Genomic DNA, 56,416 nt, shown 5'->3' on the forward strand with positions numbered 1-56,416 from the left:
TGATGGCACCGAAACCCTTGTCCGCCAGCCATTCGAAGCTTGACGGCGTCTTCATCACGGTGCCCCACGCCGGCACGGGCTGCTGCACCGGCCGGGGGTAGATCGTCACGTCCTCGATCTGGAAGTACTTGCCCTCATAGCTCACGTTCTCACGTGTGAGGAGCAGGTTCACAATCTCCACACACTCCTGGTACCGGCCGGTCGCCTCGTCCATCGGGATACCGAAACCCTTGAACTCATGCGCCTGGTAGCCGCGCCCGAATCCGGCGTCGAATCGGCCCCCCGAGAGCACGTCGACCATGGCGATGCGTTCAGCGAGCTGAATCGGGTGATGAAAGGGACTGACCATGCACGCCGTTCCGATGCGGATCCGTTCGGTCTGGGCCGCGATCGCCCCGGCCACCAGCGGCAGGTCAGCGAGCATGCCGTACGGCGAGAAGTGATGCTCGGCCAACCACACCTCGTCGTAACCGAGCTCCTCGGCCCAGCGCGCTTCCTCGAGCACGTTGGCGAAGACCTCTTGGTCGCTGAGGTGGTTGGGTTTGTCGCCAAGGATGAAGACGCCGAACTTCATGTCGTTCACTCCTAGAAACTAGTTGCAGTTACTGCGACTATATTGCACGATCGAACAAACAACGTCAATCCGTTCAGTGCCGATATCAACAATCTGGAGGCTCCGTGACACTGACCGACGCGATCGGTTTCGCCCTCGAACCAACGACATTCGCCTGGACGGAGACGGATGCGATCATTTATGCGCTCGGTATCGGGGCTCGGCCTCCCGCTGAACTGGATCTGCTCGACGAGCGCCGTGGTCCGTCGGTCGTACCGACCTTCGCCCTGCTGGCGAACTGGTGGGCCGTCAAGGATCTGCGGGCGGTGCTCGGGCTCGGAACTGCCCCCATCGTGCACGCCGGACAGTCCCTGAGCCTGCACCGCCCGCTTCCCAGTAGCGGGAAACTGCTGGTGACCGGCACCGTCACCGCGGTGTGGGACAAGGGCAAGCATGCCGCGATCGAGGTGACGACTCAGGGGGCCGACGCCGACGGACAGGTTTTCACCGCCGTCGGTCAGACGATGGTGCTCGGCGGTGGCGGATTCGGCGGCGAACGCGGCCCCGGCCCGGCCGACGAGCCGGACGGCGATCCCGACGTGATGGTCACCGACGAGATCCATCCCGAACAAGCTGCGATCTACCGCCTCAGCGGGGACCGCAACCCGCTGCACATCGACCCGGCCGTGGCGCGCAAGGCGGGATTCGACGACGTATTCCTGCACGGCCTGTGCACGCTCGGCTTCGCCGCGCGGGCGGTGATCAACAGTGTCGGCGCGGGCGACCCGAGCGTCCTTCGCGAGATCAGCTGCCGGTTCTCGAAGCCGGTCGCACTCGGGGCGCCGCTGAACACCGAAATCTGGCAAGACGGAGACGCGGTGTCGTTCCGGACCACCCAGAACTCGAACGTTTCCCTGTCCGCTGGCCGCGCCATGCTGCGAGCATGGTAGCCATGGATCAGCGCCGCGCTCGCGGTCAACGAAATCGTCAGGCGCTCATCACAGCCGCGATCGAACTCTTCGACGCCAACGGATACGACACCACCACGGTCGAACAGATTTCCACGCTGGCCGGGGTCTCACCCCGCACGTTTTTCCACCACTTCGCCACCAAGGACGACATCCTCTTCGACGGCTATGCCGAGCGGCTCGACGAAGCGACCCGCCGCTTTCGCGCGTCCCGATCGTCATCTCTGTGGGGCGCGCTGTCCGAGGCCTCGGCGGCAGTCGCCGAGGCGATCAGCGCGCAACCCGACATGTTTCTCGTCCGGGCGCGGATGTATGGCCGCCACCCCGGGCTGCGGGCCGCCCGGCTGCGGATCAACGACGACTGGATCGATCAGATGACCGACGAGGTGGCCCGCTGGCTGGATATCGACGCGACCACCGATCTGCGGCCACGGCTCGCCGCCACTGTCGTCAACGGCGCCAATCGGGCGGCCATCGACACCTGGGTGGCCGACGGCGGCCGTAGCGACCTGGTGTCCTTGATGGCCGAGGCGGTGCTCCTTTTGCGCCCATCCATCACCCGGATTGAACGTGTCGTACGAGAGGACAGGACCCGCCGTGTCGGATGACCGCCAACTCGCCGTGGTCACCGGCGGCGCTCGTGGGATCGGCGAAGCGATCGTCGCCGAACTCGTCGACGCGGGGTACCGGGTCGCCGTCGTCGATGTCAACGCCAAGGCCATCGCCAAAACCGCGGACGGTCCGGCAGCACGAGCCGGTGTGGTGCTCCCCGTCGAGATGTCGATCACCGAGCGCTCCACCGTCGAACGCGAACTCGCCTTGCTCGCAGCCAATCACGGGCCGATCCGGGCACTGGTGAACAACGCGGGCATGACGCTGCCCGCGTCGTTTCTGGACCAGACGGACGAGGACTGGGATCACATCCTGGCGGTGAATCTGACCGGCACTTTTCTCATGGCGCAGGTGTCGAGCCGCCAGATGGTCGAAAACGGCGGCGGAGCGATCGTCAACATCAGTTCGGTATCCGCGCACGGGGTGCGGACCGGGCCGCCGGCGTACGCGGCAGCCAAGGCGGGAGTGGAGGGTTTGAGCCGCCTGATGGCGGTGCAACTCGGCCCGCACGGTGTGCGCGTCAACACCGTTGTGGTGGGTACGACCGCGACGCCGTGGTTGCTCTCCCGCAAGTCGGATGCCGAGCTCGACGCGATGCGCGGATCGACACTGACCGGGTCGATCGGCGAGCCGGCCGACGTCGCCAAGACCGTTGCATTTCTGTGTTCCGACGCGGCCAAACACATCACCGGCCAGATGGTCTCGGTCTCTGGCGGGCAGTGGATGCCGTGATGACCACCGGCGATACGATGGAACACTTGTTGCTACTGTGTTCAGTTCACGGCACGCAGTGAAAGGGCTCGGAGTGGAACTTCAGCGGATCCTTTTCGACGTCCGCGACCACGTCGCGACGATCACGATCAACCGCCCGGAACGGCTCAACGCCACCGACGACCTCGCTCGAACCGAACTCGGCTGGGCCTGGGGTCAAGTCCGCGACGATCCGGAGATCCGGGTTGCGATCATCACCGGCGCAGGCGATCGCGCATTTTGCGCGGGGCAGGACGTCAGGGCGACCGCCGCGTCCGGGATCCGCAACAAGGTGCCGGGTTCCCGCCTGCATCACAACGTGTGGAAACCGGTCATCTGCGCCCTCAACGGCATGGTCGTCGGCGGAGGGCTGCATCAGGTCGCCGACTCGGACCTGATCATCGCCGCCGAGCACGCCGAGCTGATCGACACCCACCTCAAGGTCGGCAACGTGTTCGCGCTGGAGCCCGCCGTGCTGTTACGGCGCATGCCGATCTCCATGGTCATGCAGTTGGCGCTGATGACCAAGGATGGACGGATCACCGCCCGGCGCGGGTACGAGATAGGACTCATCAACGAGGTGGTGCCGGCCGATCAACTGCAGAACCGCGCTCGCGAGATCGCGCTGGCCATCGCACAACTGTCACCCGCCACCACTCAGGCGTCCATCAAGGCGATGTGGACCAGTCTCGACGTCGGACTGCACGCCGCGAATGACGTCGCCTATCGCTATGTGCTGCAGCATCAGATGACCCACCCCGACTACCGGGAGGGAATGCTCGCGTTCGCCGAGAAGCGCGAACCCAAGTGGGTCGTCGAGTGAGACATCCGTAAATGACCACCACCAGGACCTTCAGCTACGAGCCGCTGCCGTACACCCCGGTTTTGCCCAGCATGCTCGCTGAAGTTGTTGCGGCCCATGGTGTCAACGACTTCGTGGTGTCGTCGGACGGCGCTGGTACCCGTGAGCGCGTCACCTATGCCGAGGCCGCAGAACGCTCTGCGGTGATGGCGCGCCGACTGCTCGCGGCCGGCGTCACGAAGGGCGTCCGGGTGGGAATTCTGGCGCCCAATGGACCGGATTTCGTGGTCGCTTTCCTCGCGGTCACGCGAATCGGTGCGGTGGCGGTGCCGATCAACACGTTTTTTCAGCCTGCCGAACTGGCATGGCTGTTACGCGACGGGGACATTCACACGGTGCTCACCGTCGATAACTTGCTGGGCAAGGACATCCGAGTGCGAGTGGCCGACGCGATCGGATCACCGGTGCGCGGCGGCCCGCACCTCGTCCAGGAATTGCCACATCTGCGCAATGTGCTGTCGCTGTCCACGACGGCCGACTGGCCGGATCCCGTTGCCCCTGGACACCTCGCCGCCTGCGAAGCCACCGTGCGCGAGACCGATGACATGGTCGTCATCTACACCTCCGGCAGTACTTCGAATCCCAAGGGAATCATCCACACTCATGGCCCGGTGATCACCCACTCGCGTTTCATCGCCAGTCAGCACGAGTGGACGTCGGCAGATCGGGTCTATATCCCGATGGCGTTCTTCTGGGTCGGCGGTCTGGTTTTCGGCGTGCTCGGTCCCATGCAAATCGGCCTGACGATCCTGACCGAGCACCGGTTCGATCCCGCGGACGTCCTGCGCCTGCTCGAAGCCGAGCGCGCGACTTACACGACGGGCTTTCCGCATGTGGGACCGGCGTTGTCGAACCATCCGGATTTCGCCAGCACGGACCTGTCGGCATTGCGGGAGGGTTACCAGCACGTGCTCCTGCCACCGGAGCGCCGAGCGGCCGATCCGTCGCTGCGCGTTCGCCAACTCGGTATGACGGAGACCTGTAGTTCGCACACCTGGTGGCCGCCACATGAGCAGGTACCCGAGTCCAAGCGCGGATCGCTGGGCGTTTCGGCACCCGGCTATGAGCACAAGATCGTCGACGAGAGCGGAACCGAAGTAAGCGACGGGGTGGCCGGCGAGATCTGCGTTCGTGGCTGGGCCATGATGCGCGGCATCGTGGGCCGCAGCAATCAGGAGGTGTTCGATGCCGACGGCTGGTATCACACCAAGGATGCGGGATACCGAGACGCCGATGGCCACCTGTACTTCGCGGGCCGCACCGACGACATGATCAAGACATCTGGGGCCAATGTGGCTCCGGTCGAGGTCGAGTTGACGCTGAGCAGGGTCGATGGCGTTCGCATCGCCTACGTCGTCGGTCTCCCGGACGCCGAGAAAGGGGCACTGGTCAGTGCGGTCGTGGTCCTCAATGACGGCAGCGCGCTGTCGCCCGACGATCTGATCGCAGCCTGTCGCCGAGAACTCGCAGCCTACAAGGTCCCGAAGAAATGGGTTCTGCTTCCCGACGACGACCGGCTTCCGTATACGACGACGAACAAGATCGACAAGGTCGCTCTGACGGAACTGCTTGCTCAAGAATCACTTTCATGACGGACCTCGGTGACGCGATGGCTGCGCTGACGGCCCGAATCGAACGGCTCGAAGCGCTCGACGAGATTCGTCAACTCGCCGCGAAATACACCGTGGCCCTGGACATGCGCGACCTCGATGCACTCGTGAACCTTTTCGTCGACGACGTCCGAGTGCCAGGAAGGCGCAGCGGTCGTGATGCGCTGCGCGCCTGGTACGACGTCGAGTTGCGCCATGACCTCATGGGAAGCGCACACGGGGTGCTCGGGCACGTCATCGATACTCACGACGCCGACCACGCCAGCGGATTGGTCTACTCGCGCAACGACCTCGAGACCGAGTCGGTCTGGGTGATCGAGCTCCTGGCCTACCTCGACGCGTACGAGCGTCGCGACGGACGATGGTACTTCACCCGCCGCACCCCGCTGTTCTGGTACCAGAGCGATATCACCGATCCGCCGGTAGGACCTCGTAAAGTGCGCTGGCCCAATACAACTCCACACGAGGGACACTTCCACACATCCTTTCCCAGCTGGCAGGAGTTCTGGTCGGCCGATCCGGGCCGGCACGACCGACCGGTGCCCGCCCCAGCTGCGGCCGGTGATTGGCTTCGCACGCTGCGTCGTAACGCCGATACCCCGCGAGTGAACAGCACCGGCCGCGACAAGGACGACCCGAGGAACAACTAGCATGTCCGCAGATCTCACCGCATCAGCCTTCACCATCACCGAAGAGCAGCACGAATTCCGCTCTGCGATACGCGGTTTCCTCGCCCAGCATTCATCTGAAGCTGCGATCCGGCGCGCGATCGAGACCGACTTGGGCTATGACCAGGCCACCTGGCGCGCCATGTCCGACCAGCTCAAGCTCCCGGGGTTACTCATCCCGGAAGAGTACGGGGGCGAAGGGTTCGGGTTCGGTGAGCTGGCCCTGGTGCTGGAGGAAATGGGCGCCGCGTTGTTTACGGGGCCGTACTTCTCGTCGGCGGTGCTCGCGACCAGCGTGCTGCTCGATTGCGCGACCGAGACCGCCAAAAGCCGGTATCTGCCCAGGATTGCAAGCGGGCACACCATCGCGACACTCGCTCTGACCGAGCGATCCGGCCGGTGGGATGTTCCGAGCATCGAGACCCGCGCGGTCGGCAAGTCGGGGTCTTGGACGCTGCACGGCGCAAAGTTCTTCGTCCCCGACGGCGCGTCAGCTGATCTGGTGCTCGTTGTCGCGCAAACCGAAACGGGCATTGGCCTGTTCGCCGTCGACGACACCACCTCGCTCAGCAGACGTACCCAATCGGGCCTGGACCCCACCCGCCGCACTGCTGTCATCGAGTTCGATGGCACGCTGGCAGCCAGACTCGACGACGGCGAGACAGAGCAGAACCTTTCTCGCGGACTGGCATCGGCCGCGGCCGGCCTGGCCTGCGAACAGGTCGGCGGAGCGCAGCGCAGTCTCGACCTTGCTGTCGACTATGCCAAGGTGAGACATCAGTTCGGGCGGCCGATCGGGTCATTTCAGGCGATCCGCCACGAATGCGCGAATCTTATGCTGGAGATCGAATGTGCCAGGGGTGCAGCGCAATACGCCGCAAGCGCCGTGGACGTGTTTCCGGATCGGCTATTGACCGCCGCCGCCATCGCGAAGGCGTACTGTTCAGACACCTACCTACGCGCGGCCGCGGCCAACATTCAGCTGCACGGCGGCATCGGGTTCACCTGGGAACATCCCGCACACTTCTACTACAAGCGCGCCCAGTCCTCCGCCATGTTGCTCGGCGACGCCGATTATCACCGCAACTTGCTGGCTGACCGAATTGGCCTGTAAGGCTTAGAAATCGGTTCCACCGTCGATGTTGATGACCGCACCGGTCATATACGCAGCCCGATCGCTCAGCAAGAACGCGACAAGCTCACCTGCTTCGTGCGGTAGTCCACCCCGACCGAGCGCCACGCGCATGTTCCAGTCCGGGTTGCTCGACAGGTGGGTGTAGATCGCATCTTCGGCAGGCACCCCGTATTGCTCGGCGCGGCGCGCCCTGATGTGGTCATTGGTCTCGGTGTCGAACAACCCAGGGCACATGACGTTCACCCGAATCCCATCCGGGCCGTGCGTCTTGGCCAGGATCTTCGACATCGTCAACACCGCGGCCTTCAAAGCGTTGTAAGGCGGGATCAGAATCTTGGGCGCCCGCACCGAGTACGCCGCGGTAGTGACAATGCTGCCACCTCCGTTGCGCTGCAGGTGCGGAATGACCGCGCGACACGACCGCACCGTCGCCATCAGGATCAGTTGGTAGTACCAGTCCCAGGAATCATCACCGTGCTCGAGGAACGGCCCCTGCTGGTTCATCGGGCCTGCGGTGACAGCCAGTCCGCGCAACGGGCCGAGTTCATCGGCGGCCCGATCGACCGCCCTGGCCACCCCGTCCCCGGGGCATGCCGCGTCCACGCTGATTCCGACCGCCCGCACGCCGTACTCTTGCGCCAGCCGAGCGGCCCTTGTCGACGCACGCTCACCATCGCGAGCCAACAGCGCGACGTTGGCGCCATCGGCAGCCAGCTGTGTGGCCGCTGCGAAACCCATCCCGGTGGTTCCGCCGACCACAACGAAACTTCGACCTTCGATTCCGAGTTCCATGGTGCCGAGCCTCCCGCCACGTTCGTTGTGAAACAACAAGCTCGCATGTTGAACAACTAAACGCAATATGTCCGATTGCTTTACCAAATCCAGGGCTGGGAGCGACACTCGTTGACCCCGCCCAACACACCGGAACACTCCGTGTCGCGTAGCATTGACAAGTTGGTGAGCTGCCGCAAGGGGCCTCCATCAGGTCCTTCGAACAGGCAAGGAGCGATATGGCAACCCCTCGGGCCAGCGCCGCGATTCAGGATCAGGACGAGTTCGACCGCCGCGATCAGATTCTCGAGGCAGCCAACCAGTGTTTCGCCCAACTCGGCATCCAGCGCACCAGCGTCCAGGATGTGGCGCGGATGGCCAACGTGTCCCGCGGCACCGTGTACCGCTATTTCGAAGACCGCACCGTCTTGATCGACGCCGCCATCGAGTTTGGTGCACAACGGTTCTACCAGCAGGTGGCCGCGGCCATGGCCAAGAAGTCGACCCTGGCCGAGCAGCTCGGCGCGATGGCCGAAACGCACGCGAGCATCCTGTTGGACCATCGCACTCGTAATCGGCTCATGGCCGACGACGCCGAGTTGATGCGGCACATGATCTCCGACGGCGACTCCGCGGTGCGCCGGTCGACAGAATTCCTGGTGCCCTACGTCCGCCAAGCGCAGCAACGGGGGGAAGTCGGGGCACATGTCGATGTCGTGGCTGCCAGCGAGTGGCTGGCTCGCATCATCTACTCCTTCTCGACGGTCAACGAGGGCCAGACGTTCAACATGTCCAAGCCCGAAACGGTGCGACGCTATGTCGAGAAATTCGCAGTGAACGGGTTGCGCTGATTCCGTAAGACCGCTTTGGTCAACTGAACATATCCTGTACTGTTGTTCTCCATTGGGTGATGGATCGCTGGGCTATGTCCGCAGGTCCGAGGATTCAGGAGACTCATGGCAGAGATCTGGCTGGAAGAGCGGATGCTCATAGACGGGCAACTCACTGCCGCCCGAAGCGGCGATCGCTACGACAACGTCAATCCCGCGACCGAGCAGGTCATCGGTAGGGCTGCCGACGGCGCCGGACCGGACATGGACGCGGCGATCGAGGCGGCCCGCCGAGCCTTCGACGACACATCATGGTCCACCGACCACGATCTGCGCGTGCGTTGCATACACCAACTGCACACCGCGCTGACCAAGCATGCCGACGACCTGCGCACCACGACCGTCGCCGAGGTCGGGTGCCCGGTGGCATTGACATACGGACCGCAGGTCGATGCGCCACTCGCCGGCCTTCCCTGGGTGGCCGATCTGGCTGCGGGCTACCAATGGGAGAGCGATCTCGGCATCGCGGAGCCCTTCGGCATCAAGACCCGCCGCACCGTCCGACGAGAACCGGTTGGCGTCGTCGGCGCGATCACCCCGTGGAACTACCCCGTCCAGATCAACCTGGCGAAAATGGTTCCCGCGCTCGCCGCGGGCAACACCGTCGTGCTCAAGCCGGCTCCTGACACTCCCTACAGTGCAACGCTATTGGGGCAACTGATTGCCGAGCACACCGATTTCCCGCCGGGCGTGGTGAACATCGTTACGTCAGCCAGTCACGAAGTCGGCCAACAACTCTGCGAAGATCCGCGCGTCGACATGATCTCCTTCACCGGATCGACCGCGACGGGCACCCGAATCATGATCGCCGCAGCGCCCACCATCAAGAAAGTGTTCCTGGAACTGGGCGGCAAGTCGGCGTTGGTTGCACTCGATGATGCCAGCATCGATTCCGTCGTGACGTCCGCTGCCTTTGCCACGACCACCCACGCGGGGCAGGGCTGTGCGAACACGACGCGGCTCCTGTTGCCTCGGGCGAAATATCGTGAGGGTGTCGAGGCACTTGTCGCCGCCTTGAAGGACTGGCCGTACGGCGACCCCACTGACCCCTCGGTACTGATGGGACCGCTGATCCGGGAGCAGCAGCGACAACGCGTACTCGGTCTGATCAAGAAGGGCATCGTCGAGGGCGGCACAGTCGCGATCGGTGGTGGCATACCGGCGCACCTGCCCACCGGGTATTACGTCGAGCCGACGGTGATCACCGACGTCGACCCGAATTCCACTGTGGCCCAGGAGGAGATCTTCGGTCCCGTACTGGTGGTGCTGCCGCATGACGGTGACGACCACGCGGTGCACGTGGCCAACAATTCCCGGTATGGACTTTCGGGTGCGGTGGTGTCCGCCTCCGATGAGCGTGCCCGCGCCGTGGCCAATCGGATGCGCACCGGCACCGTGAACGTCAACGGCGGGGTGTTCTACGGCGTCGACGTTCCCTTCGGAGGGTACAAACAGAGCGGCCTCGGCAGGGAGATGGGCGTTGCCGGTTTTGAGGAGTATCTCGAGATCAAGTCGATCGCGGAACGGGCGTCATGAGCGAACGATCGCTGGCGGGCAAGCGGGTCGTGGTCGTCGGCGCTTCCGCCGGAATCGGTCGGGCGTTCGCAGCCAGGGCAGGCAAAGAGGGCGCCCAACTGGTCCTGGTCGCACGGCGGGCAGACCGTCTCGCTGAAGTCGCGGCTGAGGCGGGCAACGCCACAACGCTGTCCGCCGATATCTGCGAACCGGCAGATTGTGCACGGGTCGCAACGATTTCTGCCGAAGTCCTCGGGCAGGTGGATCTGATCTTGATTTCCGCCGGCTATGCGCCGCTGAAGATGTTCTGCGATATCGACTCCCAGGATTGGCTGGACGTCCTCAAGACCAACGTGATCGGCGTACACCAGCTCATCAAATTCCATCTTCCGGTGCTCACCCCCGGCGGCATTGTCGCCGTGCTGTCGTCGGACTCGGTACGGCATCCGCATACTGCGCTCGGCGCCTACTCGTCGAGCAAGGCGGCTCTGGAACGCAGTCTGGTCGCCTGGCGTATGGAGCACCCGGGCTACCGATTCAGCTGTGTCGAGGTCGGTGCGACGGTGCCGACGGACTTCATCTCTGCGTTCGACCCCGAATTGCTGGGTTCAGTTTCCGGAGAATGGATTTCGCGAGGCCTCGTTCCCGGCGTCCACATGACGCCCGAAGGCGTGGCCGACGTGTTGGCCGGCATCTTTGCCAGCGCTGCCGACAACCCTGATATCGGACTCGAGCACGTCACGGTGAAATCCCCGGCTGCTCCCATGCATCTATGAACGAGAGGATCACATGATCAAGAACGGAGCCCGGCTGCGCAGCCAGGTCTGTGACACACAAGTGATCGTCGTCCGCAGCGCCGACTCCCTCGACGACCTACGCGCCGGCGGTGCGCCGATGGTCCCGCTCGATGAGGCGGTCGACACCACTCTGAGTTTGGACGCGGACTTCGCGCAGGGCACTCAGATGGGTAAGCGATATGTAGACGAAGCGGGCGCCGAACTACTGGTCACCAAGGCGGGCAAGGGGTCTCTCTCGATCGGCACCTCGCCGATGACCATCAAGGACGCAAAGCCGCTGCCCGCCAGCGATTAGAAGAGTACGGTCCCGACCGCCGAGAGGAGCGCACGCATGACCATATCCGTCGAGTCGGCGTGGCCGGCCCATCCCGACTACCGCATCGACCTCGTTCCCTGCCGCCTGACCGGCCAGGTATGGGACGGTGACCTCCTGCTCGCCGAGAGCGCTGACTGCCTCATCGTCACCGAGACCGATCACGTTGACCGGCTCTACTTCCCGGAGTCGTCGGTGCGCTGGGACATGTTCACCCCATCGGAACTCACCACCGTCTGCCCGTTCAAAGGTGTGGCCAGCTACTGGAACCTGACCGGCTCGGAACCCGCGCGAGACAACGTCGTATGGACCTATCGCCAGCCGCTTGCCGAAGTGGCTGGTATCGAAGGCTACGTGTCCTTCTATTCCCGTGAAGTACGAGTGGTCGTGGTGGAGGACTGGGCGGACGGCTCGCGCGTCGCGGCCAACTTCCCATTGTGGGGCGACGCAACCGAACTCATTCGGTTGATCGACGTCCAACCGGTCCACGGCGACGACTTCGTGGGGCCCGCTCACGGTCCGACCCGACGTGATGTCGTGGAGGGTGGACAATTCGCCGCCCAGGCCATCGTCGCCGCCACGAAGGCGAACTCCGGGCAACGAGTGACCTCGGCCTCGATGATCTTCACGAAAGCCGCGTCGTTCACCGCACCCGTGGACCTGCACGTGGAGGTCCTCAGGAAGGGACGCACGTTCTCGACCACCGAGGTTCGCATCAGCCAGCACGGATCGTTGCGCAGCGTCGGACTGTTGCTCTCGGATTCCGGCGCCGATGACGTCATGCGCGACGCCGCAGGCATGCCCGACGTGCCCGGGCCGGACGGCGCTGTGCCGTTCGCCGGTTTCGGCATGACGGGACGCGAAATCCGGGTGGTCGACGCGGCATACGATCCAGACCCCGATCGCGTCGGACCACCACGGATCGATGCCTGGGTCCGGTTCCGCGACGCACCTGCCGAGGCCTACCTCCATCAGGCACTGCTCGCGCAGTCGACGACGCATTGGACGATCGCCGCCGGCATGCTGCCACACCCGGGGCTCGGCGAGGCGCGCGCGCACCGCACACTTTCTACGGGAATCATGAAAGCCACCATCGCTTTTCATGACGACGCCGACGTGAGCGATTGGTTGCTCTATTGCAACGAAGCGTTCTGGTCCGGTCGTGGTCTGGTTCAAGGCGACGGCAGAGTCTTCACACAGGACGGTCGCCTGGTCGCGTCCTACACGGTGCAGGCCATGGTCCGCGACTTCGACCGCACTCCGACGGACATGGGGCGCGACGACCGCACGGTCATGTGAAGCCGCGCTGTCACTGGCTGTACCCCAGCACATAGCGCCCGTCATCCGGATGGTGATACCAGCCCGCGGCAGCGCTCGTTCCGCCGTCGACGTGGAGGGTCTGGCCCGTGACGTAAGAGCTCAGGTCGCTCGCGAGAAATAGTGCGGCACCGGCCATTTCGTCGACATGTCCCGCGCGACCAAGCGGAACCATATATTTCGCGTTCCCCTCCCCCGCCGGAGCCATCTTGCGCAGGCTCTCGGTCGACGTGAAATCGGGAGCAAGTCCGTTGACCCTGATGCCGTAGGGAGCCAGTTCCAGTGCAGCCGTCTTGGTGAAATTCACGACCCCGGCCTTGGCCGCGGCATAGGCCGCGAATCCCGGTGCGGCGCGGACCCCTTCGATCGTGCTGATGTTGATGATGCTGCCACTCAGACGCTCGTCGACCATCGCGCGGGCTACCCGTTGCGTGCACAACAACACTTGTGTGAGATTCATCTTGATCAACGCGTCCCAGCCATTTGCCGAGGTGTCCAGGAACCCGGAGTGGAACACCCCTCCGGCGTTGTTGACCAGGATCGCCGGCAGCCCCAATGCCGACGCGGTCGCCGTCAACGCGGCATCCACCTGCGCCGGGTCACGCACATCGCAGATACAAGCAAGTCCCCCGAGCTCCGCAGCGGCCTGCTGAGCCGCGTCGGGATCACGCTCCCAGATCGCCACCCGCGCACCGAATTCGGCGAAGCCCTGCGCGATTGCCCGACCGATGCCGGCACCCCCACCGGTGACCACCGCCACACGTCCGTCCAGCGTCACCGAGTCCCGTGTCACGACCATCGAATCCCCTATTCCATGAGCAGGTGGGTGAGGCGCAATTCGGCCACAAGCCAACGGTTGTCGCGGCGGATCCAGCGGTCGTGGTAGTGCCCATAGGCATGCAGCGATGTCCCGTTCGGCCAGACCACTCGCTCCTGCACAGCCCACGTGACCCGCGCTTCGTCACCGTCGAGTTCGAATTCCGGCGCATGGACCTGATGCACGGTTATGGCGTCGCCGACCGCCCCCACGATCGCGGCCAATGCTTGCTCGCGCCCGACGAGCGCAGGCGTCGACGGATCACCGCCGGCCAGATCGATGACGACGTCATCGGTGAAGAGTGCCCCTAAAGCTGACCAATCCTTGGTATCCATCAACCGGCAGTACCGTGCCTTCGCCTGCGAAAGCTGATGGCATGCCTCGAGATCGGCCGAGTTCATCTGAATTCGAGCTCCAATCGTTCAAGTCGGCGCACCAGGATGCTGGGCAGCCACCTTCCCACCTCCCGCGGCTCGACCCACGACGTCCGGTCGAGCACCGCCCCGAGCACGATCTGCGCTTCCAGCCTGGCCAGTGCCGCGCCGACGCAGAAATGTGCGCCTTTACCAAAGGTCATATGACCCTTGCCCTTCGGGCGATCCAGCCGAAAGTCAGCTGGTTCGTCGAATTGTGCCGGGTCACGATTCGCCGCCCCCCACAGCAGCAGCAGCCGGGAACCCGCTGCGAGTTCCACCCCGCCCAGCGAGGTATCGCATACCACGTGGCGGTAGTGTCCCCGGAATGGCGGCTCGTAGCGCAGCGCCTCCTCGATGAACGCTCCGAGCAGGTGACGGTCGGCGCGCAGCTGCCGTTGTATATCGGGCTTGGTCGCCAGCAGCCACATCGCGCTGCCGAGTAACGATGCGGTGGATTCGCCGCCCGCGCTGAACAGTGTGAGCATCATGATGGTCGCCGTCACTTCGTCGAGTTCGCCGACCGCGCAGGCACTGGCGAGGTCGCCGAGCAGGTTGTCCTGCGGGTCGGCGGAGGCCAACGCGAAATGCTCCCTCACATAGCCACTCAGTTCGACGGCAGCCGCTCCTGCCGCGGCGAGCTGATCGGCGTCGACAAGTCCGTCCAGTAGTTGTGTCGTCGCATAACCTCGCGCGATCAGCATGTCGACATCGTCGTCAGGAACACCAATGAGCCTGGCGACCACCATCATCGGCAGGCGATTTGCGATCGCGCTCATCCACTCGATCCGGCTGTCGGCAAGCCCTCGGCCGAGCAAGCGATCGGTCACCTCGGCGACGAATGACTCCGTGGCCCGGATCCGCTTTGCGGCCAGTTGAGGTACCACCATCTTGCGATGCGCGGCGTGTGCGGGATCGTCTGCGGTCGCCAACACGTGCGTCGGCGCACCCAACTCGGCCATGGGGAAGGCCATGACCCCAGCACCGGGTGAATAGGTCATCGTCGCGGTCAGATTGGCAGAGAACACCTCAGGGCGGGCGATGACGTCGTTGACCTCGTTCCATCCGCTCACCACGAAGAATTCGGAGCGGCCGACACGGTGCACGGCACCTTGCGCACGGAGCTTTTCGTAGAGCGGATACGGGTCCTGAATTGTCACATCGTCGAAGAACTCGACCGTCTCGTGACCGCCGTAAACCGTCATTGCCGGTCGACACCTCCACCACTGCCTCAGGCGTGACAGATTAACACTGAGTGTTCTATTATCCAACGCATTGACAGGGCCGCGCCCCCGACACTGGAGAGCAGATGAACCGTCTCAAGGGCAAGGTCGCCCTCGTAACCGGAGCCGCACGCGGCCAGGGCCGAAGCCACGCGGTGCACCTCGCCGACGAAGGCGCGGACATCATTGCCCTCGACATCTGCGCCGACATCGAATCCAACGAGTACCCCCTGGCGACCCGCGATGATCTCGACGAGACCGCGAAGCTGATCGAGAAGTCGGGCCAGCGCGTCGTTGCGGCGGTGGTCGACGTCCGCGACCGTGCCGGACTGAAGACAGCACTCGACGACGCCGTCGCTCAACTCGGGGGCCTGCATGTCGTGGTCGCCAATGCGGGAATCTGTCCCCAGGGCAATCACATTCCATTCCGCGGCTTCATCGACGCATTCGACGTGGACTTCGTCGGAGTGGTCAACACCATCCACGTCAGCCTTGACCATCTGACCGCCGGCGGGTCCGTGATCGTCACCGGCTCCATCGCCGGCCTGGTCGATCAGAAGGACCTCGCTACCGGCGGGGGACCCCAAGGACCCGGCGGCGCCGGCTACGGGATGGCCAAGAAGATGGTTCGCGACTACACCAAAGCGCTGGCGTTGACCATGGCGCCGCACAGCATCCGGATCAACGCCATCCATCCGACGAACGTGAACACCGACATGCTGCATAACCTGCCCATGTACAAAGTGTTTCGACCGGACCTACCCGAACCGACACGCGAAGACGCGGAGTTGGTCTTCCCCATCTTGCAGGCGATGCCCACCCCGTGGGTCGAACCCGAGGATATCTCGCACGCCGTCGTCTACCTCGCGTCGGATGAGTCCAGGTTTGTCACCGGTCAGCAGTTGTTCGTCGATGCCGGCGCCGGTCTCAAGATGGGCATGTAGCCGGCGGTCGAATTCCGCCGCACCAGATGTGGAACATCCGTGTGCAATTTGTCTTATGCGCGATTGAGCAGTCGCCGGCGCTTCTCGCGGCGACACAACCCGGCCAGCGCTCATAACCGCCGCTCCGTGGGCTTTTTGACGCTTGCGACTGCGCAGAGCGGTACCGGTATGGCCGTAGCGATCTGGTTGACAGTTAAACACTAGCTGATAATGTGTTCTACATGGCCACTGCTGTCCCGACTGACTTTTGGTCCGGATATACGTCGGGGTCAACGTCGGACCGGGCAACTACTCCGGCTCAAGTTGAGCCCTCAAATCTGCTGCTGTCCTTCGTATTTCATTCGATCCCGTGACTCATCTCGGACCTGGTCCGGCCGACCGATCCGAGACCGAGAGCAGCGCGACGCCGGTCGCAGCTAAGCCCGGTCAAAGTTTCGGGGCACGCGGCTTCGTCAGACCCCTGGCCGGACTCTTCACCGTGCTGGTCGTGTGCTTGATCGTTGTGCTGGCGGTGAGCCTTTTCCGGGACAGCTTCACGCCTGCAATTCGGGTGACAGTGCTCTCGCCACGAGCGGGATTGGTGATGAATCCCGACGCCAAGGTGAAAATGCAAGGCATTCAGGTCGGCAAGGTCGACTCAATCGAGTCCCTCACCGATGGCCAGGCCGCCATCCATCTGGCGATGAATCCTGCTGATTTGCAATTCATTCCGGCGAATGTCTTGGTCGATGTCACATCCAGCACCGTTTTTGGCGCCAAGTTCGTCGACCTGGTGCCGCCTGCAGAGCCGTCGAACGAGCGACTGACTTCCGGGCAGGTCCTCGAAGGCCAGCGAGTCACCGTGGAAATCAACACGGTATTTCAACAACTCACGTGGCTGCTGGCAGCCATTGACCCGGTCAAGCTCAACGAAGTGCTCGGGGCGCTGAGCAAGGCAATGTCGGGCCGGGGAGAGCGATTCGGGCAGGCGCTGACCGACTTGGACACCTTCCTGGCCAAACTCGATCCAAGCTTGCCGACTCTGAGCCATGAACTCGAGACCCTGCCCGCCGTAGCGGCTGCATACGCCGATGCCGCACCGGAGTTGATCCGGGCCACCGAGAACTCTGTTCGAATCAGCCAAACGATCGTCGATCAACAGAACAATCTCGATGCGTTGCTGCTGAGCACCATCGGTCTCGCCGACCTCGGCAACGAGGTCGTTTCCGACAACAGCCAATCTCTGGCCAACGTCCTGCACCTGTTTGCGCCTGTCACTGACCTGACGAGCGAGTATCACGAGTCGTTGAACTGCGCGCTGGGAGGCATGCAGGTATTCCTGAATGTGCCAGACCTTCCGGTGCCGGGTGTCGCCGTGTCGATCGGCTTGGAACTGGGCCTCGAACGCTATCGATATCCCGCAAACCTGCCGAAGATCGGTGCCGGCGGGCCGCCCAACTGTAAGGCCGTTGGCCTGCCCAAGGTGCCGGCGGGCATGCGGCCCCCCTACGTCGTGACCGATCAGGGCGCCAACCCGGCGCAGTACGGAAATCAAGGTCTTGTCCTGAATTCAGACGGACTCAAGCAGGCTCTGTTCGGCCCGCTGGATGGACCGCCGCGCAACTCACCACAGGTCGGCCAACCCGGATGACCAGCCAGCGCCGCGTCGGCATCAAGTTCGCCGTCTTTGTGATCGTCATGTCGATGCTCACCGCGTCGCTCGGGTTGATCTTCGGCCACTATCGTGGCGGATCGACCAACGACTACACCGCCGTGTTCGCCAACGCATCGCAGCTGAAAGCCGGTCAGTCCGTGCGTGTTGCGGGTGTCGTTGTGGGAACGGTCAATAGCGTCACACTGAAGGCCGACAAAACCGTCGACGTCGACTTCGATGCCGACCACAAGATCGTCCTCACGACAGGAACCCGCGCGGTTGTCCGCTACCTCAACCTCGTCGGTGACCGCTACCTCGAACTGGTCGACGGACCCGGATCTCCGAGGGTGCTGCCACCGGGCTCACGGATACCGCTGGACCGTACCCAGCCTGCCCTGAATCTGGACCTGCTCCTCGGTGGCTTGAAACCCCTCATCCGGGGGCTGGATCCGCGGGACGTCAACACTCTGACGACCGGGCTGGTCCAGGTCTTACAGGGGCAGGGCGGTGCGATCCAGGCGCTGCTGACCAACACCTCGTCATTCACCAACACCCTCGCCGATCATGGGCGCGTTCTGCAGGACGTCATCGGCAACCTGCAGGCATTGGCCAAGACCCTCGCCGCCAACAGCGATCAGTTCGCGGGAGCGATCGACCGGCTCGAGAAGCTCATCAACGGACTCGCCGCCGATCGCGACCCGATCGGATCTGCCATCGATTCGCTGGACCGAGGCACAGCCTCGCTCGCGGACTTGTTGAGCGATGCTCGCCAGCCCCTGGCCGGTGCCATCAATCAGGTTGCGCGCCTGGCGCCCCTACTCGATCAGGACAAAGAGCGGCTCGACATCGCGCTGCAAAAGGCACCTCTGAACTACAAGAAGCTGGTTCGGCTCGGCGCGTACGGCAGTTTCATCAACTACTACTTGTGTGGCTTGTCCTGGCGGGTCTCCGACCTGCAGGGCCGAACAGCGGTGTTCCCCTGGATCAAGCAGGACATCGGAAGGTGTAGCGAGCCCTGATGCTGAAGTACCGGGGAACTCATCTCGTCCGCGCCGGATTCATCGGCGTCGGACTGATCGTCATGGTGATCGTCGTCGGTCTTCGCCCCGAGGTTCTGTGGTCCTGGGCGACCAACGTCCGCTATCAAGCCCAGTTCGCAGACGCGGGGGGGCTCGTCGCCGGCAACGACGTTCTGGTGTCGGGCACGAAAGTCGGTCGTGTCATTGATATCTCGGTTGACCGTGATACCGCTCGCGTGTCGTTCGCCGTCGACGGCGATGTCCAGCTCGGCGCCGAGACCACCGCCCACATCGAGGTCGGAACTCTACTCGGACAGCGTGTCGTCACGCTGGATTCACGGGGCACAGGCACCCTTCATCCGCGTGACGTCATTCCGCTTTCACGAACATCATCTCCTTATTCGCTCAATGACGCCGTTGGCGATCTGACCACTCAGGCCGCCGGCACCGACACTGCCGCGGTGAACCAGTCGTTGGACACGTTGTCCGGTGTGCTCGACTCGGTTGCGCCCCAACTCGGTCCGACCTTCGACGGCCTGACACGCGTCTCGCGGCTGCTCAGCGAACGGGATGACGATGTGCGACAACTCTTGGCTCATTCCGTCGACGTCACAACCGTGCTATCCCAACAGAGCCAAAAAGTCGACAGCCTGATCCTGAATGCCAACGACCTGCTCGGGGTGCTGGCCGAACGCCGGGCAGCGATCATGCGGCTACTGGCCAACACCTCTGTGGTCGCCCGCCAGCTCTCGGGTCTTGTTGCCGACAATGAAAAGCAGCTGGCGCCGATGCTGGAGAAGCTCAATTCGGTCACGGCGATGCTCGAGAAGAACCGGGACAACATTGCCAAAGCCATCCCGGGTCTTGCGAAGTATCAGATCACTCAGGGCGAAACAGTGGCCAACGGGTTCTACTACAACGCGTTCATCGGCAATTTGATCCCCCTTCAGATCATCCAGCCCTTCCTCGACTATGCCTTCGGCTTCCGTCGCGGGACCGATGCAGGCCAACCGCCCGACAATGCCGGACCCCGATCCGAGATCGCCTTCCCGTACAACGGAATACCACAACCGAACGAGCAGTGGGGACGATGATGACGCGCCGACGCCTCTCCGTCATCACCGCGGTCGCGCTCATCGCGATTCTTGCCACAGGCGCGGGTTGGCTGGCTCATGCGACCTACTTCGGGACGAAGACAATCACTGCGTACTTCACCACCGCGACGGGAATCTACCCGGGGGACCAGGTGCGGGTCGTCGGCGTCAAGGTCGGAACGATCAGCGCGATTCAAGCCGAGGGCACTCGCACCAAACTCACACTGCACATTGATCCCGATCTCGCCGTCCCAGCGGACGCCAAGGCGATAATCATCGCGCCAAATCTCGTCGCTGCCCGATATGTCCAACTTGCGCCCGCGTACACAGCGACCGGCCCGATCATCGCCGACGGCGCTGTGATCCCGGTCAGCCGTACCGCCACTCCCGTGGAGTGGGATGAGGTCAAGAAGCAATTGACCCGGCTGGCAACAGATCTGGGCCCCGACAGCCAGATCTCGGGCACGGCGATCGGCCGGTTCATCGAAAGTGCTGCCGACGCTCTGAAGGGCAATGGCGACAAGCTCAGACAAACACTTACGCAGCTGTCGGCCGCCGGGCGCATCGTCGCCGACGGCGGTGGGAACATCGCCGACATCATCAAGAACCTGCAGGCCTTCGTCACCGCACTGCGCGACAGCAACGAACAGATTGTGCAATTCCAGGACCGGCTGGCGACGGTGACCGCCGTCGTAGATGACAGCCGTAGCGATCTGGATTCGGCGTTGACGACGCTGTCGACTGCAATCACGGATATCAAGAGGTTTATCGAAGGCAGCCGAAACCAAACCGCCGAGCAGATTCAACGGTTGGCGAACGTGACTGGAAACCTCGCCGATCACCGAACCGAGTTGGAAAACCTGTTGCACGGCGCACCCAACACGATTGCCAACGCCTACAACATCTATAATCCAGACACTGGTGCGGACGTCGGGTCGTTCGCCTTCCAGAATTTCGCCAATCCGGTCGAATTCCTCTGCGCGGGGATCGGCGCCGTCGAGAACACCACAGCGCCGGAAACAGCCAAGCTGTGCGCACAGTATCTTGGTCCGGCCCTGCGGCTGCTCAACTTCAACTATTTGCCGATCCCGGTGAATCCGTACCTCCAGCCCGCGCCAAGCAATCTGGTCTACTCTGATCCCAGTCTGGCTCCCGGCGGCGGCGGACCTCGTCCCGGGCCGGCGGAGGCGCCGCCCGCAGTGTCGGCGTACACCGGCGCGAACGGTGACGTGCCACCCCCGCCGGGCTGGAACAATCCGCCAAGACCGCCAGGGTCGTACGCGCCCAACGGATTACCCGCGGATACGTCGCCGGCCCTCTACCCGGGCGCGCCCCTACCTGGTCCGCCGTCTGTCCTGCCCGGCGCAGCGTTACCTGCCGAACGGCCGACACCATGACCGGCCGGCTGCCGATTCTGTTGTCGGCGTGCGCAGTCACGGTTGCCACCGCGGGATGTTCTTTCCACGGTGTGAACTCTCTACCGTTGCCGGGTACCGTCGGCCACGGCCCCGGCTCCGTCACCTATCACGTCGAATTGGCCGATGTCGGCACGCTGGAATCCAATTCACCTGTCATGTTGGGTGACGTCGTCGTCGGCAGCGTCGGGAAGATGTCTGTCGACGGCTGGCACGCGAACGTGGAAGTGTCTGTCAAACCCGGAGTCGTGATTCCGGCCAACGCAGTAGCGACTGTCGGCCAAACCAGTCTGCTCGGCTCGATGCACCTCGCGTTGGATCCGTTGCCCGGTCAGCCTGCGCAGGGACACCTTTCGCCGGGAACCACGATCCGCCTGAACTCCTCGTCGACGTATCCGTCGACCGAGCAGACGTTATCCGCGCTGTCGGCGTTGATCAACGGCGGCGGTGTCACCCAGATCGGCGACGTCATCCACAATGCCAGTGCGATGTTGTCCGGCCACGAGGATCGGGTTCGCGATCTACTCAATCGTCTCAACGATGTGGCCGGGATGTTGGCCGATCAACGCGACAGCGTGGTCGACACTCTGGATCAAATTGACCGGTTGAGCACGACGCTCGCCAGCCGAACCGATGTCATCGACCGGGCGTTGCGTGAGATCCCGCCGGCTCTGGACGTCTTGATCAAAGAACGGCCGCGGATCACCGAAGCACTCGACCGGCTCCATATATTCAGCGATACCGCAACAGATTTGATCCACGACACCCAGGACGATCTGGTGCGGAACCTGCGAAACCTCGAACCAACAGTCAAGGCCATCGCCGACATCGGCCCCGACCTCGACAAAGTCCTGGCCTACACGACGACATTTCCGTTCACCCAGTCGGTGATCGATCGAGGTGTCCGCGGTGACTATCTCAACCTCTACATCGTGATGGATCTGACTATCCCGCGGCTCAAGAGGACAATGTTTCGGGGTACCCGTTGGGGGGATGTCAACGCCGCGCTGGTGCCCGCGCCGGGCGATCCATGGAACTTGAACTACACCTATCAGCCGCTCAGTGTTGGCGTCACTCCGCCGCCACCAGCCGACCCGGCACCCCCAACGGGCACCGTGGATCCGCAAACCGCGCAGATGCCAACGGTTTCCGAACCGGTAGTGCCGGTAACGCCTCCACTGATGCCCGGCACCGCTGCGTCGGCGCCGCCCACTCCGGGCCAGCTCTTCGCCGGTCCTTACCCGGGTAACCCTGCCAGTGCCTCACCGACTGGGGGCCCCTGATGTTGAGCCGACTGGTCCGGATTCAGCTCGCTGTCTTCGCGCTCGTCTCGGTGATCGGTATCGCCGCGATGGTGGTGGTGTACGTCCAGGTTCCGACTTTGCTTGGACTGGGTCGCTACACGGTGACCATGCAGATGCCCGCAGCCGGCGGGTTGTACCGCTTCGCCAACGTCACATTTCGCGGCGTGCAAATTGGGAAAGTGATCGATCTCAAACTGACCAGAACCGGTCCCGAAGCGACGCTGCGGTTGGATCGTTCACCTCAGATTCCATCCGACCTGACTGCCGAGGTCCGCAGTATGTCGGCGGTCGGCGAGCAGTATGTCGACTTGCGCCCGCACCACGACGGCGGTCCGTATCTCGGCGACGGCTCGGTGATCAGCTCACGCAATGTCACCATTCCGCAGCAGGTAGGCCCGATGCTCGACCAGGTGAGCGCGTTGATGACCAGCATTCCCAAGGGGAAGGTGGGCGAGTTGCTGGACGAGACTGCAAAAGGCCTGAGCGGAGCGGGATTCGACCTGGGGTCACTCTACGATTCGACGGCGATCATCAGCTCCGATCTGAATTCGGTGAGCGACCAAACACGAGCGCTGGTAGACGATTCCGCGCCGCTCTTGGACGGACAGGCGCAGACTGTCGATGACACTCGGCAGTGGGCACACAGCCTGGCCGGCATAACCGATCAAGTCGCCACCAGAGATCAGCAGGTGCGGTCGATCCTGCAAACCGGTCCAGGCGCAGCCGACGAAGCGTCCAAGCTGCTCGCCGCGATCAAGCCCACGCTTCCGGTCTTGCTGGCCAATCTGAGCACGTTGGGTCAGGTGCTGCTCACTTATCGACCATCCCTGCAGCAGCTCTTCGTCTTGTTCCCGCCGTATGTTGCGGCGACCCAATCCTTCGCGCTGCCGGAAAACAACCCCACAGGTCTTCCCCTGGGTGATTTCACCACCTCCATCGGCGACCCGCCGGCCTGTACGGTCGGTTTCCTGCCGCCGTCGCAGTGGCGGTCGCCGGCGGACACCACAGTCATCGACACACCTGACGGGTTGTATTGCAAGCTCCCGCAGGATTCGCCGATCGGAGTGCGCGGTGCTCGAAACAATCCGTGCATGGGTCAGCCTGGAAAACGTGCACCCACGGTTCAGATCTGCAACAGTGACAAGCCTTACGAGCCGCTGGCGATGCGCCAACACGCAACTGGGCCATACCCTTTCGACCCGAACCTGACCGCGCAGGGCGTCCCGCCGGACGACCGCGTCACATTCGGTGACCACATCTTCGGGCCGCTCGACGGCACGCCCCGACCCGATCCGCCTCCGCCCGCCGAGCCGGCTCCGGTTCCCGGGGAGACGCCCGCCGCAGCGCCCAGCTCGTTCGATTCCGGGCGGTCGCATCAGCCCGCGGTCGCAGTGGCCGAGTACGACCCGCACACCGGCCGGTACATCGGTCCCGACGGTCACCTGGCGCGCCAAACCAACTTGACAGGTCGGCCGGCGCGCAGCTGGAAGGACTTGCTGCCGACTTGAGCTCCTAGCCGATTCGCTGCAGGCGGAAGGGCATCTTGATGACGAGTGACCGGTTCACCCCACAGGCGCCGCTCGCGCCGACGGTCGTGTCATCGCCGCCGAGAACGTCAGAACCAACCAAGACGTGGCCGGTATTGTCCATCGGCTGGAACTTGTAAAGCTGTTGTCCCGCAACGGTCGTTCCGTCGGCACAGCGTTCCCAGTCCGGGACGTCTCGACGAACCTTCCACAAGCCGGCCGAGTAGGTGATGGGGGCGCTCCAGCCGGCATCGGTGGTTACCGTGCCCGAACAGGTGCTCGCATCACTGCATGTTGTGGCGATTGTCCAGGTGACCCGCACGGTGGCCTCATCGTGGTAGGACTCGTTGGTCTGGGCCCAATCCCCGTTGGACACCGCCAGGAAGGTGCCGTTTATCGCCGGGCTCCCGTCCGACGCATGTGCCTCCCCGATCGCTACCCCGGCGGAGACAACCAGTCCGGGGACGATCGCTGCAGCGATAAGCGACCACACACGGGTAATACCTGTCATCGCGTCGCCCACACCTAAACAATAGGACACTATTCGTTGATCTGTACATCCTGAATGACATCCTTGGGCATACACTCAGCATTAAGGTGTATGGTCGTTGCGAAGGTGCGCTACATCACAACGACAGCGAGGTAATCATGACCACCGCCAGCGTGTGTCCGTTCGGAGCGGGCTTTGACTTCACCGACCCCGACCTGCTGAAGGCGGGTATGCCCGTCAGTCAGTTCGCCGAGCTGCGCAAGACCGCCCCGGTCTGGTGGAACGAACAACCGCTCGGCAGCACGGTCTTCGACGACGGCGGCTACTGGGTGATCAGCAAGCACCGCGACATCCGCGACATTTCCCGTGACGGCGACCTGTGGTCGACCAATAAGCAGGGCGTGGTCATGCGGTTCGCCGACGACATGACCAAAGATCAGGTGGACATCACCAAGGCGCTGCTGATCAATCATGACGCCCCCGAACACACCCGGTTGCGCAAGCTGGTCTCCCGGCTGTTCACCCCGCGCGCCGTCGCGAAGCTCGAGGAGAAGCTGGCCGACGCCGCCCGCGACATCGTTGCCACGGCGGCCGCGAAGGACACCGGCGATTTCGTCGACGACATCGCGATGCAGCTCCCGCTGCTGGCGATCGCCGACCTGCTCGGCGTGCCGGAAGCTGACCGCCAGAAGCTCTTTCACTGGACCAACAGCATCATGAACACCGACGACCCGGAGTTCAACGACGTCGACCCGATCGAGGCCAACGCCGAGTTGATGGGTTACGCGTACTCAATGGCCGAGGATCGCCGGAAGTGCCCGGCCGACGACATCGTGACCCGCCTGGTGGAGGCCGACATCGACGGCGAGTCGCTGTCGGAGGTCGAGTTCGCGTTCTTCGTCATCCTGCTCGCGGTGGCCGGCAACGAGACCACCCGCAACGCGATGACCCACGGGATGAACGCCTTCTTCGAAAACCCGGACCAGTGGGAGCTTTTCAAGCGCGAGCGGCCGGAGACCACGGCCGACGAGATCGTCCGCTGGGCCACGCCGGTGCACTGCTTCCAGCGCACCGCGTTGCGCGACATCGAAGTCGGCGGCGTCACCATCCGCGAGGGTCAGCGGGCGGGCCTGTTCTATAGCTCGGCCAACTATGACGAGGACGTCTTCGACAACCCGTTCCAGTTCAACATCCTTCGTGACCCGAACCCGCACCTCGGCTTCGGCGGCAACGGCGCGCATTTCTGCATCGGCGCCAACCTCGCGCGGATGGAGATCAAACTGATCTTCAACGAGATCGCCGACCAGATCCCGGACATCAGCAAGCTCGGTGAGCCGGAGCGGCTGCGGTCGGGCTGGCTCAACGGCGTGAAGCATTTGCCGGTCTCCTATCGCTAGCGCGATAGCATCCCGGGTCATGGGCTATCCGGGCTATCCGCCCTACCCCGGCTATCCGCCGGCACCGGCCAAGCCGCCACGCTCGCCGGCGGACCTGACGATCTCGATCATCCTCATGATCGTGACGGTGGTGGTCGGCGCCGGTGCGGCGTTCCTCGGCCTGTTCTCGCTCGCGTTCCTCGACTACTGCCCGCCGGCGACGTGCAGTGTCGACGGCGCGGTGACCGCGGTGATGACATCGGTCGCGATCGCCGCCCTGATCGGCCTCGCCGGTGTCGTCGTCACCATCGTGCAATTGGTGCGGCACAAGCCGGCGTGGCCCTTCGCCGTCGGGACATTGGTGCTGTGCTTGGTGGTGCTGCTCTTCGGCGGCGCGGCGTACTCCTCGGCAGTGGGCGGCTGACATGCGCACTCACGGTTGGTCGGGATCGGCGCCTGCCACCGACGAGGAGGCGGTCGCCCGGATCCTCGCGGCAGCCAACCAAGCCATCGACGCCCGCGGTGCGGACCTCAGCATCGCCGACGTGGCCCGCACCCTGGGCGTCACCCGCCAGACCGTGTACCGCTACTTCCCCAGCACCGACGCCCTGTTGCAGGCCTCAGCCATGGCGGCCGCGACCGGGTTCCTCGACCGGCTCGCCGGTCACCTGGCCGGCATCACCGACCCCGCCGAAGCGGTGACCGAAGGCATTGCCGCAGCGGTGGAATGGTTGCCCCACGACAAGCACATGGGGTTGCTGCTCGGACCCGAACGCTCCAGCACGTTCAGCGCGGAAGTCACCTCGGATGTCGCGCTGGCCTTCGCCGGTTCGATGTTGCGCCGCTTCGATGTCGATTGGGAGGCAGCGGGTTTCAGCGACCGCGATCTTGACGAGCTCGGTGAGCACCTGCTGCGGATCATCCAGTCGTTCATGCTCGACCCGGGCCGCCCGCCGCGACAGGGCGACCAACTGCGCCAGTATCTGCGCCGGTGGGTCGGCGCGGCAGTACTTGTCTCGGCTAGGGAACCGGCACGCTCGGAAGCACCTGGGCGCTGATCGGCGCGGAAACAGCTGCGTGACCGACGGACTCGGCCGCGTCGTGGGTGGGCCACACCACCGCGGCGAAGATGGCGCATACCGATACCACCGGCGGGCAGAGCACCGTCACGGTCGTGTCGATGACACCGACCCACTTCGAGGCCTGTTGGACGACCTTGCCGCGCATCGTCGCCGGTTCCGTCCACAAGCTCAGCATGGTCGGGGCAGTCCATGACTGGTCGTACATGGTCATAGAAGTCATCGCCACTCCTAACCGTCACCGAGGCCCGGGGCGCTCAGTTTCACTTCGGTAACACTGGTGCACAAATGTCACATTTGTGACACGGCGCGATAACCGTTTGCGATCTGCGCGTTTCCTTACCGTTGTCTTACCGACCTCTTTGTTATGGAAAACCGCGTCAGACGGCCACTTCCGGGTCGGCGAAGATGTCGTTGCCCGGCTCGTGGTCGAGCACCGCGCGCCGAACGATCATCAGGTACGCGAAGTAGACCCCGCCCGCGACGATCAGCCCGGCGACGATCAGGGTCGGCACGGTCGCGTCGCCGGGGGTGACGAGCACGAACACGACGATCACCTCCCAGATCAGCGCGGTGACGGCAACCGGCATCTCGAACCGCCCGAGGCTGAAGCCGCCCTCCTTGTGTTCGAGCCGCTTACGCACCGCCAGGTAGAGGACGACGATTGCGCCGTAGATGAGCGCGGGCAGAATCGTCGAGCCGATGATCAGCTGCAGCAGCGCTTCTCCGGGGAGGGCGACCATCAGGGCCACACCGACGAGAAGGATCAGGATCGTCGCGGGGACCGGTGTCTGGGTTCGGTGGTTGACCCGCCGCATGAGCTTGTGAGCCGGAAACCGCTCGTCGCGGGCCATTGCGAACACCTGCCGCGAGCACGCGGCCATCACGACCATGCCGGCGCCGAACATCGCAAAGACCAATCCCGCCAACAGGATTCGCTCCGACACCGAACCCAACTGGGTGCGGATGATGGCGGCTACCGGTGAGCCGCTGCCGGTCACGCTGGGGATGTCCTTGATAGCGAGGGTGAGGGCGATGAGAAAGACCAGGCCGAGTAGTCCTGCCGCGACCACCGATGCCACGATGCCTCGTGGGACGCTGCGGAACGGATCCTTGGCCTCCTCGGCGAGGTTCGCCGCGGAATCGAAGCCGACCAAGGTGGTGAGGCCCATGACCATCCCGGCCATCAGCCCGCCACCGATTGCGAAATAGTTGGGGTCGCCCACCGTGGTGCCGCGGGAGGTGAGGTTGGCGATGTCGCCGCTACCGGTGAACACCATGACGGCGCCCAGCGCCAGCACCAGCACGACGACGATGGCGAGCTCGACACCGACGGCACCGGAGGTGATCAGACCGAGCAGGCGTGTCGACGCGATCACCATGACCGCCTGGAGAATCAAGATCGCGACCGTGAGCAGCCGCGCGGTGTCCTCGCTCGCCTGCATTCCCAGCAGCGGCATGAGTGCCTGGCTTGCCAGGGCGTTGTCCAAGGCCACCACGGCGATGGCCAGGTACCAGAAGGTCAACCAGCCGAACAACCACCCGATCTTGGGGTTGGCCAGCCGTGAGGCCCACTGGTACGACGACCCGCTGAGCGCAATGCGGGCCGCGAATTGTGCGACCACCAAAGCGACCAGCGTCTGTCCGATCGCGGCCAGGATCCAGAGCCAGATTCCCACCGGCCCGGCGGTGACCAGGACGTTGTCATATGTTGCGAAGATGCCGACGGCCACCGAGATGAACGCGAACGAGATCGCGAACACCTGGAACGAGCCGAGAGTCCGTTTCAGCTCAGGTTCGTAGCCGCAGTCGACACATTCTTCATCCGCGGTGGCGTCGTCCGCCACATCCTTTGCCGTCATGTCAGACCTTCCGTCGGCGTTGCGGGGCGAAAACTGAAGTGCGCGAGCACTATTGATCGACGTAGGCGCGTGAGTGGTCCAGCGTGCGCAACCACTCCGGGGCCCCTTGTTCGGTATTGAGGCCCTTTTCGATGACGGCCAGGTTGTGATGGACGTGCACACCGGTGACAGTCAGTTCGGTCGACGACCGTTCGTCGTCGGCAGCGCGCATCTGCTCGCTCTGATGCAGACCGTCCAGCAGGTCCTTGATCATCGTCATGGACCGGTACTGCGCCGAGGGGTCGGGATCGCCGCCCCACTCCGGCCAGTACGACGACGCCAGATCCTCGATCACGTACAGGCCGCCCGGCCGTACATGCGGGAACAGCGCGTTGAACGAAGCGATGATGTGGTGGCTCATGTGGCTGCCGTCGTCGATCACGATGTCGAAGGGGCCGATGTCGGTAGCCATCGCGTCGAGGAACTGCTCGTCACCCTGGTCACCCTGCACGACGTCCAGGCGGCTCTCCACGATGCCGTTCTTGGCGAAGATGTCCATGCCGTAGATCAGGCCGCGGCGGAAATAGTGCTTCCACATCCGCAGCGATTCACCACCGGCGTCGGGTGAATCGTAGCCACCCACGCCGATTTCGAGCACCTTCACCGCTTGGTCACGGTAGGGCTCGAAGTACTTCTGGTAGTGCGGCGTGTACCAGCGGCCGCCCCACTTGTCCGAGCCGAATCTCACGGCGAGGTCGGTAATGTCTTTGGGGCGCTGCGACATTGCACCCGCCAGCTGCCGCACGCCGGCTGAGACGGCCGGCGAATACTCCTCGTCGGCGAGTTGCCGCGCGAACAACTCTCGGGTGGCGCCGTGTGGGCCGACAGGACCGAACACCTCTCGCAGGAGATCGATCAGATCCTGGCGGACGGTCGCCGCAGCGTCGGCATCCCAACCTTCTTCTACCGAGGCGCCACCAGATTTCAGCCTGAAGAGATAGCCGAGGCGCTCACCGCCGAAGCCGAGGTCGCACTGGACCACAAGTCCATCCGGTGGGCCGTAGAGCAAGCCGGCCCGACAGGCCACTTCCTCCAACAGAATTCGGGCGACCGCATCAGGACCAAGATCAGCCACCCGCGCCGAGATATCGGGTTCAGGCAAGCAGGCAGCCCGCAGAATTGTTTCGATGAGCGGTATTTCGGTCGACATCAGGGTCACCTCACCTAGAGCCGTGGGAACCCGCGGCTCACGCACCGTACCACCGTTCGCGCGCTGAGGGAGCGTATTGAGCCAGGCCGTCACAGGCGCTGTCGGAGTCGCACTTATTCGACTGCGGCACAATGTATTCGACCGTTAGTCCGGAAACGTCCCAGCCGGGGGGTACGGTTCGTGAGTGAACCATATGGCGATAACGATCGCCGAACAGCCTGACCTGACACAGCGCGCGATCAGCGACAGTGACATCTGGCCGGAGTTCAACCTTCAGGGCGAGACCTATCGCCGATTGTGGCCGAGGCTGACACAAGACCTGCCGGCCTTCCAGTTCGCGATGTGCGACACACAGACGCACGAGGTGATCGCCGAAGCACACACGGTGCCCTGCTGGTGGGACGGCACCGACGCAGGCCTCTCCGACGGCATCGACGCAACGATGGCAGACGCATTCCACCGGCACGACACCGATCAGCCGTTCAACACGCTGTGCGCGATCGCTGCCGAAATCCCGACCGGCGGTCGCGGAACCGGTCTTGCCGCCGAGATCCTGCAGGCGATGGGAGTCATCGCCGGTCGGCACGGTTTCAGCCAGTTGATCGCCCCTGTTCGTCCGACCTGGAAGGACCGCTATCCGATCACCCCGATCGAGCGCTACATGACCTGGCGCCGCGACGACGGATCACTGGTGGACCCGTGGCTACGGCTCCACGAGCGGATGGGTGCGCGGATGGGACCCTCGACGGCCAGTTCGTACCGGATCGCCGGGACGGTGGCCGAATGGGAGTCCTGGCTCAACATGGCGTTGCCCGAGTCGGGTGATTACGTGTTTCCGGGCGGCCTTGCTCCGCTGCACGTCGATCACGACGCCGACCAGGCCACATACCTCGAGCCGAATGTGTGGATGATCCACAACCTGTCCTCGCTGGAGGCCTACCAGGCGGACGCCTCAACAAAGGAATCGTGAACTAGCGCAGGCTAATTCATCACCCCCGGCCGAGGCTGTCGGCCAGGGCCGACAGAGTCTCAGCCGCGCTGTATTTGGGCTTCCAGCCGAGTAGATTTCTGGCCTTGCTGGTGTCCATCACCGTCGAAGCCCGCCCGGCGTGCAACCACTCCAGCGCCGAGGGCACGAACGGCAGGCGCGCCAGCACCTCCGATGTGGCGACTGCGGCGAGGTGCGGCACCTTGACCGGCCGAGCACCGAGCGCCCGGCCGACGTCTGACATCGTCAACAGACCGTCACCGGCCAGGTTGTACGCCCCGGGCGGCGCAGTCGCGGTGGTGACCGCCAGGGCGATCGCCGACGCGACGTCATCGTGGTGGACCAACTGGACCGGGGTACCCGGGTCAGGCATCGGAGGTTTGAGCAACGGCACCGCATCGGTGAGTCGACGCACTACCCCGGGCAGTTGATTCCACGGCATGGCCTCGGCCAGCGCCGGCGCCTTGGGCCCGGCGACGATGCAGGGCCGCAGTACGTACACCTCCAGCGACGAACCCTTGGTGGCCGCGGCCAGCACCTCCTCACACGCGGCCTTCTGCTCGGAGTAGTAGTGCTCCGGTGTGCCACGAGTGGGCACGTCCTCGGTGATGGGCACGGGGTTGTCCGCGTAGTAGCCGTAGGCCGCCACCGAGGACGTGTAAACGAGCCGGCGCGGTCCCCCGGCCACGGTGGCCTCGAAAACGTTGCGGGTGCCCGCGAGATTGATCCTGGCGCTCTCTTCCCGGGTGCCCATGATGATGAATGCAAGGTGTACGACCACGTCGACGTCGGCGACCAGCGCATCGACGGCATCGCGATCCAGGATGTCGCCCTGCCGGTACTCCGTCTTCGTCCACCCGCGGTCAGCCGGGTCGAAAGGCCGGCGAGCCATCCCGACGATGTGCATCACGTCGGGGTGCGCCTCGAGCGCCTCGATCGCGGAGATCCCGATCTCGCCGGTCGGGCCGGTGACTGCTACGCGAAGAGCCATGGGGCTGCTTATTCCCGGCTTGGATCGGGGCAAACGCAGGGCGGGTGACCCGAGCGTGACCGTCGCAGGGCTGACACCATCGAGGTATGGAAACCAGACCAGAGGCGGTAGCCGATACCGGACTTGGTGGCCGCGATCCGCGCTCGCGAGTCGAAACGCGAGGACCGGCTGTTCACCGATCCGTTCGCCGACAAGCTGGCGGGCGAGGCCGGCCACCGAATCCTCGACGCGGCCCTGGCCACCTCCGGGGAGCGGACCACGTTGCAGATCGTGGTCCGCACCAGGTTCTGGGACGACGCCATGCTGGGGGCGGCGTCGTCGTGCCGGCAGGTCGTTCTGGTCGCCGCCGGGCTGGACGCGCGGGCCTACCGGCTGGACTGGCCGGCGGACACCACGGTCTTCGAACTGGACCAGCCGTCGGTGATCGCGGCGAAAAACGCGATCCTCGCCGAGGACGATCCGCGGTGCGCGCGCGTGCCGATCGGAGTGGACCTCGCCCGGGACTGGCCAACAGCCCTGCGGTCGGCCGGCTTCGACGCCGCCCTGCCGACGGGCTGGCTGATCGAGGGACTCCTGCAATACCTCGCCGAAGACGCCGTGCACCTGCTGTTCGAACGCATCGACACACTGTCGGCGCCGGGATCGGTGCTGTGCTACGACGTCGTCGGCAAGTCGCTGCTGGAGGCACCGTTCATGGCCGGGCTGCTGAAGTCGATGGCAGACAGCGGTGCTCCGTGGCTGTTCGGCACCGATCATCCCGAGGAGTTGGTGCCGGGTTGGTCGGCGGAGGTCACCGACGTCGCCGAGCCCGGCAATCGGTGGCATCGCTGGTATGCGCCGCCCACTCCGGCCGGCGTACCCGACGCGCCGCGCGGGTATTTCGTCGTCGCGACCAAGGACTAGCCAGATATCGAGTCAGACGTGAGAGCGACGTCGTGCGGCAAATCCGCGCTCTGAGTTCTGGCTCGTTGGACGCGTCCTATTCGTCGAGCGCCTTGCCGCTGTGCATTTTCAGCGCGTCGCTGACGTTGGCCTTCTTGTCCTCGGCCAGGCCGGCCTCGGCGGCCTTCTTGCGCTTGGCGATGACCTTGGTGACGGCCCCATCCAGTTTCGAGCCCAGCGGGAAACCGAGGTAGTGCGTCAGGAAGATCGCCATCTCCTTGAGCTCGTCGGGCGTGAGCTCCTCGTTGTGCAGGGCGGCGTTGGCTTGGATCTCGGCCAGGTCGGAGATGCCGAGCGCGGTGACGACCGTCAGCGTCATGATGCGCTTGTCCCGCATGGTCAGGCCGGGTCGCGTCCAGATGGTGCCGAACAGATGATCCGCGGTGAGCGCGAAGTAGTCTCCCGGCGAGTCCGGCATCTCCCAGCCGTAGACCTCGTTCATCTTGTCCAGGCCCTTGCGGCGCAGTTCGTCCATCGTCACTCCTTTGTGTGTGGGACACCGAGCCCGGCGGCCAGATCCCGTATTGCGATCTCGGCCAGCGGCAGCTCGACACCGGTGGCTTCACCAAGGCCGAGCGCCAGCCTCAGATCTTTCTCGGCCAGGCCGCGGGTGTGGATGAACATGTTGTACAGGAAGTGATCTGGCTGCAGAGGAGTGGTGTCGTCCCGAAACATGATCGCACCAGGGCCGCCGCTTTGGGCATCGCTGTGCCGCACCACCCGCCCCAATTTCTGGATGTCGATTCCAGACGCTTCGGCGAGTCGCTGCGCCTCGCACGCAGCGGTAAAGCCGATGAAGGTCAGCATGTTTCGGGCGATCTTCATCCGGGTGCCGGCTCCCGGCTCGCCGGCGCGGACCACCAGTGAAGCCCATCGCTTGAACACCGGCTTGACGATTTCGTACGCCTCGTCGTCGGCGCCGACCATGACGGCCAACTCGCCCTTGTCGGCGGCGCCCGCACCGCCGCTGACCGGGGCGTCGACGATGTGAATACCCTTGGGCCGCAACTGCTGCGCCAGCTCACCGGCGGTCGCGGGCTCGATCGTGGAATGGATCGCGATGACCGTCCCGGGCTTGGCGTGTTTGGCGAGTTGGCCCACCACCTCGCGCACCTGCTCGTCATTGAGCACGGTGACTTCGATGACATCGGCCGCTGAAACATCAGTGACGTCGTCCGCCAATTCGGCACCCAGTTCGGCGAACGGAGTCTTGGCCTCGGCCCGGACGTCGAACACGATCAATCCTCCCGGCCAGTCGGCGAGCCGCCTGGCCATCGGGGCACCCTGGTTGCCCAGCCCGATGTAGCCGACTTTGACCGAGTCGCTCATGAGCCCCGCCCTATTCTCTTCGCGCAAGCGCTCATCGGAAGATCTGTCCACCGTCGACGTTGAAGATCTGGCCGGTGATCCACTTGGCCTGATCGGACAGCAGGAATAGGCACATCCCGACCAGATCGTCGACTTCACCCATGCGCGACAACGGAATTCCCTTGACGATGTCGGCGACCATCTCCTGCGGCGTGGTGCTGCGGTTGGCTTCGGTGTTGATCGGGCCGGGCGCGATCGCGTTGATCCTGATGTTCTGGCCGCCGAGTTCGGTGGCCAGCTGCTGGGTGAGGCTGTTGACGCCGGCCTTGGCCAGGCCGTAGTAGTTCGAGTACAGCCACGCCGCCGTCGACGACTGGTTGATGATCGCACCGCCGCCGCGCTTGGCCATCTTCCGGTAGACCGCTCGGGTGCAGACCAGCGCGCCGTCGAGGTTCACGCTCATGAACTTCTTGTAATAGTCCCAGTCCACGGTGATCAGGAAGTCCAGCTTCATCCCGCCGAAGATGGCGGCATTGTTCACCAGGTAGTCGATACCGCCGAACTCGGCGAGGGTTTGATCCGCCATCGCCTTGGCCGAGGCCGGATCGCTGACGTCCACCGGCAGCGCGAGCGCATTACCGCCCTCGCCCTTGATACCGTCGGCCACCTTCTGGGCGCCCTCGGTGTTGATGTCGGCGACCACCACGGCCGCGCCCTCGCGGGCCAGCGCCTCGGCGTAGGCCTGGCCGATGCCGCCCCCCGCGCCGGTGACGATGGCCACCTTGTCGTCGAACTGTCCCATGCTCTCTCCTTTTCAGCGCCGAACGTGGAGTTGTTGTTGACTTTCGCCTCGATGAGCGCAACAACTCGACGCTCGCGAGTTGGCTAGACCGCTGTGGCAATGACTTTCAGCTCGAGGTATTCCTCGAAGCCGGCCAGCCCCATCTCCCGGCCGACGCCGGACTGCTTGTAACCGCCGAACGGCGCGTCGGCGGAGTACCACACCCCGCCGTTGACGTTTACGGTGCCGACCCGCAGCCGGTTCGCGACCCCCTGCGCACGCTCGGGATCACTGCTGAACACGGTGCCCGACAAGCCGTACGGCGAATCGTTGGCGATGCGGACCGCGTCGTCGTCACCGTCGTGGGCGATCACCGTCAGCACCGGACCGAAGATCTCTTCGCGCGCCACACGAGCGGAATTGTCCAGACCGGCGATCACCGTGGGCTCGATGAAGAACCCGGTGTCACGGTCGGCCGGGCGCCCACCGCCACAGGCGAACCGGCCGCCTTCGGTGATCGCGAGATCGAGGTAGGACTGCACCCGGTCGCGCTGACGCTCGGAAATGACCGGGCCGCAGATGGTTCCGGGATTGGTCGGGTCGCCTGGCTTGATGCCGCCCATCGTCGCCGCGGCCGCCTCGACCGCTTCGTCGTAGCGGGCCCGCGGCACCACCAGACGGGTGGTGATCGCGCACCCCTGACCGGCGTGCATCGAGGCGGTGAACGCCGCCATCGAGCACGCACCGCCCAGATCGGCGTCATCGAGCACCAGGAACGCCGATTTGCCGCCCAGCTCGAGGAATACCTTCTTGATGGTCGCCGCGCCGGCGGCCATCACGGCGCGGCCGGTGTTCGTGGAGCCGGTGAACGACACCATGTCGACACGCGGGTCGCTGGACAGCAGCGCACCCACCGAGTGGTCGTTCGAGGTGACGATGTTGACCACACCGGGCGGGATGTCGGTGTGCTCGGCAATCAGTTCGCCGAGAACTGCTGCACACCAAGGGGTATCGGGCGCGGGCTTGAGCACGATGGTGTTGCCTGCCGCCAGCGCGGGGCCGAGCTTGGCCAGGTTGATCTGGTGCGGGAAGTTCCACGGTGTGATGGCACCGACGACGCCGACGGCCTCGCGGGCAATGGTCCGCTGGGTCTTGATTCCCATCGGCGCCGCAACACCGAGATCCTGGCGCCACGAATAGTTCTCGGCGGTGTCGGCGCTGAACGACAGGTCTTCGACCGGTCCCTCCAGCTGCGCGGCCGAGGTCAGCATGCGCGGGGCACCCACCTCGGCCATCGTCATCTCGCGAAGTTCCTCGACGTGTTCCTTCATCGCGTCGCGGAGCTGGCGGATGCCGCGTACCCGCAGCTCGGTGTTGGTGGACCAGTCGGTGGTGTCGAAGGCGCGCCGTGCGGCGTCGATGGCACTGCTCATGTCGTCGGCGTCGGCGTCGGCGGCGGTACCCAGCACCTCTTCGGTCGCCGGATTGATCGTCGGGTATCTGCCGTTACCGCCCGGCACCAGCTTCCCGTCGATGAAGAGATCGCTGTTCTTATCGGCCGAAATCGCCATCCCGATTCCCGTCTGCTTCGTTGGACACGTGTCCGAGATTCCGTCATTCGCACCATAGCGGCAGACCCGGGCACGGTGCAAGAGCCTGACGGACCTCAAGCAAAGAAGCCCATTGAACTGGCATTTCGATGCCTACTCTTGCCTACCGGGACCAGGATCCGATAACTTGGACATGTGTCCAGCGATGCCGTGCTAGCCGTCACCCCCAGCGGTGACGACGTGCCGCGCAACCGCCGCCAGGAAGAGACGTTCCGCAAGGTGCTGCAGGCGGGCATGGAGATGCTGCGGGAGTCGTCCTACGCCGATCTCACGGTGCGCGCCGTCGCGGCCCGCGCCAAAGTGGCGCCGGCGACGGCCTATACCTACTTCTCGTCGAAGAACCACCTGATCGCCGAGGTCTACCTCGACCTGGTCCGCGACGTGCCCTACTTCACCGACGTCAACGACAGCCGGCTGCACCGAGTTCAACAGTCCCTGCGCAGCCTGGCCCTGGTGATCGCCGACGAACCCGAGTTCGCGGCGGCATGCACCACCGCAGTGCTGAGCAATGACGCCGGGGTGGTGCGGGTGCGGGACCGTATCGGTGCCGAAATCCACAAGCGGATCAAGTCGGCGCTGGGCCCGGACGCCGATCCGAAGATCGTGTCCGCACTGGAGATGACCTACTTCGGCGCGCTCGTGCACGCCGGCAGCGGCACCATGAGCTACCGCGAGGTCGCCGACCGGATGGAATACGTCGTGAGCCTTATCTTGGGAGAAAATCAATGAGCGTGCAGAGTCCGGATACCGTGCTGGACCCGTACAACTACGACTTCCACGAGGATCCCTACCCGTACTACAAGCGGCTGCGCGACGAGGCGCCGCTGTACTACAACGAGGAACTGAAGTTCTGGGCGCTCTCCCGGCACGCCGACGTACTGCAGGGATTCCGTAACAGCACGACGCTGTCCAACAAGTACGGCGTCTCGCTGGATCCGGCATCACGCGGCCCGCATGCCTCCAAGACCATGTCGTTCCTGGCGATGGACGACCCGGCCCACTTGCGGCTGCGGACCCTGGTTTCGAAAGGCTTCACTCCCAGGCGGATTCGTGAGCTCGAGCCTCGGGTCACCGAAATCGCCACCAAACATCTCGACGCCATGATGGAGAAGGCCGCCGCCGGCGAGACGGTGGACTACGTCGACGAGTTCGCGGGCAAGCTTCCGATGGACGTCATCTCCGAACTGATGGGGGTGCCGGAAGCCGACCGCGTTCAGGTGCGCGCCTGGGCCGACGGTGTGATGCACCGTGACGAGGGTGTCACCGACGTTCCTCCGGAGGCGGTCGAGGCGTCGCTGAACCTGATCGTCTACTACCAGGCGATGGTCGAGGAGCGGCGAAAGAATCCGACCGAGGACCTGACGTCAGCACTGCTGGAGGCCGAGATCGACGGGGATCGCCTCACTGACGACGAGGTACTGGGCTTCATGTTCCTGATGGTCATCGCCGGCAACGAGACCACCACCAAACTGCTTGCCAATGCCGCATTCTGGGGGCACAAGAACCCCGACCAGCTGTCCGAGGTCTACGCCGACCTGTCGCGGGTGCCGCTCTGGGTGGAAGAGACGCTGCGTTATGACACCTCCAGCCAGATCCTGGCCCGCACCGTGGTGGGCGAGCTGACCCTGTACGACACCGTGATTCCCGATGGGGACGTGGTCCTGCTCCTTCCGGGATCGGCCCACCGCGACGAGCGCGCGTTCGACAGGCCCGACGACTACCTCATCGGCCGCGACATCGGCGCCAAGCTCCAGAGCTTCGGCAGCGGTGCACACTTCTGCCTCGGCGCGCATCTGGCCCGCATGGAGGCGCGAGTTGCCTTGGAAGAACTGTTCAAACGCATCCGCGGCTATGAAGTCGATGAGGCGCACTCGGTGCGCGTCCACTCCAGCAACGTCCGTGGTTTCGCCCATCTGCCCATCACAGTGCAGCCTCGCTAGAAGGACGCACCGAAAGGTTCCCGAATGCCCCGTTTCGCTCCCCTTCCCGACCGCAGGCCCGCCATCGTCGCCGGCGCCTCATCCGGTATCGGTGAGGCGACCGCCATTGAGCTCGCCGCACGCGGGTTCCCGGTCGCCCTCGGTGCACGCCGCGTCGAGAAACTCACCGACATCGTCGGCAAGATCAACGCCGACGGTGGTGAGGCCGTCGGATTCCACCTCGACGTCACCGACCCCAACTCGGTGAAATCCTTTGTCGCCCAGTCAACCGATGCACTGGGCGACATCGAGGTCCTGGTGGCCGGCGCCGGCGACACTTACTTCGGCAAGCTCGACGAGATCACCAGCGACGAATTCGAATCGCAGTTGCAGATCCACCTGGTCGGCGCTTTCCGATTGGCCAATGCGGTGCTGCCCGGGATGCTGCAACGCCAGCGCGGCGACCTGATCTTCGTGGGATCCGATGTCTCGCTGCGGCAGCGTCCGCACATGGGCGCCTACGGCGCGGCCAAGGCCGCGCTGGTCGCCATGGTGAACAACTTCCAGATGGAACTCGAAGGCACCGGCGTTCGCGCGTCGATCGTGCATCCCGGCCCGACCAAGACCTCGATGGGCTGGAGCCTGCCCGCCGAGAAAATCGGCCCCGCACTGGAGGATTGGGCTAAGTGGGGACAGGCCCGCCACGACTACTTCCTGCGCGCAGCAGATCTCGCGCGGGCCATCACGTTCGTCGCGGAGACGCCACGCGGCGGGTTCATCGCCAACATGGAGCTTCAGCCCGAAGCTCCGCTGGCCGACAACAAGGACCGCCAGAAACTTGCCCTGGGCGAGGAAGGAATGCCATCGTGACCAACCCATCAGCCACCAAAGAGGTACCGCGCGTTTCGGGTGGCGAAGAGGAACACGGCCACCTCGAGGAGTTCCGCACCGACCCGATCGGCCTGATGAAGCGCATCCGCGAGGAGTGCGGCGACCTCGGCTGGTTCCAGCTTGCCGACAAGCAGGTGATCCTGCTTACCGGCTCCGAGGCAAACGAGTTCTTCTTCCGGTCCAGCGACAGCGACCTGAATCAGGCCGAGGCGTACCCGTTCATGACACCGATCTTCGGCGAGGGCGTCGTGTTCGACGCCGATCCGGAGCGCCGCGCGGAGATGCTGCACAACACTGCGCTGCGTGGCGAGCAGATGAAGGGCCACGCCACCACGATCGAGAACGAAGTGCGCCGGATGATCGAGAATTGGGGCGAGGAAGGCGAAATCGATCTGCTGGAGTTCTTCGCCGAGCTCACCATCTACACCTCCACGGCCTGCCTGATCGGGGTGAAGTTCCGCAACCAGCTCGACTCCCGGTTCGCGAACTACTACCACCTTCTCGAGCGTGGCACCGACCCGCTCTGCTACGTCGACCCCTACCTGCCGATCGAGAGCTTCCGCATCCGCGACGAAGCCCGTGCCGGCCTGGTCGAACTGGTGCAGGAAGTGATGAATGGCCGGATCGCCAACCCGCCCAAGGACAAGAGCGACCGCGACATGCTCGACGTCCTGGTGTCGATCAAGGACGACGAGGGCAATCCGCGGTTCACGGCCAACGAGATCACCGGCATGTTCATCTCGCTGATGTTCGCCGGGCACCACACCAGCTCGGGAACCTCGTCGTGGACCCTGATCGAACTGCTGCGCCACCCTGACTTCTACGCCAAGGTTCAGCAGGAGCTCGACGAGCTCTACTCCGACGGCCAAGAGGTGAGTTTCCATGCGCTGCGCCAGATCCCGAATCTGGACAACGCGCTCAAGGAGACCCTGCGGTTGCATCCGCCGCTGATCATCCTGATGCGGGTCGCCCAGGACGAGTTCGAGGTGGAGGGTTACCCGATCCACAAGGGCCAGATGGTCGCCGCCTCACCGGCGATCTCCAACCGCATCCCGGAGGACTTCCCCGATCCGGACGCCTTCTACCCCGATCGGTATGAGAAGCCCCGGCAGGAGGACATCGTCAACCGCTGGACCTGGATTCCGTTCGGTGCGGGCAAGCACCGGTGCGTGGGTGCGGCGTTCGCGCAGATGCAGATAAAGGCGATCTTCTCGGTTCTGTTGCGCGAGTACGAGTTCGAGATGGCGCAACCGCCGGAGTCCTACCGTAACGACCATTCCAAGATGGTGGTCCAGCTGGCCCGGCCGGCGAAGGTCCGCTACCGCAAGCGCGTCAAGGCTTGATCGAGGTGGGCTGCTACCGCGTGGTACTCGACGAGGACCTGTGCCAGGGGCACGCCATGTGCGAACTGGAGGCGCCCGACGTCTTCAAGGTGCCCAAGCGCGGCGTCGTCAAGATAGTCGATCCCGAGCCACCCGACGAGATGCGCGACGACGTCGAACGAGCCATCGAAATGTGTCCCACCCGAGCACTATCCATCGTAGAGAAAGAGGACTGACATGGCGTCAAGAGAACAGCTCGACGACTGGGTCGAGCGCTGGCTGCAGGCCAACAAGGACTCCGAAGCGGCAGGCGACTGGACGAATCTGGCCGAGTTCTACACCGAGGACGCCACCTACGGCTGGAACATCGGGCCCAAGGAAGACGTCATGTGCGTCGGCAAGGACCAGATCCGCGACGTCGCACTCGGCCTGGAGATGGAAGGCCTGGAGAACTGGGTCTACGAATACCAGAAGGTGCTCGTCGACGAGAAGCAGAACGAGATCGTCGGCTTCTGGAAGCAGATCGCGAACAAGTCCGACGGCACCCGCGACGAGATCTATGGCATCGGCGGCAGCTGGTTCCGATTGAACGACGATCTGCTGATCGAGTGGCAGCGTGACTTCTTCGACTTCGGCCATGTGCAGAAGGCGTTCGTCAAGCTGATCTCCTCGGGCGATCTGACCTCCACCATGCAGAAGCGCATCGAGCGCAGCGTCGCGGGTGAGAAGCTCCCGGGTTATTACCCCCTCGGTGAGGCTCCCGTCCCGATCTGGTGAATACTCGACACCTGTCAAGTAATCGGCCCCCGGCAGTGACTTACGAAGTGACGGAGGTCATAATGGTCAGCAGGACAGGAACACGTTCTAATTCTTGCCTAGATTGACCATCCGGCGTGGCCGGCCGCCCCGGAGACCGCCGGGGTCGGGTTTTGCGAGTGGAGGTTCGCTGTGAAGACAAAAGGTGCTCTCATCTGGGAGTTCAACCAACCATGGTCGATCGAGGAAATCGAGATCGGCGACCCGGTCAAGGACGAAGTCAAGATCCAGATGGAAGCTTCGGGCATGTGCCACAGCGACCACCACCTGGTCACCGGCGACATCCCGATGGCCGGCTTCCCGGTGCTCGGCGGCCATGAGGGCGCCGGCATCGTCACCGAGGTCGGCCCCGGCGTCGACCATCTGGCCCCCGGCGATCACGTGGTGCTGTCGTTCATCCCGTCGTGTGGCGAGTGTCCGGCCTGCCAGGAGGGGTTGCGCAACCTCTGCGACCTGGGCGCAGGCCTGCTTGCCGGCACCGCAGTATCCGACGGCACGCACCGCATCCACGCCGTCAAGAACGGTCAGCCGGTCATCCCGATGACGTTGCTGGGCACCTTCAGCCCGTACATGGTGGTGCACAAGAGCTCGGTAGTGAAGATCGACCCGTCCATCCCGTTCGAGGTCGCCTGCCTGGTGGGCTGCGGCGTCACGACGGGCTACGGCTCGGCCGTCCGCAGCGGCGACGTCCGCCCCGGCGAGGACGTCGTGATCGTCGGCGTCGGCGGCGTCGGCACCGGCGCCCTGCAGGGTGCGCTCAACGCCGGCGCGCGGAACATCTTCGCCGTCGACCCGGTCGAGTTCAAGCGCGACAACGCGCTGAAGTTCGGCGCCACCCACGCCTACCCCGACATCTTCAGTGCGATGGCGGGGGTCGCCGAGGTCACCCAGGGACGGATGGCGCACAAGACCATCGTGACCGTGGGCGAGCTCAAGGGTGAGGACATCGACCACTACATGAACATCACCGCCAAGGGCGGCACCGTGGTGGCTACCGCTGTGGCGAACATGGCCAGCAGCGACGTCACGTTGAACCTGGCGATGCTCACTCTGATGCAGAAGCGCCTGCAGGGCACCATCTTCGGTGGCGGCAACCCGCACTATGACATCCCGCAGCTGCTGTCGATGTACAAGGCGGGCAAGCTCAATCTCGACGACATGGTCACCCGGCAGTACAAGCTCGAGCAGATCAACGACGGTTACAAGGACATGCTCGAAGGCCGCAACATCCGCGGCGTTATCCGCTACACCGACGAGGACCGCTGATCTTCGCGTGTCGTCGGAGGACCTTCCGGGCCGTGCCCGCCTTGCCCACCGGCGCGGGCACGGCCCGGAATTCATAGAAGGAGAACCGATGTCCACGACCACCGAACAGACCCCGGCTCTGGCCGCATCGCAGGCATCCTGGCGGTGCGTGATGTCGCACGATCGCGAAGGCTGGCTGGCCCTGATGGCCGACGATGTCGTGATCGAGGATCCGATCGGGCCGGCCATCACCAACCCCGACGGAAACGGTGTGCGGGGCAAGGCCGCGGTCGCGGATTTCTACGATGCGAACATCGCGATCAACAATCTTCGCGTCACCTGCGAAGAGACGTTTCCGTCCAGTTCCCCGAACGAGGTCGCCCATATCCTGGTGCTGCGCAGCCAGTTCGAGGGTGGCATCACAAGTACGGTGCGTGGCGTGTTCACCTACCACGTCAACGACGCCGGCCTGATCGCCAACATGCGCGGCTACTGGAACATGGACGGCATGCAGTTCGGTCAGGCTCCTGCCGACAGTGAGTGATCGGCCACTGGCCGGATTCGGCGCCGTCGTCGTCGGCGGTTCCCGTGGCATAGGTGCCGCTGTTTCGGCATTGCTGGCCGAGTGCGGCGCGAGTGTTGTGGTCAACGGTCGCGACGAGTCAGCTGCCGAAACGACGGTGGCCGCCATCACCCAGGCCGGCGGCCGGGCCGTCGCGCATGCGGGTTCGGCTGCCGACGAGACTGTCGCCGAAGAGCTGATGACGTTGTGCGAGAACGAGTTCGGCGCGGTTGATGCATTGGTCAACTGTGCGGGTGCGCCCGAACCGCCCGGCTCGTCGATACTGTCCGTCACACCCGCTGAGTTCCGCGATCTGCTCGACATCCACCTCGGCACCACGTTCGCGACCTGCCGGGCGGCCGCACCCAGGATGGTGGCCCGTCGTCGCGGCGCGATCGTCAACACCAGTTCCTTTGCCTTCCTTGGCGATTACGGCGGCACCGGATATCCGGCGGGCAAGGGTGCGGTGAACGGCCTGACGATGGCCATCGCGGCAGAGCTGGCCGAGCACGGCGTGCGCGCAAACGTGGTGTGTCCCGGCGCCAAGACCCGGCTGTCCTCCGGGTCGGATTTCGAGGGGCAGATCGAATCGCTGCGTCAGCGCGGCATCCTCGACGACGTCAGCGCGCAGGGCGCGCTCGATGCCGCACCGCCGGAGTACGTCGCCCCGCTGTACGCATACCTGGTCAGCGACCTGGCCGGCAAGGTCACCGGCCAGATCCTCATCGCCGCCGGGGGTTTCGTCGGTCGGTTCGACAAACCCTCCCCCGCGTTCATCAATTACCGGGATCACCACGACTCACCGCCGTGGACGGTCAGTGAGATCGCGGCGATGCTGGGCTGAGCTAGGCCGTCAGGTCGTAGATCGGCATCCTGCCGACCCGCGTAGCGCCGAACACCCGCCGCAGCGCCACCCATCGCACGAGCGTGGCGAGCAGGTTGGCCACCACAAGCACGGACAGTTCGGCAGCCCTGCCGACCATCGGATCGAAGCGGTGTAGCAGATACAGCGAGCCGCTGGTGATGGCGAGCCCGAATCCGAAGATCAGCAGACCCTGAACGTGATGGCGAGCGACTCCGGTGCGGCCGCGGATGCCGAAGGTGAACGCCCGGTTGGCGGCGGTGTTGGCCAGCGCGGTCAGCAGTAGCGCGGTCAGGTTGGCGGCCTGGGCGCCCAAGGCCGGGTGCAGCGAAAGATACAGCAGCGCAAAGGCAATGGTGCTGGCGATGCCGATCAGGCCGAAGCGCAGCAGCTGCCCGACCATGCCGCGGGGCACGCCGGGCACCAGCGGCTCGCGACCGAGCGCTGCCTGCAGATCGCGCAGGGGCAGCGAGCCGGTGGTCAGCGCCCGGCCCACTCGCCAGCAGCCCTTGAGGTCTTCGACGGCGGTGGCGACGATGTCGACACGAGAATCGGGGTCGTCGATCCAGTCGACCGGCACCTCGTGGATGCGCAGGCCGGCCTTCTCGGCCAGCACCAGCAGTTCGGTGTCGAAGAACCAGCCGGTGTCGGAGACCAGCGGCAGCAGCCGGCGTGCGACGTCGGCGCGCAACGCCTTGAACCCGCATTGGGCGTCGGAGAAGCGGGCATCGAGCAGGCCGCGCAAGAGCAGGTTGTAACCGCGAGACACCACTTCGCGCTTGATGCCCCGCACGACCCGAGAGGAGGCGGCCAGCCGGGACCCGATGGCGATGTCGGAATGCCCGGACACCAACGGGGCGACCAAGGGCATCAGCGCGGACAGATGCGTCGACAAGTCGACATCCATGTAGGCGACCACCTCGGCCGATGACGAGGACCATGCCGCGGCGAGCGCGCCGCCGCGGCCCTTGGCGTCGAGATGGATCACCTCGACGTCGGGCAGGTCGTCGGCCAGTCGACGCGCCACCGCCAGAGTGCCGTCAGTACTTGCGTTGTCCGCGACCACGATTCGGGTCCGGTACGGCACCTCGTCGAGCAGGAACCGGTGAAGCCGCCGTACGCAGGAGCCAACGTCGTGTTCCTCGTTGTGCACCGGGATGACGATGTCGAGAATGTAGTGACCCCGGACGCCGATCGGAGCAATGCGCTGCTCGTCGGTCATGACGATGATGTTCGCGCCCCAAGCTGCCGTACCACTGCGCCGCATCTGAGGAGTTGCTGTGTGCCAGCTCCATAACGGGCTGCGCGCGGCTACTCATATGCTTGGGCTCATGGCCTCCGTCTTCTCCAAGATCATCAGCGGCGAACTGCCGGGACGATTCGTCTACTCCGACGACGAGGTCGTCGCCTTCCTGACCATCGAGCCGATGACGCCAGGGCACACGTTGGTGGTTCCGCGCGCTGAGGTCGACAACTGGCAGGACGTCGAGCCGGCGGTGTTCAACAAGGTGATGGCGGTGTCGCAGAAGATCGGTAAGGCGGTCTGCGCCGCGTTCGGCGCCGAGCGGTCCGGGCTGATCATCGCCGGACTGGAAGTGCCACATCTGCACGTGCACGTGTTCCCGGCGCGCAATCTGTCCGACTTCGGTTTTGCCAACGTCGACCGCAACCCGTCGTCGGAGTCGCTCGACCAGGCGCAGGCCAAGATCAAGGCCGCGCTGGCCGAACTCGGCTAGACGCCTGGGGAGACCGGGGCCGGCACGTCGGCGATGCGCGGCAGGCTGACCCGGAAGCAGCAGCCCTGTCCGGGCGCGGTCGCCACCGTGACCCGGCCACCGTGGGCGTCGACCAGCGAGTCGACGATCGACAACCCCAGCCCGGTGCCGCCACTGGCGCGGGCGCGCGACGAGTCGGTGCGGTAGAAGCGCTCGAACACCCGCCGCGCGTCTTCGGGCGTCATGCCCGGCCCTTCGTCGGCGACCTCGAGGACCGCGTCGTCGGGAAGCGTGCCGACGCGGACCGTGATCCGCGCCGTCTCCGGGGTGTGCTGCAACGCGTTGGCCACCAGGTTGCCCAGAACCTGGCGCAGTCGGGCCTCGTCGCCGATGACCTCGGGGGTACCCGGGCCGTCGAAAACCTCCATGGTGATGGTGCGTTTCGGGGCGATCGAGCGGGCGTCGTGCACGGCGTCGGTGGCCAGGGCCAGCAGGTCGACCCGGCGTTGTTCAAGCGGGCGCTGGGCATCGAGGCGGGCCAACAACAGCAAATCGTCGACCAGCAGACCCATCCGGCGGGATTCACTTTCGATGCGGGACATGATCATCTCGACGTCGCGGGCCGCGCCCTGCCGGTAGAGCTCGGCGAATCCGCGGATGGTTGTCAGCGGCGTCCGCAGTTCATGGCTGGCGTCGGTGATGAACCGCCGCATCCGTTCCTCGGAGGTGCGCGCCTTCTCGGCGGAGTCCACCGATGACGCCATCGCGGTCTGGATCTGAGCGAGCATGCCGTTGAGCGCGAGGGACAACCGGCCGACCTCGGTACGCGGATCACGTTCGGGCACACGGCGATCCAGCTGCCCGGCAGCGATCGCGGCGGCGGTCTTCTCGACTTCGACCAGCGGCCGCAGGCTGCGGTGCACCACCCAGTAGCCGGCGACGCCGAGGATCACCAGGACGGCAGCGCCGATCGCGACCTGCGACCAGGCGAGGCTGCGGACGGTGGATTGGATGTCGGACATGTCGACGGCGACGGTGGTCAGCTCGCCGCCCGGGCCGCGCACCGACACTGCGCGCCACTCGACCGGGGAGTGTTCCAGCGAGCCGACGGTCACCGGTACCGGGCCTACGTCGTTGTCGTCGGGCAGCGCCGGTTCGGCGTCGCGGTCATTGACGGCCATCCAGATGTGGCCGTCGGCGTCGACGCCACGGACGTAGAAGTTCGACGGCGGGCGGGCCGGGTTCGGTTCCTCGTCGGGCGGGGGCATCCGGCGCGGAGCCTGCGCCCACCCTCGGGAGGCATCGAGCAGCGTCTGGTCGGCGCGGTTGACGAGGTCGTGCTGGAGCGTCGAGGTGACGGCGATCCCGGAGGCGAGCAGACCGCATCCAACGAGCAGCAGCATGGCGGCCACCAGGCCGACTCTCAGCGGCAGGGCTCGGTGGTACGCACTGGGCATTTCTCTATTGTTCGCGCCGATCGGCGCGACGCGCCGGATTACCGCGGCTCCCGCAGCACGTATCCGACGCCGCGCAGGGTGTGCAGGAGGCGCTTCTCGCCAGTGTCGATCTTGCGACGCAGGTAGGAGACGTACGACTCGACCACGTTGACGTCACCACCGAAGTCATAGCGCCACACGTGGTCGAGGATCTTGGGCTTGCTCAGTACGGTGCCGGCGTTGATGACGAAATAGCGCAGCAGGGTGAACTCGGTGGGTGACAGCGACACCGGTTCGCCGGCCTTCCACACCTCGTGAGTGTCCTCGTCGAGTTCGATGTCGGCAAAACTCAGCCGCGAATTGCGCGGCTCTTCGACGCCCTTGCCGGCGCGGCGCAAGATCACTCGCAGCCGGGCGACGACCTCTTCGAGGCTGAACGGCTTGGTGACGTAGTCGTCGCCGCCCAGGGTGAGGCCGGCGATCTTGTCCTGCAGGCTGTCGCGCGCAGTGAGGAAGAGGGCGGGCGCGTCGATGCCGTCGGCGCGCAGGCGGCGCAGCACACCGAATCCGTCCATGCCGGGCATCATCACGTCGAGGATGACGGCGTCGGGACGTACCTCCCGAGCGCGGTCGAGGGCCGCCGGGCCGCTGGATGCGGTGTGGACTTCGAAGCCCTGGAATTTCAGGCTTACCGACAGGAGTTCCACGATGTTGGTCTCGTCGTCAACGACGAGGACACGTGCCTCGGGCTTGGTTTCGGGTGCTACAGGTGCGGCCATGCTGACAATTTCCTCTCACATTGGTGAACCCACGCTGCCTAGGCGCTGTGAGATTCCTGTGAGTTGGTTTTCCATCGGTTTAGCCGATACCTGCGGTTACAAACTTTTCTCGCTCCTACACTTGTGAAATGGACCTGGCGAAGACCTTGGCTGGCATCGCGAGCGCACCGGTGAGGCTGGGACTGGTCGCGGCCGAGACCGGGCTCGATGTCGCAAAAGCGGGCCTTGACCTGACCAAACAAGCGTTGGGCGAGGCCGGGGTGTCGCCATCGCCCAACTCCGTTGCCCAGATGTTCGGCCTGGAGGACACCATCGCGCGGGCGAACAAGCTCGCCCAGCTGCTCGACGACGACGCCCCGCTGGGACGGGCGTTGGCTCCGGACGGTCCGCTGGACCGGCTCATGCGCCCGGGCGGCCTGATCGACCGGATGACCGCGCCCGACGGGGTCCTCGACCGGCTGACCGCCGAGGGTGGCGGGCTGGATCGGTCGCTGGCGCCGGGCGGACTGGTCGACCAGCTGCTCGACGAGGACGGACTGATCGAACGACTCCTTGGCGAGGAAGGGCTGGCCGATCGGCTGATGGCCGAAGGCGGACTGGTCGAGAAGCTGACGGCCCGCAACGGACCTTTGGAGCAGCTCGCCGACGTCGCCGACACTTTGAATCGGTTGGCTCCGGGCCTCGAGGCGCTGGCGCCGACCATCGAGACGCTGCGGGAGGCGGTCACCACGTTGAGTCTGGTGGTCAACCCGCTGAGCAATATCGCCGACCGCATTCCGATCCCGGGCCGCCGGCGCAGTTACACCCCGCCGCGCACGATCAATTCCGAACGGGTGCGTAGCGAGCGGATGGTCATCGACGACGACGAGCAGTGAGTTCGCTAGTCTGTGAGACGGTTCAGGCCAGAAGGTCTGCCATGCCCCCTTAGCTCAGTGGCTAGAGCGACGCCCTTGTAATGCGTAGGTCATCGGTTCAATCCCGATAGGGGGCTCCAGATTCTCGTTGTCAGAGCGTATCTGCACAGCTAGTCGCCCCAATCGGAATCCGCGCAGGCTAGAGCCTGAGCCACTGAGGCCTCATGCTGGCGGGACTCAAGTCGGTTCTCCAGCGCCTTCCCATCAGTAAGACTGGCCGTTCACGTACCGCTGACGCCGGTAGTGGCGACCGCTACCGCGATTCTTTGCCTTGAATGTGGGCAGTTGACTGTCGCAGTTGGCGACGTACAAGGGCCGCAACCGTGGCAGGGGACGCTTCACCCCGCAGGCAGCGGTACGCCAACGGCCAGACGTACTAGGCGTCGCTCGACGCCATGACGACGCGGTTTCGCCCGCTCTGTTTGGCTTGGTAGAGCGCGCGGTCCGCGGCGTGCAGCAGGTCCTTTGGCGACGTGGTGTCGGCGTCGGTCGCCGCGACGCCGATGCTGATCGATATCTGCCGCTTCGGCCATGGCGCGCGTTGCACGGCGCGACGGAACCTTTCGCCGAGCACGAAAGCCCCTTTGCAGGTGGTCTCGGGCAGCACAACGGCGAATTCCTCACCGCCATAACGGAATAGCGAATCCGAGATCCTCAGTTCGGAGTGCAGCAGGTGCGCCACGGCCCGCAGAACCTCGTCGCCGGACGGATGCCCGAACTCGTCATTGAACGTCTTGAAGTGATCGACGTCGATCATGAGCAGAGATACCGTGGTGCCGCGACTCTGCGCCCGAATGCATTCCTCGTCCAGCGTGAGGTCGAAAGAGCGCCGGTTCTTCACGCCGGTCAGGACATCGGTGACCGATTGGGATTCGAGGTGCACCCGCACCTTCTCGATGTCCCGCTGATACTCCTGCAGCAGCTCTACGTACTTCTCCTGGTCCAGCACCGCTTGCTCCAGCGTCGCAATGCTGCGGCGTAACTCCAGCTGGACGATGATCTCGCGGGACAGGATCTCGAGAGCTTCCCGCTGAGTGTCGGTGAGCGTTCGTGGCTGCCGATCGATCACACAGATCGTGCCGAGCGCCTCTCCGGTCGGCGCCACCAGCGGCGCCCCCGCGTAGAAGCGGATGCCCGGATCTCCGGTCACCAAGGGGTTGGTCGCGAAGCGTTCGTCAGCGGTTGCGTCTTCGACGGTCATCACGTCGTTGGGGTTCATGATCGCGTGTGCGCAGAATGCCTGCGAACGTGGAGTTTCGCCGACGCTGAGACCGATGTTGGCTTTGAACCATTGCCGCTGCTCGTCCAGCAATGTGATCAGCGCTATCGGCGTGCCGCAGATCGCCGACGCCAGCTTCGCGAAGTCGTCGTAGGCCTGCTCCGGCAACGAATCCATGATGTTGTAGTCCGCGAGAACGTTGAGTCGGTCGCCCTCGTTGGCGGGTATCGGGAAAGCAGCCTCCAACATGTGCGCCCCCATGGTCTGTCTCAACGTCGCTGTTGCCTTTCAGCTACCCCGAAACGGGCACCTTGAACGCGCTGGGGGTCAGACGTGAGATTCGTGCTGACAGCGCATATCCAGCGTGTTCGTGGCGGCAGGATCCGGCACCCCACAGTAGGTCATCGGCGAAGCACTGATGATGGAATCCAGCAAGGCGGCGAGCGTCACGCCAGCGCCGCTCGCTCGACGTCGAGCAATTGCTCACCACGCCGTTCCTCGTCGTACGCCCTGCGTCCGCCGCGAATTCCGAAGAGCCGCTTGGATATCAGCAGATAGACGACGGCGGCCACGTTGATCGCGAATGCTCCCGCACGGGTGAATGTGACGCCCTTGACCGCCAGGTCGTAGACCTCGAGCGGCAGGAATATCGACGTCGCGATCACGGCGAAGTACTCTCCCCAGCGCTTCAGCAACCACAGCCCGATGCCCTCGACGAGCTCGAGCAGGGCGTAGACGAGCAGCGCGAAGAACACCAACATCAGCGTGCTGGGTTTGGCGGCCAGCGCCTTCTCCAATTCGTGCACCGCGGTCATCTGATCGACCTTGATTCCGGAGGACCGAAGTAGTGGCAGGTCTCGCTCGACGGTGGCCTGCAGAGACCCCTGCGCCCCACGGAATTTCCACACCGCCCACGCGGCAAGGGCAATCAGCAGCGCCCTGACCCACCGTTCCACAGCCAGTGCCCGCACGATGAACGCCTGTCGCAACGCCCGACCTCGCAGGACAAGCGGCGCGTGGTCGGCGGGACCGCAGCCATGCGGAGGCCCCACGACGAATACGCCACACCGCAGGCAGCGCCACACCTCTCCGAGTCCGGTGTTGCCGCTCAGCCGCTCGGCGAGGGCGGCATCGTCGGGCGCGTACGTGATGTGCCCATGCCGCGCACAGGTGAACAACTCCCACCGTGCGCCGACGGTCTTCCGCTGCTGGTTTGGCGTCATCACCCCATCATGGCTTCACGGCATCAAGCAGGTGCCCGGTCAGCCACCCCGCGCGGGCTCCCCCTATCGGTCGCGCGCTGATCCACGGGATCGACGGCAAACGCCGCACCCCATGTCCCACAGAGGATTTGATCCGGCGACAGCGTTTCATGCCGCCACCCGTGGCTGCGATCCAGCTGATGACGATGATGCATCTGTTCATCGACGTTCTCATCGTCGATCAGCTCGGCCTGAAGAACACACGGATCGACATCTTCGACGACGGTTGGCATGAGCTGTGGAAGGCGATCGTCGGCGACGACATCAGCGATGACGACGCGACAGCATTGATGCATCGAGACGACATCCGCGCCGGCTTCTACGACGCGATGAACGCCCTGCAGGGCAGATACGGCACGTATTACGTGGGCAGTGTGATGAACATGGAAACCGTCGAGCACACCGCCCAGTTCTCGACCGATCTGGGGACCATCACTTCTGAGGTGGCTTTTTGCCGCGATCGAACGGACTTCGCGTGTAACCGTTCCCCCGGGCGCTTGCGTAGCTTAATATTCGCTGAGAAAGCAAACGGGCGCTCAGCCGCATCGCCGGCTTGGCATCCATATCGGGGGGTTTGCCTGAAGTCCGCCGACTTCACGGGCAACAGACGTACAAAGGCGGTACTTCCATGGCAAATGTCCAGCGTAGTGCACGAGCTGGCGCGGCAGCCGTCGCGCTTGGCCTGTCCCTGGTCTGGCCGACCGTGGCCATTGCCAGCGCAGACGCCCCGGATGCGGATTCGTCCTCGGTTTCGGCCGGGCCGGCAAAGGCGAGCAGCGGCACCGGGCACTCGGCTCGCACCGCCAAGACGACACAGGACGGCTCCAAGTCGTCGTCGAAGACCGCCGCGGCCGCTCGCAAGGCCGCGTCAGCGGCGCGCATTCAGGCGAGCACCCCCGGTGCGGCCGCGACCGAGAGCGCTGCCGACAAGCCCAAGGCGCAGTCAAGCCGGTCGGTTTCGGACACGACATCGTCCGCGACGTCTTCCGCGACCGCTGAGGCCGACTCCTCCGCCTCAGCGCAGACGACGGACAGCCAGCAGACGACCACCACCTCCAGCACCCAAGCGGTGACCGAAGCGTCGACCACTCCGACCGCGGCCACCACGACGGCGACGATCACCGCGTTGCGCGTGCCGACTGCCAGCGCGTCCCCCGCCGATGTGATCACCGGTTTCTTCGGCTCGATCCAGGGACTTTTCGAGGGTGCCGCGCTCCTGGTGCGCCGCACATTCTTCAACGAGGCGCCGAGCGTCGCGCCGGTTCAGCTCACCGGGGACACGACAGGGCCGATCACGGGAAACGTCGGCGCAGTCGATCCCGAGGGCGATCAGCTCGTCTACCAGGTGACCCAACAAGCCCACTACGGCCAAGTGGTGGTCAACTCCGACGGCACCTACACCTACACACCGAATGCGAACTTCAAGGGTGTTGACTCGTTCGTAGTCGCCGCGACGGACACCGGTCTGCACATCAACCTGCTCAACTGGTTCCGTGAGCCCAGCACGTTCGGCGCCGGCGGCATTTACCAGGAACCCGCCAACTCCCCCAAGATCACGTACTCGTTCACCTACGGAAACGGGTCGCAATTCTGGTCGAGCGCTGCCCGAGCCGAGTTGGCGGCGACGGCCATCTACCTGTCGAGCTATTTCGATCCTCAGTACGACGTCACCCTGACCTACGCGGTCACCGGCCAGTACTCGCTGGGCGGTTCGACCCTCGCCTCGGCCGGCAGTGATCTCGTCAGCGAAAGCGGTTTCTCGACCACCGTCGTGCAGGAGAAAATCCTCACCGGCGTGGACTCCAACGGGGCGGCCGCCGACGGCACGATCGACTGGAACTTCGGCTACGGCTGGGGCTACTTCGCCACCGTGCCCGCCGGAAGCTACGACTTCCAGTCCACCGCGATGCACGAGCTGCTGCACACCTACGGGTTCCTGTCGGTCGTGGACAGCGCCGGCAACAACACGGTCCAGAACTGGACCGACTTCGACCGGTTCATGGTGACCAAGAACGGAACGTCGGTGTTCAACGGCACTGCCTTCAACACCGCGTACAACCCGAATCTGACCGGCGGCAACACCGGCAACGGGATGTACTTCGGCGGCACCAACGCGAAGGCCGCCAACGGTGGCAACCCGGTGCCGCTGTACAGCCCGAACCCGTGGGAATCCGGCAGCTCGATGTCACACCTCGACGACAACACGTACACCGGTGCCAACGAGAAACTGATGAACGCGTCGTCCGACACCGGACTGGGCGTGCGGACACTGAGCGCAATCGAGATCGGAATCATGAAGGACCTCGGCTACACGATGGTGTCGTCGTCCCCGACCATTGCCGTGCTGTTCATCGGACTGATGCTCGTCCGCCGCCGCAGGCGCCCTGTGAGCGCCTGACCTCAGTTGTTGCTGCTGGGGCAGGACAGCGTCAGGAACACGGTGGTGTTGGCCGGCGGGTGATCGCCGCGCAAACCGTCGACCCCGATGATCTTGCACGCCGACAGCGTGCTGTTCTTGTCGCCATCGCCGATGTTGACCTGAACGACGTACCCCTGGCTTTGCAGCGCAAGAATTCCGTCCGCCGCGTTCTGGTTCTGGTTGAACGCACGCGGCGGCATCGGCAGCACACCCTTCTCCGTCGGAGAAGGCGCCGGCTTGCTTGTCGAGGCACTGCTTGAGGTGGTTGAGGTCGGGCTCTCCTTGGATGACTGGCCGCAGCCCGCCGAAAGACCCACTACCGCAACGACTGCCAGAAAGCCGCCGGCAAGCGTGAGCTGACGTGAAACCATGACCGACCGATTCGTGCCCTGCTTGATCATGCCGCAAAACCTATCGGTCGGCGCCGGACAGTCAAACCCGATGAGCCGATCTGCGTACCCACGTCAAGAAATGTTCGCCCACGCGCAACCTTCCCGACATCACCATCCGAACGCACGCCCGCTGATAGTGTCCGTCGAATCAGCGGGGGTGCGGCGACGATGCTCATGGGGTCAACGCGGACACGACGGGTGGCTTGGACGGCGTGGTTGTCGCGCCTCACCATCGGCGTGACCGTTTTCGGCCTCGCTTCTTCAGCGCATTCCACCCCCAAGCTCGCGCTCTCCGGCATCATCACCGGACCGTATGCATCGCTGCTGTCGGCATCCGATGACCTTGGGCCGTCCCGCAGCAACCTCGTTCACGTGGTCGCCGGGCTGCGGGCCGAGTCACGGCCCACGACGCTGATCGACTGGGCGCGGGAACACGGTCTGACGGTGCGCTGGCGGTCCGGCGACCGCTGGGCCGGCCTGAGTGGGGCGTCCACCGCGGTCGGTGCCGCGTTCGGCGTCGCCGTGCACGACTATCGTGGCCGACAGGGCCAGGTCTTCTATGCGTCATCCCAGCAGCCGGCCGTCCCTGCCCCGATCGTCGGCGATGTCACGGGCTTCGGCCGGATTCTCGGATACTCACCGCATTACGAATCGTTGCCCTTCATTGTGCCTTTGGACGTACCCGATCAGGGTCTGGCGCCGGCCGGATTGCTCCGTACCTACAATGCTGCGCCGTTGCGCGACGGTGGCTACACCGGCAAGGACACGACGGTTCTGGTGTTCGCCTTTGATGGATTCGACCAGGAGGACCTCGACATATTCGCGTCTTCCTTCGATCTGCCGCCGTTTACTCCAGAACTACTGGGCGACATGCCTTCTCAGCGCAGCGGCGAAGCGACCATGGATCTGGAAGCCATCCATGCCGTCGCCCCGGACGCCAAGACGGTTCTGGTCAACGCCCGCGACACAGTCTCCGGCGATGCCACGTACCAAAAGATCGGCGCGTTGATGGAGGAGGCGGACCGTCGTTATCCCGGCGCCATATGGAGCTTTTCGATCGGTTGGGGATGCGACAAGATCACGACCGCGACCGATCTGACTCCCGTCCGCGGGGCGCTGCAATCCGCACTTCGGCGCGGCACCACAGCGTTCAACGCCAGCGGTGACCTGGCCGGGCTGGAATGCAAAGGCGGTCACAATTGGTCCTCACCCCCGTCACCCGACGACGTCGGCCTGGATTCGGTCGCCTCTCTGCCAGAGATGACCGACGTCGGCGGAACCACGCTGTCGACCGACGCCGACGGACGGTGGCTCGCCGAGCAGTCCTGGTTCGCCCCCGCGATTTCCCACGGCACCGGCGGCGGAGTGTCGAACTTATTCGACCGGCCGCCCTGGCAGTCGGAAGTGCGGGTGGCGGCCCCGCCCGGGCGGCGGCTCACCCCCGACATCGCGGCGGTCGCCGATCCATACACCGGCGTCCGAATCGTCTTCCGGCGTCAGCACGCAGTGGGTGGCGGTACCTCGCTCGCCGCGCCGATTTGGGCCGGGCTGACCGCGTTGATGAACGACTATCTCCGGCGCAACGGCGGCGGCGCGATCGGCGAGCTGAACCCCTTGCTGTACGAGATCGCCCAGGGTGCAAGGCTTCCGGCCTTCCGGGACGTCAACCTCGGTGGGAACGCCGTCGATGATGCCGGCCCGGGTTACGACCTGGTAACCGGTCTCGGCACCCCCGATGTCGACCACTTGGCGCGCGACATTCTGGCGTTGCAGAAATGCGGTGTGGGATGCAGCTGAGCGTGGCGTGTCGGCGGTGCGGTGCGGAGGTTCCCGTCGGGGTGTTCTGCGGGTCGTGTGGTGTGAATCTGAATTCGCAGCCCGGCGATGGCCCACAATGG

Annotated in this window: 58 protein-coding genes, 1 tRNA gene and 2 pseudogenes (2 of these 61 cut by a window edge); 39 read left to right on the forward strand and 22 right to left on the reverse strand. The window is 64.6% G+C overall.

The features are described 5' to 3' along the window. A protein-coding gene (locus tag AB431_RS25770; RefSeq protein ID WP_047333808.1) for an LLM class flavin-dependent oxidoreductase crosses the window boundary here: on the reverse strand, positions 1–574 show its 5' portion. It extends 500 nt beyond the left edge of the window; 574 of the gene's 1,074 nt are visible here — the first part of the coding sequence; the start codon lies at positions 572–574; its stop codon lies beyond the left edge, outside the window. A gap of 104 nt (positions 575–678) precedes the next feature. Between AB431_RS25770 and AB431_RS25775 the strand changes: the two genes are divergently transcribed. The 7 genes from AB431_RS25775 (at position 679) to AB431_RS25805 (ending at position 7,137) form a co-directional block, all read left to right on the forward strand. Then, complete coding sequence (locus AB431_RS25775) at positions 679–1,503, forward strand: MaoC/PaaZ C-terminal domain-containing protein (RefSeq protein ID WP_047332331.1); 825 nt, start codon at positions 679–681, stop codon at positions 1,501–1,503. Then, complete coding sequence (locus tag AB431_RS25780; protein ID WP_235435765.1) at positions 1,497–2,129, forward strand: TetR/AcrR family transcriptional regulator; 633 nt, start codon at positions 1,497–1,499, stop codon at positions 2,127–2,129. The genes AB431_RS25775 and AB431_RS25780 overlap by 7 nt, the downstream gene beginning before the upstream one ends. After that, complete coding sequence (locus tag AB431_RS25785) at positions 2,119–2,865, forward strand: SDR family NAD(P)-dependent oxidoreductase (protein ID WP_047332333.1); 747 nt, start codon at positions 2,119–2,121, stop codon at positions 2,863–2,865. Before AB431_RS25780 ends, AB431_RS25785 begins: the two co-directional genes overlap by 11 nt. A 73-nt stretch (positions 2,866–2,938) precedes the next feature. Then, a complete protein-coding gene (locus tag AB431_RS25790) occupies positions 2,939–3,706 on the forward strand; it encodes an enoyl-CoA hydratase-related protein (RefSeq protein ID WP_047333809.1) in 768 nt (255 codons plus the stop codon). A gap of 11 nt (positions 3,707–3,717) precedes the next feature. Then, on the forward strand, positions 3,718–5,337 hold the full coding sequence (locus AB431_RS25795) for a class I adenylate-forming enzyme family protein (protein ID WP_052960395.1): 1,620 nt from the start codon (positions 3,718–3,720) through the stop codon (positions 5,335–5,337). Next, entirely contained in the window at positions 5,334–6,005 is a 672-nt protein-coding gene (locus tag AB431_RS25800; protein ID WP_047332334.1) for a nuclear transport factor 2 family protein, read from the forward strand. The genes AB431_RS25795 and AB431_RS25800 overlap by 4 nt, the downstream gene beginning before the upstream one ends. A 1-nt stretch (position 6,006) precedes the next feature. Next, positions 6,007–7,137, forward strand: a complete 1,131-nt coding sequence (locus AB431_RS25805; RefSeq protein ID WP_047332335.1) for an acyl-CoA dehydrogenase family protein — start codon at positions 6,007–6,009, stop codon at positions 7,135–7,137. A 3-nt stretch (positions 7,138–7,140) separates the two neighbouring features. Here AB431_RS25805 and AB431_RS25810 read toward each other — a convergent pair whose 3' ends face one another. Then, a complete protein-coding gene (locus AB431_RS25810; RefSeq protein WP_052960396.1) occupies positions 7,141–7,950 on the reverse strand; it encodes an SDR family NAD(P)-dependent oxidoreductase in 810 nt (269 codons plus the stop codon). A 218-nt stretch (positions 7,951–8,168) separates the two neighbouring features. On the opposite strand from AB431_RS25810, the gene AB431_RS25815 reads away from it, so the two are divergent. The 5 genes from AB431_RS25815 to AB431_RS25835 all read left to right on the forward strand — a co-directional run bounded on the left by AB431_RS25815 (position 8,169) and on the right by AB431_RS25835 (position 12,743). Continuing rightward, positions 8,169–8,780 carry a TetR/AcrR family transcriptional regulator gene (locus tag AB431_RS25815; protein WP_047332336.1) on the forward strand — a complete coding sequence of 204 codons (612 nt, stop codon included), beginning with the start codon at positions 8,169–8,171 and terminating at the stop codon, positions 8,778–8,780. A 105-nt stretch (positions 8,781–8,885) separates the two neighbouring features. Next, the gene (locus AB431_RS25820; RefSeq protein WP_047332337.1) at positions 8,886–10,355 is read left to right on the forward strand and encodes an aldehyde dehydrogenase; all 1,470 of its coding nucleotides are present in this window, start codon (positions 8,886–8,888) and stop codon (positions 10,353–10,355) included. After that, the gene (locus AB431_RS25825; RefSeq protein WP_047332338.1) at positions 10,352–11,110 is read left to right on the forward strand and encodes an SDR family oxidoreductase; all 759 of its coding nucleotides are present in this window, start codon (positions 10,352–10,354) and stop codon (positions 11,108–11,110) included. The genes AB431_RS25820 and AB431_RS25825 overlap by 4 nt, the downstream gene beginning before the upstream one ends. Before the next feature lie 13 nt (positions 11,111–11,123). After that, the gene (locus tag AB431_RS25830) at positions 11,124–11,426 is read left to right on the forward strand and encodes a hypothetical protein (protein WP_047332339.1); all 303 of its coding nucleotides are present in this window, start codon (positions 11,124–11,126) and stop codon (positions 11,424–11,426) included. A 36-nt stretch (positions 11,427–11,462) separates the two neighbouring features. Continuing rightward, entirely contained in the window at positions 11,463–12,743 is a 1,281-nt protein-coding gene (locus AB431_RS25835) for a DUF427 domain-containing protein (RefSeq protein WP_047332340.1), read from the forward strand. Positions 12,744–12,753: 10 nt separating this feature from the next. Here the strand turns inward: AB431_RS25835 and AB431_RS25840 are convergent, their stop codons facing one another. From AB431_RS25840 to AB431_RS25850, 3 genes are read right to left on the reverse strand one after another with little or no spacing between them, the layout of a single operon-like run. Next, positions 12,754–13,560, reverse strand: coding sequence for an SDR family NAD(P)-dependent oxidoreductase (locus AB431_RS25840; RefSeq protein ID WP_047332341.1), 807 nt, complete (start codon positions 13,558–13,560; stop codon positions 12,754–12,756). Positions 13,561–13,568: 8 nt separating this feature from the next. Beyond that, positions 13,569–13,979 (reverse strand): nuclear transport factor 2 family protein, encoded by a 411-nt coding sequence (locus tag AB431_RS25845; protein ID WP_047332342.1) that lies wholly within the window; start codon positions 13,977–13,979, stop codon positions 13,569–13,571. Further along, positions 13,976–15,196: a cytochrome P450 gene (locus AB431_RS25850; RefSeq protein ID WP_047332343.1), complete on the reverse strand. Its 1,221-nt coding sequence runs from the start codon at positions 15,194–15,196 to the stop codon at positions 13,976–13,978. Before AB431_RS25850 ends, AB431_RS25845 begins: the two co-directional genes overlap by 4 nt. Before the next feature lie 104 nt (positions 15,197–15,300). Between AB431_RS25850 and AB431_RS25855 the strand changes: the two genes are divergently transcribed. The 7 genes from AB431_RS25855 to AB431_RS25885 all read left to right on the forward strand — a co-directional run bounded on the left by AB431_RS25855 (position 15,301) and on the right by AB431_RS25885 (position 24,131). Then, positions 15,301–16,158: a mycofactocin-coupled SDR family oxidoreductase gene (locus AB431_RS25855; protein WP_047332344.1), complete on the forward strand. Its 858-nt coding sequence runs from the start codon at positions 15,301–15,303 to the stop codon at positions 16,156–16,158. 460 nt (positions 16,159–16,618) lie between these two features. After that, the gene (locus AB431_RS25860) at positions 16,619–17,788 is read left to right on the forward strand and encodes an MCE family protein (RefSeq protein ID WP_369803091.1); all 1,170 of its coding nucleotides are present in this window, start codon (positions 16,619–16,621) and stop codon (positions 17,786–17,788) included. Continuing rightward, positions 17,785–18,810, forward strand: a complete 1,026-nt coding sequence (locus tag AB431_RS25865; protein WP_047332346.1) for an MCE family protein — start codon at positions 17,785–17,787, stop codon at positions 18,808–18,810. The genes AB431_RS25860 and AB431_RS25865 overlap by 4 nt, the downstream gene beginning before the upstream one ends. Beyond that, positions 18,810–19,904 (forward strand): MCE family protein, encoded by a 1,095-nt coding sequence (locus AB431_RS25870; RefSeq protein WP_047332347.1) that lies wholly within the window; start codon positions 18,810–18,812, stop codon positions 19,902–19,904. The genes AB431_RS25865 and AB431_RS25870 overlap by 1 nt, the downstream gene beginning before the upstream one ends. Further along, on the forward strand, positions 19,901–21,301 hold the full coding sequence (locus AB431_RS25875) for an MCE family protein (RefSeq protein ID WP_047332348.1): 1,401 nt from the start codon (positions 19,901–19,903) through the stop codon (positions 21,299–21,301). The genes AB431_RS25870 and AB431_RS25875 overlap by 4 nt, the downstream gene beginning before the upstream one ends. Then, on the forward strand, positions 21,298–22,602 hold the full coding sequence (locus AB431_RS25880; protein WP_047332349.1) for an MCE family protein: 1,305 nt from the start codon (positions 21,298–21,300) through the stop codon (positions 22,600–22,602). The genes AB431_RS25875 and AB431_RS25880 overlap by 4 nt, the downstream gene beginning before the upstream one ends. After that, the gene (locus AB431_RS25885) at positions 22,602–24,131 is read left to right on the forward strand and encodes an MCE family protein (protein ID WP_047332350.1); all 1,530 of its coding nucleotides are present in this window, start codon (positions 22,602–22,604) and stop codon (positions 24,129–24,131) included. Before AB431_RS25880 ends, AB431_RS25885 begins: the two co-directional genes overlap by 1 nt. A gap of 4 nt (positions 24,132–24,135) precedes the next feature. Here AB431_RS25885 and AB431_RS25890 read toward each other — a convergent pair whose 3' ends face one another. After that, a complete protein-coding gene (locus tag AB431_RS25890; RefSeq protein WP_144418367.1) occupies positions 24,136–24,672 on the reverse strand; it encodes a hypothetical protein in 537 nt (178 codons plus the stop codon). 125 nt (positions 24,673–24,797) lie between these two features. Between AB431_RS25890 and AB431_RS25895 the strand changes: the two genes are divergently transcribed. Genes AB431_RS25895 through AB431_RS25905 form a run of 3 tightly spaced genes read left to right on the forward strand, consistent with a single transcriptional unit; the run spans position 24,798 to position 27,073 of the window. After that, a complete protein-coding gene (locus AB431_RS25895; protein WP_200902669.1) occupies positions 24,798–26,036 on the forward strand; it encodes a cytochrome P450 in 1,239 nt (412 codons plus the stop codon). Between the two features lie 19 nt (positions 26,037–26,055). After that, positions 26,056–26,439, forward strand: coding sequence for a hypothetical protein (locus AB431_RS25900; protein WP_047332351.1), 384 nt, complete (start codon positions 26,056–26,058; stop codon positions 26,437–26,439). A gap of 1 nt (position 26,440) precedes the next feature. Next, positions 26,441–27,073, forward strand: coding sequence for a TetR/AcrR family transcriptional regulator (locus tag AB431_RS25905; RefSeq protein WP_047332352.1), 633 nt, complete (start codon positions 26,441–26,443; stop codon positions 27,071–27,073). On the opposite strand, the gene AB431_RS25910 is transcribed toward AB431_RS25905, so the two are convergent. The 3 genes from AB431_RS25910 to AB431_RS25920 all read right to left on the reverse strand — a co-directional run bounded on the left by AB431_RS25910 (position 27,036) and on the right by AB431_RS25920 (position 30,145). Beyond that, entirely contained in the window at positions 27,036–27,317 is a 282-nt protein-coding gene (locus AB431_RS25910) for a hypothetical protein (protein WP_144418368.1), read from the reverse strand. The two genes, AB431_RS25905 and AB431_RS25910, sit on opposite strands and share 38 nt — an antisense overlap. 157 nt (positions 27,318–27,474) lie before the next feature. Next, positions 27,475–28,956, reverse strand: coding sequence for an APC family permease (locus AB431_RS25915; protein WP_047332354.1), 1,482 nt, complete (start codon positions 28,954–28,956; stop codon positions 27,475–27,477). 49 nt (positions 28,957–29,005) lie between these two features. Beyond that, the gene (locus tag AB431_RS25920; protein WP_047333814.1) at positions 29,006–30,145 is read right to left on the reverse strand and encodes a class I SAM-dependent methyltransferase; all 1,140 of its coding nucleotides are present in this window, start codon (positions 30,143–30,145) and stop codon (positions 29,006–29,008) included. A gap of 193 nt (positions 30,146–30,338) precedes the next feature. On the opposite strand from AB431_RS25920, the gene AB431_RS25925 reads away from it, so the two are divergent. Then, on the forward strand, positions 30,339–31,115 hold the full coding sequence (locus AB431_RS25925; protein WP_047332355.1) for a hypothetical protein: 777 nt from the start codon (positions 30,339–30,341) through the stop codon (positions 31,113–31,115). Positions 31,116–31,134: 19 nt separating this feature from the next. Here the strand turns inward: AB431_RS25925 and AB431_RS25930 are convergent, their stop codons facing one another. Beyond that, positions 31,135–32,124 carry an NAD-dependent epimerase/dehydratase family protein gene (locus AB431_RS25930; RefSeq protein WP_047332356.1) on the reverse strand — a complete coding sequence of 330 codons (990 nt, stop codon included), beginning with the start codon at positions 32,122–32,124 and terminating at the stop codon, positions 31,135–31,137. 86 nt (positions 32,125–32,210) lie between these two features. On the opposite strand from AB431_RS25930, the pseudogene AB431_RS25935 reads away from it, so the two are divergent. Further along, positions 32,211–33,027: pseudogene (locus AB431_RS25935) on the forward strand (SAM-dependent methyltransferase). A 76-nt stretch (positions 33,028–33,103) separates the two neighbouring features. On the opposite strand, the gene AB431_RS25940 reads toward AB431_RS25935, so the two are convergent. The 4 genes from AB431_RS25940 to AB431_RS25955 all read right to left on the reverse strand — a co-directional run bounded on the left by AB431_RS25940 (position 33,104) and on the right by AB431_RS25955 (position 36,726). Then, a complete protein-coding gene (locus tag AB431_RS25940; protein ID WP_047332357.1) occupies positions 33,104–33,541 on the reverse strand; it encodes a carboxymuconolactone decarboxylase family protein in 438 nt (145 codons plus the stop codon). A gap of 2 nt (positions 33,542–33,543) precedes the next feature. After that, positions 33,544–34,395, reverse strand: coding sequence for an NAD(P)-dependent oxidoreductase (locus AB431_RS25945; protein ID WP_047332358.1), 852 nt, complete (start codon positions 34,393–34,395; stop codon positions 33,544–33,546). A 31-nt stretch (positions 34,396–34,426) separates the two neighbouring features. After that, positions 34,427–35,176, reverse strand: coding sequence for an SDR family oxidoreductase (locus tag AB431_RS25950; protein ID WP_047332359.1), 750 nt, complete (start codon positions 35,174–35,176; stop codon positions 34,427–34,429). 83 nt (positions 35,177–35,259) lie between these two features. Continuing rightward, a complete protein-coding gene (locus tag AB431_RS25955) occupies positions 35,260–36,726 on the reverse strand; it encodes an aldehyde dehydrogenase (RefSeq protein ID WP_047332360.1) in 1,467 nt (488 codons plus the stop codon). Positions 36,727–36,900: 174 nt separating this feature from the next. Between AB431_RS25955 and AB431_RS25960 the strand changes: the two genes are divergently transcribed. The 9 genes from AB431_RS25960 (at position 36,901) to AB431_RS26000 (ending at position 44,364) form a co-directional block, all read left to right on the forward strand. Then, the gene (locus tag AB431_RS25960) at positions 36,901–37,494 is read left to right on the forward strand and encodes a TetR family transcriptional regulator (protein WP_047332361.1); all 594 of its coding nucleotides are present in this window, start codon (positions 36,901–36,903) and stop codon (positions 37,492–37,494) included. Next, positions 37,491–38,705, forward strand: a complete 1,215-nt coding sequence (locus AB431_RS25965; protein ID WP_047332362.1) for a cytochrome P450 — start codon at positions 37,491–37,493, stop codon at positions 38,703–38,705. The genes AB431_RS25960 and AB431_RS25965 overlap by 4 nt, the downstream gene beginning before the upstream one ends. A gap of 24 nt (positions 38,706–38,729) precedes the next feature. Further along, on the forward strand, positions 38,730–39,554 hold the full coding sequence (locus tag AB431_RS25970; protein ID WP_047332363.1) for an SDR family oxidoreductase: 825 nt from the start codon (positions 38,730–38,732) through the stop codon (positions 39,552–39,554). Further along, positions 39,551–40,918, forward strand: coding sequence for a cytochrome P450 (locus tag AB431_RS25975; RefSeq protein WP_047332364.1), 1,368 nt, complete (start codon positions 39,551–39,553; stop codon positions 40,916–40,918). The genes AB431_RS25970 and AB431_RS25975 overlap by 4 nt, the downstream gene beginning before the upstream one ends. A 5-nt stretch (positions 40,919–40,923) precedes the next feature. Beyond that, positions 40,924–41,133, forward strand: a complete 210-nt coding sequence (locus AB431_RS25980) for a ferredoxin (protein ID WP_047332365.1) — start codon at positions 40,924–40,926, stop codon at positions 41,131–41,133. A 1-nt stretch (position 41,134) separates the two neighbouring features. After that, positions 41,135–41,674 (forward strand): nuclear transport factor 2 family protein, encoded by a 540-nt coding sequence (locus tag AB431_RS25985; RefSeq protein ID WP_047332366.1) that lies wholly within the window; start codon positions 41,135–41,137, stop codon positions 41,672–41,674. 171 nt (positions 41,675–41,845) lie between these two features. Beyond that, positions 41,846–42,979, forward strand: coding sequence for an NDMA-dependent alcohol dehydrogenase (locus AB431_RS25990; protein ID WP_047332367.1), 1,134 nt, complete (start codon positions 41,846–41,848; stop codon positions 42,977–42,979). A gap of 88 nt (positions 42,980–43,067) precedes the next feature. Then, entirely contained in the window at positions 43,068–43,502 is a 435-nt protein-coding gene (locus tag AB431_RS25995; RefSeq protein WP_047333815.1) for a nuclear transport factor 2 family protein, read from the forward strand. After that, the gene (locus tag AB431_RS26000) at positions 43,495–44,364 is read left to right on the forward strand and encodes an SDR family NAD(P)-dependent oxidoreductase (RefSeq protein ID WP_200902670.1); all 870 of its coding nucleotides are present in this window, start codon (positions 43,495–43,497) and stop codon (positions 44,362–44,364) included. The genes AB431_RS25995 and AB431_RS26000 overlap by 8 nt, the downstream gene beginning before the upstream one ends. 1 nt (position 44,365) lies before the next feature. Here the strand turns inward: AB431_RS26000 and AB431_RS26005 are convergent, their stop codons facing one another. Then, entirely contained in the window at positions 44,366–45,604 is a 1,239-nt protein-coding gene (locus AB431_RS26005) for a dolichyl-phosphate beta-glucosyltransferase (protein ID WP_047332368.1), read from the reverse strand. 109 nt (positions 45,605–45,713) lie between these two features. On the opposite strand from AB431_RS26005, the gene AB431_RS26010 reads away from it, so the two are divergent. Further along, positions 45,714–46,118, forward strand: a complete 405-nt coding sequence (locus AB431_RS26010) for an HIT family protein (RefSeq protein WP_047332369.1) — start codon at positions 45,714–45,716, stop codon at positions 46,116–46,118. Here AB431_RS26010 and AB431_RS26015 read toward each other — a convergent pair. Next, positions 46,115–47,554, reverse strand: coding sequence for a cell wall metabolism sensor histidine kinase WalK (locus AB431_RS26015; RefSeq protein ID WP_047332370.1), 1,440 nt, complete (start codon positions 47,552–47,554; stop codon positions 46,115–46,117). The two genes, AB431_RS26010 and AB431_RS26015, sit on opposite strands and share 4 nt — an antisense overlap. 38 nt (positions 47,555–47,592) lie before the next feature. Further along, positions 47,593–48,312: a response regulator transcription factor gene (locus AB431_RS26020; RefSeq protein WP_047332371.1), complete on the reverse strand. Its 720-nt coding sequence runs from the start codon at positions 48,310–48,312 to the stop codon at positions 47,593–47,595. Positions 48,313–48,440: 128 nt separating this feature from the next. Here AB431_RS26020 and AB431_RS26025 point away from each other — a divergent pair, with 128 nt between their 5' ends. Together AB431_RS26025 and AB431_RS26030 are read left to right on the forward strand one after the other, a co-directional pair. Beyond that, positions 48,441–49,187, forward strand: coding sequence for a hypothetical protein (locus tag AB431_RS26025; RefSeq protein WP_047332372.1), 747 nt, complete (start codon positions 48,441–48,443; stop codon positions 49,185–49,187). 43 nt (positions 49,188–49,230) lie between these two features. Then, positions 49,231–49,306: transfer RNA gene (locus AB431_RS26030), tRNA-Thr, on the forward strand. 124 nt (positions 49,307–49,430) lie between these two features. Here AB431_RS26030 and AB431_RS31345 read toward each other — a convergent pair. From AB431_RS31345 to AB431_RS26045, 4 genes and pseudogenes are all read right to left on the reverse strand, one after another. After that, a pseudogene (locus tag AB431_RS31345) lies at positions 49,431–49,538 on the reverse strand (HNH endonuclease); the annotation flags it as partial. A 64-nt stretch (positions 49,539–49,602) separates the two neighbouring features. Continuing rightward, the gene (locus AB431_RS26035; protein ID WP_047332373.1) at positions 49,603–50,694 is read right to left on the reverse strand and encodes a sensor domain-containing diguanylate cyclase; all 1,092 of its coding nucleotides are present in this window, start codon (positions 50,692–50,694) and stop codon (positions 49,603–49,605) included. Positions 50,695–50,891: 197 nt separating this feature from the next. After that, positions 50,892–51,668, reverse strand: coding sequence for a DUF2127 domain-containing protein (locus tag AB431_RS26040; protein WP_047332374.1), 777 nt, complete (start codon positions 51,666–51,668; stop codon positions 50,892–50,894). 23 nt (positions 51,669–51,691) lie between these two features. Further along, the gene (locus AB431_RS26045) at positions 51,692–52,108 is read right to left on the reverse strand and encodes a hypothetical protein (protein WP_144418369.1); all 417 of its coding nucleotides are present in this window, start codon (positions 52,106–52,108) and stop codon (positions 51,692–51,694) included. Between the two features lie 227 nt (positions 52,109–52,335). Between AB431_RS26045 and AB431_RS29665 the strand changes: the two genes are divergently transcribed. Further along, positions 52,336–54,105: an Ig-like domain-containing protein gene (locus AB431_RS29665; protein ID WP_144418370.1), complete on the forward strand. Its 1,770-nt coding sequence runs from the start codon at positions 52,336–52,338 to the stop codon at positions 54,103–54,105. 2 nt (positions 54,106–54,107) lie between these two features. Here the strand turns inward: AB431_RS29665 and AB431_RS29670 are convergent, their stop codons facing one another. After that, positions 54,108–54,527, reverse strand: coding sequence for a hypothetical protein (locus AB431_RS29670; RefSeq protein ID WP_052960400.1), 420 nt, complete (start codon positions 54,525–54,527; stop codon positions 54,108–54,110). 165 nt (positions 54,528–54,692) lie between these two features. Here AB431_RS29670 and AB431_RS26070 point away from each other — a divergent pair, with 165 nt between their 5' ends. Beyond that, the gene (locus AB431_RS26070) at positions 54,693–56,315 is read left to right on the forward strand and encodes a S53 family peptidase (RefSeq protein WP_082135806.1); all 1,623 of its coding nucleotides are present in this window, start codon (positions 54,693–54,695) and stop codon (positions 56,313–56,315) included. Positions 56,316–56,377: 62 nt separating this feature from the next. After that, positions 56,378–56,416, forward strand: partial view of a zinc ribbon domain-containing protein gene (locus AB431_RS26075; RefSeq protein ID WP_369802947.1) — the start only. Its footprint extends 1,779 nt past the window's final position; the window shows 39 of its 1,818 coding nt (coding positions 1–39); it begins with the start codon at positions 56,378–56,380; its stop codon lies off the right edge, out of view.

Source organism: Mycobacterium sp. EPa45 (genome assembly GCF_001021385.1).
Lineage (GTDB): Bacteria > Actinomycetota > Actinomycetes > Mycobacteriales > Mycobacteriaceae > Mycobacterium.

Coding starts and splice junctions, on each gene's coding strand:
- AB431_RS25780 (WP_235435765.1), top strand. CDS start 1,497: ATGGTAGCCATGGATCAGCGCCGCGCTCGCGGTCAACGAAATCGTCAG.
- AB431_RS25795 (WP_052960395.1), top strand. CDS start 3,718: ATGACCACCACCAGGACCTTCAGCTACGAGCCGCTGCCGTACACCCCG.
- AB431_RS25800 (WP_047332334.1), top strand. CDS start 5,334: ATGACGGACCTCGGTGACGCGATGGCTGCGCTGACGGCCCGAATCGAA.
- AB431_RS25805 (WP_047332335.1), top strand. CDS start 6,007: ATGTCCGCAGATCTCACCGCATCAGCCTTCACCATCACCGAAGAGCAG.
- AB431_RS25810 (WP_052960396.1), bottom strand. CDS start 7,950: ATGGAACTCGGAATCGAAGGTCGAAGTTTCGTTGTGGTCGGCGGAACC.
- AB431_RS25815 (WP_047332336.1), top strand. CDS start 8,169: ATGGCAACCCCTCGGGCCAGCGCCGCGATTCAGGATCAGGACGAGTTC.
- AB431_RS25820 (WP_047332337.1), top strand. CDS start 8,886: ATGGCAGAGATCTGGCTGGAAGAGCGGATGCTCATAGACGGGCAACTC.
- AB431_RS25825 (WP_047332338.1), top strand. CDS start 10,352: ATGAGCGAACGATCGCTGGCGGGCAAGCGGGTCGTGGTCGTCGGCGCT.
- AB431_RS25830 (WP_047332339.1), top strand. CDS start 11,124: ATGATCAAGAACGGAGCCCGGCTGCGCAGCCAGGTCTGTGACACACAA.
- AB431_RS25835 (WP_047332340.1), top strand. CDS start 11,463: ATGACCATATCCGTCGAGTCGGCGTGGCCGGCCCATCCCGACTACCGC.
- AB431_RS25840 (WP_047332341.1), bottom strand. CDS start 13,560: ATGGTCGTGACACGGGACTCGGTGACGCTGGACGGACGTGTGGCGGTG.
- AB431_RS25845 (WP_047332342.1), bottom strand. CDS start 13,979: ATGAACTCGGCCGATCTCGAGGCATGCCATCAGCTTTCGCAGGCGAAG.
- AB431_RS25850 (WP_047332343.1), bottom strand. CDS start 15,196: ATGACGGTTTACGGCGGTCACGAGACGGTCGAGTTCTTCGACGATGTG.
- AB431_RS25855 (WP_047332344.1), top strand. CDS start 15,301: ATGAACCGTCTCAAGGGCAAGGTCGCCCTCGTAACCGGAGCCGCACGC.
- AB431_RS25865 (WP_047332346.1), top strand. CDS start 17,785: ATGACCAGCCAGCGCCGCGTCGGCATCAAGTTCGCCGTCTTTGTGATC.
- AB431_RS25870 (WP_047332347.1), top strand. CDS start 18,810: ATGCTGAAGTACCGGGGAACTCATCTCGTCCGCGCCGGATTCATCGGC.
- AB431_RS25875 (WP_047332348.1), top strand. CDS start 19,901: ATGATGACGCGCCGACGCCTCTCCGTCATCACCGCGGTCGCGCTCATC.
- AB431_RS25880 (WP_047332349.1), top strand. CDS start 21,298: ATGACCGGCCGGCTGCCGATTCTGTTGTCGGCGTGCGCAGTCACGGTT.
- AB431_RS25885 (WP_047332350.1), top strand. CDS start 22,602: ATGTTGAGCCGACTGGTCCGGATTCAGCTCGCTGTCTTCGCGCTCGTC.
- AB431_RS25895 (WP_200902669.1), top strand. CDS start 24,798: ATGACCACCGCCAGCGTGTGTCCGTTCGGAGCGGGCTTTGACTTCACC.
- AB431_RS25900 (WP_047332351.1), top strand. CDS start 26,056: ATGGGCTATCCGGGCTATCCGCCCTACCCCGGCTATCCGCCGGCACCG.
- AB431_RS25905 (WP_047332352.1), top strand. CDS start 26,441: ATGCGCACTCACGGTTGGTCGGGATCGGCGCCTGCCACCGACGAGGAG.
- AB431_RS25910 (WP_144418368.1), bottom strand. CDS start 27,317: ATGACTTCTATGACCATGTACGACCAGTCATGGACTGCCCCGACCATG.
- AB431_RS25915 (WP_047332354.1), bottom strand. CDS start 28,956: ATGACGGCAAAGGATGTGGCGGACGACGCCACCGCGGATGAAGAATGT.
- AB431_RS25920 (WP_047333814.1), bottom strand. CDS start 30,145: ATGTCGACCGAAATACCGCTCATCGAAACAATTCTGCGGGCTGCCTGC.
- AB431_RS25925 (WP_047332355.1), top strand. CDS start 30,339: ATGGCGATAACGATCGCCGAACAGCCTGACCTGACACAGCGCGCGATC.
- AB431_RS25930 (WP_047332356.1), bottom strand. CDS start 32,124: ATGGCTCTTCGCGTAGCAGTCACCGGCCCGACCGGCGAGATCGGGATC.
- AB431_RS25940 (WP_047332357.1), bottom strand. CDS start 33,541: ATGGACGAACTGCGCCGCAAGGGCCTGGACAAGATGAACGAGGTCTAC.
- AB431_RS25945 (WP_047332358.1), bottom strand. CDS start 34,395: ATGAGCGACTCGGTCAAAGTCGGCTACATCGGGCTGGGCAACCAGGGT.
- AB431_RS25950 (WP_047332359.1), bottom strand. CDS start 35,176: ATGGGACAGTTCGACGACAAGGTGGCCATCGTCACCGGCGCGGGGGGC.
- AB431_RS25955 (WP_047332360.1), bottom strand. CDS start 36,726: ATGGCGATTTCGGCCGATAAGAACAGCGATCTCTTCATCGACGGGAAG.
- AB431_RS25965 (WP_047332362.1), top strand. CDS start 37,491: ATGAGCGTGCAGAGTCCGGATACCGTGCTGGACCCGTACAACTACGAC.
- AB431_RS25970 (WP_047332363.1), top strand. CDS start 38,730: ATGCCCCGTTTCGCTCCCCTTCCCGACCGCAGGCCCGCCATCGTCGCC.
- AB431_RS25985 (WP_047332366.1), top strand. CDS start 41,135: ATGGCGTCAAGAGAACAGCTCGACGACTGGGTCGAGCGCTGGCTGCAG.
- AB431_RS25995 (WP_047333815.1), top strand. CDS start 43,068: ATGTCCACGACCACCGAACAGACCCCGGCTCTGGCCGCATCGCAGGCA.
- AB431_RS26005 (WP_047332368.1), bottom strand. CDS start 45,604: ATGACCGACGAGCAGCGCATTGCTCCGATCGGCGTCCGGGGTCACTAC.
- AB431_RS26010 (WP_047332369.1), top strand. CDS start 45,714: ATGGCCTCCGTCTTCTCCAAGATCATCAGCGGCGAACTGCCGGGACGA.
- AB431_RS26015 (WP_047332370.1), bottom strand. CDS start 47,554: ATGCCCAGTGCGTACCACCGAGCCCTGCCGCTGAGAGTCGGCCTGGTG.
- AB431_RS26020 (WP_047332371.1), bottom strand. CDS start 48,312: ATGGCCGCACCTGTAGCACCCGAAACCAAGCCCGAGGCACGTGTCCTC.
- AB431_RS26025 (WP_047332372.1), top strand. CDS start 48,441: ATGGACCTGGCGAAGACCTTGGCTGGCATCGCGAGCGCACCGGTGAGG.
- AB431_RS26035 (WP_047332373.1), bottom strand. CDS start 50,694: ATGTTGGAGGCTGCTTTCCCGATACCCGCCAACGAGGGCGACCGACTC.
- AB431_RS26040 (WP_047332374.1), bottom strand. CDS start 51,668: ATGACGCCAAACCAGCAGCGGAAGACCGTCGGCGCACGGTGGGAGTTG.
- AB431_RS29665 (WP_144418370.1), top strand. CDS start 52,336: ATGGCAAATGTCCAGCGTAGTGCACGAGCTGGCGCGGCAGCCGTCGCG.
- AB431_RS29670 (WP_052960400.1), bottom strand. CDS start 54,527: ATGATCAAGCAGGGCACGAATCGGTCGGTCATGGTTTCACGTCAGCTC.
- AB431_RS26070 (WP_082135806.1), top strand. CDS start 54,693: ATGGGGTCAACGCGGACACGACGGGTGGCTTGGACGGCGTGGTTGTCG.